At 34.7% G+C, this 46,921-nt stretch carries 52 protein-coding genes, 1 other RNA gene and 1 other annotated feature (1 of these 54 running past the window's edge); of the genes, 7 read left to right on the forward strand and 46 right to left on the reverse strand.

The features are described 5' to 3' along the window. The 8 genes from hprK to M3005_RS01620 all read right to left on the reverse strand — a co-directional run. Positions 1–124, reverse strand: partial view of an HPr(Ser) kinase/phosphatase gene (hprK, locus tag M3005_RS01585; protein WP_293793049.1) — the beginning only. The gene continues 815 nt to the left of window position 1, outside the view; only the first 124 of its 939 coding nucleotides appear in the window; it begins with the start codon at positions 122–124; its stop codon lies beyond the left edge, outside the window. A gap of 62 nt (positions 125–186) precedes the next feature. Next, entirely contained in the window at positions 187–522 is a 336-nt protein-coding gene (locus M3005_RS01590) for a phage holin family protein (RefSeq protein WP_293793051.1), read from the reverse strand. A 9-nt stretch (positions 523–531) separates the two neighbouring features. Then, on the reverse strand, positions 532–780 hold the full coding sequence (locus tag M3005_RS01595) for a PspC domain-containing protein (protein WP_293793054.1): 249 nt from the start codon (positions 778–780) through the stop codon (positions 532–534). A 64-nt stretch (positions 781–844) separates the two neighbouring features. Continuing rightward, positions 845–1,999, reverse strand: a complete 1,155-nt coding sequence (locus M3005_RS01600) for a PDZ domain-containing protein (protein WP_293793057.1) — start codon at positions 1,997–1,999, stop codon at positions 845–847. Between the two features lie 14 nt (positions 2,000–2,013). Further along, positions 2,014–3,130 (reverse strand): peptide chain release factor 2 gene (prfB, locus tag M3005_RS01605; RefSeq protein WP_293793060.1). Its coding sequence is split into 2 segments (ribosomal slippage): positions 2,014–3,057 and positions 3,059–3,130, totalling 1,116 coding nucleotides; the frame shifts between segments, so codons are not numbered across the junction. A gap of 56 nt (positions 3,131–3,186) precedes the next feature. Continuing rightward, the gene (gene secA, locus M3005_RS01610) at positions 3,187–5,550 is read right to left on the reverse strand and encodes a preprotein translocase subunit SecA (protein ID WP_293793062.1); all 2,364 of its coding nucleotides are present in this window, start codon (positions 5,548–5,550) and stop codon (positions 3,187–3,189) included. A 150-nt stretch (positions 5,551–5,700) separates the two neighbouring features. Continuing rightward, positions 5,701–6,378 carry a ComF family protein gene (locus M3005_RS01615; protein ID WP_293793064.1) on the reverse strand — a complete coding sequence of 226 codons (678 nt, stop codon included), beginning with the start codon at positions 6,376–6,378 and terminating at the stop codon, positions 5,701–5,703. Next, the gene (locus M3005_RS01620) at positions 6,371–7,702 is read right to left on the reverse strand and encodes an ATP-dependent helicase ComFA (RefSeq protein WP_293793067.1); all 1,332 of its coding nucleotides are present in this window, start codon (positions 7,700–7,702) and stop codon (positions 6,371–6,373) included. The genes M3005_RS01615 and M3005_RS01620 overlap by 8 nt, the downstream gene beginning before the upstream one ends. A gap of 44 nt (positions 7,703–7,746) precedes the next feature. On the opposite strand from M3005_RS01620, the gene M3005_RS01625 reads away from it, so the two are divergent. After that, the gene (locus tag M3005_RS01625; protein WP_293793069.1) at positions 7,747–8,397 is read left to right on the forward strand and encodes a YigZ family protein; all 651 of its coding nucleotides are present in this window, start codon (positions 7,747–7,749) and stop codon (positions 8,395–8,397) included. Positions 8,398–8,416: 19 nt separating this feature from the next. Here the strand turns inward: M3005_RS01625 and M3005_RS01630 are convergent, their stop codons facing one another. From M3005_RS01630 to M3005_RS01645, 4 genes are all read right to left on the reverse strand, one after another. Further along, positions 8,417–9,514 carry a glycosyltransferase family 4 protein gene (locus tag M3005_RS01630; RefSeq protein ID WP_293793072.1) on the reverse strand — a complete coding sequence of 366 codons (1,098 nt, stop codon included), beginning with the start codon at positions 9,512–9,514 and terminating at the stop codon, positions 8,417–8,419. 118 nt (positions 9,515–9,632) lie between these two features. Beyond that, the gene (gene groL, locus M3005_RS01635; protein WP_293793073.1) at positions 9,633–11,246 is read right to left on the reverse strand and encodes a chaperonin GroEL; all 1,614 of its coding nucleotides are present in this window, start codon (positions 11,244–11,246) and stop codon (positions 9,633–9,635) included. A gap of 23 nt (positions 11,247–11,269) precedes the next feature. Next, positions 11,270–11,554, reverse strand: a complete 285-nt coding sequence (groES, locus tag M3005_RS01640) for a co-chaperone GroES (RefSeq protein WP_293793075.1) — start codon at positions 11,552–11,554, stop codon at positions 11,270–11,272. 152 nt (positions 11,555–11,706) lie between these two features. Next, positions 11,707–12,339 (reverse strand): redox-sensing transcriptional repressor Rex, encoded by a 633-nt coding sequence (locus M3005_RS01645; protein WP_293793076.1) that lies wholly within the window; start codon positions 12,337–12,339, stop codon positions 11,707–11,709. Positions 12,340–12,509: 170 nt separating this feature from the next. On the opposite strand from M3005_RS01645, the gene abc-f reads away from it, so the two are divergent. Continuing rightward, a complete protein-coding gene (abc-f, locus tag M3005_RS01650; protein ID WP_293793078.1) occupies positions 12,510–14,459 on the forward strand; it encodes a ribosomal protection-like ABC-F family protein in 1,950 nt (649 codons plus the stop codon). Positions 14,460–14,490: 31 nt separating this feature from the next. Here abc-f and tsaD read toward each other — a convergent pair whose 3' ends face one another. From tsaD to M3005_RS01730, 16 genes are all read right to left on the reverse strand, one after another. After that, the gene (gene tsaD, locus M3005_RS01655) at positions 14,491–15,495 is read right to left on the reverse strand and encodes a tRNA (adenosine(37)-N6)-threonylcarbamoyltransferase complex transferase subunit TsaD (protein ID WP_293793216.1); all 1,005 of its coding nucleotides are present in this window, start codon (positions 15,493–15,495) and stop codon (positions 14,491–14,493) included. 36 nt (positions 15,496–15,531) lie between these two features. Continuing rightward, on the reverse strand, positions 15,532–16,131 hold the full coding sequence (rimI, locus tag M3005_RS01660; RefSeq protein WP_293793079.1) for a ribosomal protein S18-alanine N-acetyltransferase: 600 nt from the start codon (positions 16,129–16,131) through the stop codon (positions 15,532–15,534). Continuing rightward, a complete protein-coding gene (gene tsaB, locus M3005_RS01665; RefSeq protein WP_293793082.1) occupies positions 16,112–16,840 on the reverse strand; it encodes a tRNA (adenosine(37)-N6)-threonylcarbamoyltransferase complex dimerization subunit type 1 TsaB in 729 nt (242 codons plus the stop codon). The genes rimI and tsaB overlap by 20 nt, the downstream gene beginning before the upstream one ends. Before the next feature lie 113 nt (positions 16,841–16,953). Continuing rightward, positions 16,954–17,703: an acyl-[acyl-carrier-protein] thioesterase gene (locus M3005_RS01670; RefSeq protein ID WP_293793084.1), complete on the reverse strand. Its 750-nt coding sequence runs from the start codon at positions 17,701–17,703 to the stop codon at positions 16,954–16,956. A 14-nt stretch (positions 17,704–17,717) separates the two neighbouring features. Further along, positions 17,718–18,596 carry a 16S rRNA (cytidine(1402)-2'-O)-methyltransferase gene (rsmI, locus tag M3005_RS01675; RefSeq protein WP_293793087.1) on the reverse strand — a complete coding sequence of 293 codons (879 nt, stop codon included), beginning with the start codon at positions 18,594–18,596 and terminating at the stop codon, positions 17,718–17,720. Positions 18,597–18,611: 15 nt separating this feature from the next. Further along, positions 18,612–18,953, reverse strand: coding sequence for a DNA replication initiation control protein YabA (locus M3005_RS01680; protein ID WP_293793089.1), 342 nt, complete (start codon positions 18,951–18,953; stop codon positions 18,612–18,614). 15 nt (positions 18,954–18,968) lie between these two features. Continuing rightward, positions 18,969–19,979 (reverse strand): DNA polymerase III subunit delta' C-terminal domain-containing protein, encoded by a 1,011-nt coding sequence (locus tag M3005_RS01685; protein ID WP_293793092.1) that lies wholly within the window; start codon positions 19,977–19,979, stop codon positions 18,969–18,971. Positions 19,980–19,991: 12 nt separating this feature from the next. After that, the gene (locus M3005_RS01690; protein ID WP_293793095.1) at positions 19,992–20,318 is read right to left on the reverse strand and encodes a cyclic-di-AMP receptor; all 327 of its coding nucleotides are present in this window, start codon (positions 20,316–20,318) and stop codon (positions 19,992–19,994) included. Between the two features lie 13 nt (positions 20,319–20,331). Then, positions 20,332–20,976, reverse strand: a complete 645-nt coding sequence (tmk, locus tag M3005_RS01695) for a dTMP kinase (protein ID WP_293793097.1) — start codon at positions 20,974–20,976, stop codon at positions 20,332–20,334. Between the two features lie 107 nt (positions 20,977–21,083). After that, positions 21,084–21,332 carry a YaaL family protein gene (locus tag M3005_RS01700; RefSeq protein ID WP_053949737.1) on the reverse strand — a complete coding sequence of 83 codons (249 nt, stop codon included), beginning with the start codon at positions 21,330–21,332 and terminating at the stop codon, positions 21,084–21,086. A gap of 14 nt (positions 21,333–21,346) precedes the next feature. Next, complete coding sequence (recR, locus tag M3005_RS01705) at positions 21,347–21,946, reverse strand: recombination mediator RecR (protein ID WP_053949736.1); 600 nt, start codon at positions 21,944–21,946, stop codon at positions 21,347–21,349. 22 nt (positions 21,947–21,968) lie between these two features. Further along, positions 21,969–22,280, reverse strand: coding sequence for a YbaB/EbfC family nucleoid-associated protein (locus M3005_RS01710; protein WP_293793103.1), 312 nt, complete (start codon positions 22,278–22,280; stop codon positions 21,969–21,971). A gap of 15 nt (positions 22,281–22,295) precedes the next feature. Next, positions 22,296–24,101, reverse strand: coding sequence for a DNA polymerase III subunit gamma/tau (gene dnaX, locus M3005_RS01715; protein ID WP_293793105.1), 1,806 nt, complete (start codon positions 24,099–24,101; stop codon positions 22,296–22,298). A gap of 122 nt (positions 24,102–24,223) precedes the next feature. After that, an RNA gene (ffs, locus tag M3005_RS01720) (signal recognition particle sRNA small type) lies at positions 24,224–24,320 on the reverse strand. A gap of 44 nt (positions 24,321–24,364) precedes the next feature. After that, positions 24,365–24,844, reverse strand: coding sequence for a tRNA adenosine(34) deaminase TadA (tadA, locus tag M3005_RS01725; protein WP_293793108.1), 480 nt, complete (start codon positions 24,842–24,844; stop codon positions 24,365–24,367). Beyond that, positions 24,837–25,442: a class I SAM-dependent methyltransferase gene (locus M3005_RS01730; RefSeq protein WP_293793110.1), complete on the reverse strand. Its 606-nt coding sequence runs from the start codon at positions 25,440–25,442 to the stop codon at positions 24,837–24,839. The genes tadA and M3005_RS01730 overlap by 8 nt, the downstream gene beginning before the upstream one ends. Before the next feature lie 189 nt (positions 25,443–25,631). On the opposite strand from M3005_RS01730, the gene M3005_RS01735 reads away from it, so the two are divergent. The 3 genes from M3005_RS01735 to nrdF all read left to right on the forward strand — a co-directional run bounded on the left by M3005_RS01735 (position 25,632) and on the right by nrdF (position 29,141). Beyond that, positions 25,632–25,859, forward strand: coding sequence for a redoxin NrdH (locus M3005_RS01735; RefSeq protein ID WP_293793113.1), 228 nt, complete (start codon positions 25,632–25,634; stop codon positions 25,857–25,859). Positions 25,860–25,976: 117 nt separating this feature from the next. Further along, entirely contained in the window at positions 25,977–28,142 is a 2,166-nt protein-coding gene (gene nrdE, locus M3005_RS01740; RefSeq protein ID WP_293793116.1) for a class 1b ribonucleoside-diphosphate reductase subunit alpha, read from the forward strand. Between the two features lie 24 nt (positions 28,143–28,166). After that, on the forward strand, positions 28,167–29,141 hold the full coding sequence (gene nrdF, locus M3005_RS01745; RefSeq protein ID WP_293793118.1) for a class 1b ribonucleoside-diphosphate reductase subunit beta: 975 nt from the start codon (positions 28,167–28,169) through the stop codon (positions 29,139–29,141). Between the two features lie 130 nt (positions 29,142–29,271). Here nrdF and mprF read toward each other — a convergent pair whose 3' ends face one another. From mprF to M3005_RS01830, 17 genes are all read right to left on the reverse strand, one after another. Next, positions 29,272–31,866 (reverse strand): bifunctional lysylphosphatidylglycerol flippase/synthetase MprF, encoded by a 2,595-nt coding sequence (mprF, locus tag M3005_RS01750; protein ID WP_435370530.1) that lies wholly within the window; start codon positions 31,864–31,866, stop codon positions 29,272–29,274. Positions 31,867–31,997: 131 nt separating this feature from the next. Continuing rightward, on the reverse strand, positions 31,998–32,360 hold the full coding sequence (gene rplL, locus M3005_RS01755; RefSeq protein WP_053949728.1) for a 50S ribosomal protein L7/L12: 363 nt from the start codon (positions 32,358–32,360) through the stop codon (positions 31,998–32,000). Positions 32,361–32,405: 45 nt separating this feature from the next. Beyond that, the gene (gene rplJ, locus M3005_RS01760) at positions 32,406–32,912 is read right to left on the reverse strand and encodes a 50S ribosomal protein L10 (protein ID WP_293793122.1); all 507 of its coding nucleotides are present in this window, start codon (positions 32,910–32,912) and stop codon (positions 32,406–32,408) included. 24 nt (positions 32,913–32,936) lie between these two features. Beyond that, positions 32,937–33,052: a sequence feature (ribosomal protein L10 leader region), on the reverse strand. A 72-nt stretch (positions 33,053–33,124) separates the two neighbouring features. Beyond that, positions 33,125–33,817: a 50S ribosomal protein L1 gene (gene rplA, locus M3005_RS01765; protein ID WP_053949726.1), complete on the reverse strand. Its 693-nt coding sequence runs from the start codon at positions 33,815–33,817 to the stop codon at positions 33,125–33,127. A gap of 101 nt (positions 33,818–33,918) precedes the next feature. Next, the gene (rplK, locus tag M3005_RS01770) at positions 33,919–34,344 is read right to left on the reverse strand and encodes a 50S ribosomal protein L11 (RefSeq protein ID WP_034531902.1); all 426 of its coding nucleotides are present in this window, start codon (positions 34,342–34,344) and stop codon (positions 33,919–33,921) included. A 124-nt stretch (positions 34,345–34,468) separates the two neighbouring features. Then, positions 34,469–35,017 (reverse strand): transcription termination/antitermination protein NusG, encoded by a 549-nt coding sequence (nusG, locus tag M3005_RS01775; RefSeq protein ID WP_293793220.1) that lies wholly within the window; start codon positions 35,015–35,017, stop codon positions 34,469–34,471. A gap of 102 nt (positions 35,018–35,119) precedes the next feature. After that, positions 35,120–35,293: a preprotein translocase subunit SecE gene (gene secE, locus M3005_RS01780; RefSeq protein ID WP_053949724.1), complete on the reverse strand. Its 174-nt coding sequence runs from the start codon at positions 35,291–35,293 to the stop codon at positions 35,120–35,122. Between the two features lie 15 nt (positions 35,294–35,308). Then, on the reverse strand, positions 35,309–35,458 hold the full coding sequence (gene rpmG, locus M3005_RS01785) for a 50S ribosomal protein L33 (protein ID WP_293793165.1): 150 nt from the start codon (positions 35,456–35,458) through the stop codon (positions 35,309–35,311). A 70-nt stretch (positions 35,459–35,528) separates the two neighbouring features. Next, on the reverse strand, positions 35,529–36,137 hold the full coding sequence (locus tag M3005_RS01790; RefSeq protein WP_293793166.1) for a sigma-70 family RNA polymerase sigma factor: 609 nt from the start codon (positions 36,135–36,137) through the stop codon (positions 35,529–35,531). A 130-nt stretch (positions 36,138–36,267) separates the two neighbouring features. Then, the gene (locus M3005_RS01795; protein ID WP_293793167.1) at positions 36,268–36,792 is read right to left on the reverse strand and encodes an NYN domain-containing protein; all 525 of its coding nucleotides are present in this window, start codon (positions 36,790–36,792) and stop codon (positions 36,268–36,270) included. A gap of 13 nt (positions 36,793–36,805) precedes the next feature. After that, positions 36,806–37,561, reverse strand: coding sequence for a 23S rRNA (guanosine(2251)-2'-O)-methyltransferase RlmB (rlmB, locus tag M3005_RS01800; protein WP_293793169.1), 756 nt, complete (start codon positions 37,559–37,561; stop codon positions 36,806–36,808). Further along, positions 37,551–37,967, reverse strand: coding sequence for a Mini-ribonuclease 3 (locus M3005_RS01805; protein ID WP_293793170.1), 417 nt, complete (start codon positions 37,965–37,967; stop codon positions 37,551–37,553). Before M3005_RS01805 ends, rlmB begins: the two co-directional genes overlap by 11 nt. Positions 37,968–37,970: 3 nt before the next feature. Continuing rightward, positions 37,971–39,377 carry a cysteine--tRNA ligase gene (gene cysS, locus M3005_RS01810; protein ID WP_293793172.1) on the reverse strand — a complete coding sequence of 469 codons (1,407 nt, stop codon included), beginning with the start codon at positions 39,375–39,377 and terminating at the stop codon, positions 37,971–37,973. Between the two features lie 121 nt (positions 39,378–39,498). Next, complete coding sequence (gene gltX, locus M3005_RS01815) at positions 39,499–40,989, reverse strand: glutamate--tRNA ligase (RefSeq protein ID WP_293793175.1); 1,491 nt, start codon at positions 40,987–40,989, stop codon at positions 39,499–39,501. A 115-nt stretch (positions 40,990–41,104) separates the two neighbouring features. Next, positions 41,105–42,187 (reverse strand): PIN/TRAM domain-containing protein, encoded by a 1,083-nt coding sequence (locus M3005_RS01820; protein ID WP_463670941.1) that lies wholly within the window; start codon positions 42,185–42,187, stop codon positions 41,105–41,107. Between the two features lie 24 nt (positions 42,188–42,211). Next, the gene (radA, locus tag M3005_RS01825; protein WP_293793180.1) at positions 42,212–43,588 is read right to left on the reverse strand and encodes a DNA repair protein RadA; all 1,377 of its coding nucleotides are present in this window, start codon (positions 43,586–43,588) and stop codon (positions 42,212–42,214) included. Positions 43,589–43,611: 23 nt separating this feature from the next. Next, positions 43,612–44,148 (reverse strand): dCTP deaminase/dUTPase family protein, encoded by a 537-nt coding sequence (locus M3005_RS01830; protein ID WP_293793182.1) that lies wholly within the window; start codon positions 44,146–44,148, stop codon positions 43,612–43,614. Between the two features lie 226 nt (positions 44,149–44,374). On the opposite strand from M3005_RS01830, the gene rpiA reads away from it, so the two are divergent. Both rpiA and M3005_RS01840 read left to right on the forward strand, forming a co-directional pair. Next, positions 44,375–45,064: a ribose-5-phosphate isomerase RpiA gene (rpiA, locus tag M3005_RS01835; protein WP_293793184.1), complete on the forward strand. Its 690-nt coding sequence runs from the start codon at positions 44,375–44,377 to the stop codon at positions 45,062–45,064. Positions 45,065–45,203: 139 nt separating this feature from the next. Further along, positions 45,204–46,541 (forward strand): C1 family peptidase, encoded by a 1,338-nt coding sequence (locus tag M3005_RS01840; protein ID WP_293793185.1) that lies wholly within the window; start codon positions 45,204–45,206, stop codon positions 46,539–46,541. Between the two features lie 38 nt (positions 46,542–46,579). Here the strand turns inward: M3005_RS01840 and M3005_RS01845 are convergent. Next, positions 46,580–46,921, reverse strand: a 342-nt coding sequence (locus tag M3005_RS01845) for a 2,3-bisphosphoglycerate-dependent phosphoglycerate mutase (protein WP_293793187.1), incomplete at its 5' end; no start/stop codon positions are given.

The raw sequence follows: 46,921 nt of genomic DNA on the forward strand, positions 1-46,921 counted from the left end.
TTAATTCCAAACCAGGACGAGAAATATCACTAGTGGTAATTGGACGATCTAGGTATTCTTCACCATAAAAAATATCTAGATGGGTATTCTCGACTAGGTCTGCAACCGTTACACTATAAGCCATGATTTTACCTCCAGTTCTGATAAGTTAATTTTATCATGTTATTAGATGCATTTCATAATTAATTAGTAGTCTGACAAAATAATATTACAAATCGACATAATCAATGCAGCGATTATTGCCATTCCAAATGATGCAAAATGGAAATTACTTCCAACTACAGCAGATGTTATTTCCAACATAATTCCATTTAAAACAATACTAAATAGTCCTAATGTAATAATGTTAATTGGCAATGATAATATAAATAGCACTGGTTTTACTAGCGCATTTAATACCGCTAATACCACTGCAGCAATTAATGCGGTGGTGATACTTGCTACATAGAAACTACCTTGAAAGAAACCAGCAATTGCCATAAATAATAATGTATTAATTAAGATTCTTCCTAATATTCTCATTGCATCCTCCTATTTATGATCGTATTCATCCACGTCTGTTAAATTACGACGACCACTGTTTTGATCATTGTCTTTACTTGGAATGAAAACTAAACAAACAACGTAAGCCAATAATCCGAAGATTAAATGACCAGGCCAAATTGAAAGAATTACGAAAAGAATTCTAATAATTTGTGCATTGATGTTGAAGTATTCAGCAATTCCACCTAATGTTCCTGTTAATAATTTGTTGGTTTGTGAACGATAAATTTTATTCATCTTAAATTCCCCTTCGTTACTATAATTGGCATTTTAGCGAAAGTTCATTAAATGAACCTTAAGGTTATTTTTCCTTAATCAAAACGACCCCTAATTCATTTGGTGAGTCGCTATAAATTGCACTTTCCATAATTTTGATTCTGTCTTCCCTATTCAATACTTTCAAACGACAGAATGTTGGTGATGTTAATATTGCTTTATAAAATTCATCTTCTGAATTAATTTTGATATTGTTAACTTCAACGATTAAATCACCAATTTGCACACCCATCTTTTCTGCGGGAGTATCAGGACGAATTGAAATAACTCTTAGTCCGTTTACTGCATCAGAGAACCAGGTATCTTGTTTGCTATCACTTCTTTTAATCATTAAAACAGTAATAATGTATAAAACAATTAATCCAGCGATAGAGTATAATGCGATGTTTTCCACATTTTTAAAGTAATATGTCACTCCTGATAAAATAACACCTACTACTACTAACCAACCGATTTTTTTAGCCATAATTTTGAAAAAGGCTTTTGGCAATGACTTGAAGATGGTGATTCTCATTCCCAACATCATTGGTAAAATCAGTAAGCTAAATTTATGATCTCCGTAGCCGAATACTGGCCACCAATGCATCACTTGTTGAATTTGGTCTCCCGGAATTAATACTAATAATGGAAGAACTGTAAATTCTTTAGTCAAATATCCAGCAACTTTGTTACCTCTTTGGTTCTTAAAAATTTGTGGATTCGCATAGTTACCTAGCACAAAGCGGCTGTATAAAGCCATTAATAAAATCACGATTGTTAATAAAAGCAACACGTTGCCGAAGTCTGTTGATTGAATATTAATCCCGAAAGTATCAACTCCGTTAAAGAACTTAACTTGATAAATCAACCAGGTAATTGCGGTTGCAATTCCAAAGGTAATCAAGTTCAAAAATTGTCCTGGAATTAAAATTAAATTGACGATTAATAGTAATTGGTATACTACGATCCAAGTAACTGGTAGGTATACTCCTAAGATGATTGAAATCGCACTTCCGACAATTCCTAATAATATAAAACTAAGCCAAAAATGTTTAATTTCATAGTTATTGGCATAAATTGATGTGTTAAAGTCGCGTCTTTGTTTTGTTAAACGTTTTCTATAGATAATATAGTTTCTTAAGATTCCCAACCATAAAACTGGTTGAATTAGAATCAATAAAACTGTCAGTATTTCGCTCATGTATATTCCCCTGTCTAATTTGGATTGTTTTTACTCAACTTCCATTGTAAAAAGGCATTAATAAATGGATTTAAATCCCCGTCCATTACATCTTGTGCTTTAGCTGTTTCATAATTAGTACGATGATCTTTTACCATTGAATATGGGTGGAATACGTATGATCTAATTTGAGATCCCCAACCAATTTCTTTTTGTTCACCTTCTAATTGAGCCTTTTGTTGTTCTTTCTTTTCTTCTTCTAGTTCATATAATTTTGACTTCAACATGTTCATAGCTGTTTCTCTATTTTGCAATTGTGAACGTTGTGCCTGACTGGCAACGACAATCCCAGTTGGTTCATGCGTGATACGCACAGCTGAAGAAGTCTTATTAACGTGTTGTCCACCAGCACCACTGGCTCTATAAACATCAACTCTTAAATCAGATGGATTAATTTCAACGTCTACAGAGTCGTCTAATTCTGGCATTACATCAACTGAAGCGAAAGAAGTATGTCTTCTTCCGGCAGAATCAAAAGGAGAAATTCTAACTAAACGATGCACACCTTTTTCAGATTTTAAATATCCATAAGCATTTTCGCCGCTTACTAAAATCGTGGCGGTATCAATTCCGGCAACTTCACCAGCTTGATAGTTTAGGGTTTCTAACTTGAAACCATTTTGGTCAGCCCATCTGGTATACATTCTAAATAACATCATGCCCCAGTCATGAGATTCTGTCCCACCCGCTCCAGGGTGAATTTCCAAAATCGCATTATTGGCATCATATTTACCATTTAAAAGCATCCCTAAACGATACTTTTCTAAATGAGCTTTAGTATCTACTAACGAAGATTCAAATTCATCAATTAATGATGGATCTGGTTCTTCTTCAATCATTTCTAAAGTTAACTCTAATTCCTCAACTTCAGAATTTAATGCATTAAAATTATCATATTTTTTCTTTAATCGATTCGTTTCATTAATCAATGTTTGAGATTCGTCCGGATTATCCCAAAAACCTGGTTCGGCCATCTTAGATTCATTTATCTCAATACTAGCTTGTAGCGAATCTAGGTCAAAGAGACCCCCTAAAGCCTTGGATGGCTTTTTGAATTGAGCTTATTTCATTTCTAGCATCTGCTATTTCCATTCTTATGCTCCTTACTAAAAAAACGAAGAGAACTAATGTCCATCTTCGCTTTTTTATTATCTTTCGATATTTTGTCTGATTTCAGCTTTCATGAACAATCTAGTGGTATCGTAATCAATATCTGAGATCATTTCTTCAAACATTTGATAACCTTCACGTTGATATTCAACTAGTGGATTTAATTGACCGTATCCTCTTAAACCAATTGATTGTCTCAATTGATCCATTTCATCAATATGGTCAGTCCAATGAGAGTCAACAACTCTTAATACAACAACCTTTTCAAATTCAAGCATTTGTTGTGGGTCGTATAATTGATCTCTCTTTTCAATGTATACTTGTTCAGATAGGTTGATTAAGTAATCTTTGATTTCTTGAGCAGACTTACCTTCTAAATCTGACTTAGAAATTGCATCTGGATTTACCAATGCACTAACAGCGAAATCTAAAATTGTATCTAAATCCCAGTCTTTTTGATCACCTTGGGTGTGTAAGTTAACAATTCTATTGATTGTTCTCTTAATCATTGGCTTAACAACCCAATCTAGTGATGTGTCTTCAGTAATAACTTTGTTTCTTTCATCATAGATAACATTACGTTGTTGTCTCATAACATCATCATATTGTAGAACTTGTTTTCTAGAATCGTAGTTGTTACCTTCAACACGTTTTTGAGCTGATTCAACTTGTTTTGTAATTAAGCGACTCTTAATTACGGCTGATTCACCATCAACCTTCATTCTGTCTAAGAATCCTTTAATCTTATCAGAACCGAAACGACGCATTAAGTCATCTTCTAGTGATAAGTAGAATTGTGATAGACCTGGGTCACCTTGACGTCCAGAACGTCCACGTAATTGGTTATCAATACGTCTAGATTCATGTCTTTCAGTACCAATAACAGCTAGACCGCCTAATTCAACGACGCCCGGTCCTAATTTAATATCAGTACCACGTCCGGCCATATTAGTGGCGATCGTAACGGCACCCTTTTGACCAGCATTAGCAACAATTTCAGCTTCTTTAGCATGATTCTTAGCGTTCAATACTTCGTGGTGAATTCCAGCATCATTTAGACGTTGTGAAATGTATTCTGAAGTTTCAACGGCAACTGTACCAATTAGAATTGGTTGACCTTTTTCATGTAACTTCTTAATTTCATCTACTACTGCATCAAATTTTGATTGTAGTGTTGGGTATAGTAAGTCAGGTTCATCAACTCTGGCTACCGGTCTGTTAGTTGGAATTGAGATAACATCCATGTTATAGATTTCTCTAAATTCATCAATTTCAGTCTTAGCAGTACCAGTCATACCAGCTAACTTACTGTACATTCTGAATAAGTTTTGGTAAGTAATGTTGGCCATTGTCTTACTTTCTTCTTGAATGGTTACTCCTTCTTTAGCTTCAATAGCTTGGTGTAAACCATCAGAGAAACGACGACCGTCCATGATACGACCTGTAAATGAATCAACGATTAATACTTCATCATCAGATACAACGTAATCCTTATCTTTAAGCATGATGTAGTTGGCACGTAGTGCTTCGTCTAAATGGTGAGTTAAAGCAGTGTTGTCAGTATCGTATAAGTTCTTTAGGTTAAAGTACTTTTCAGCTTTTTCAATACCTTGATCATTTAAAGCAACAGTCTTTGATTCCAAATCAATCTTGAAATCATCGTCTTCTTTAAGAGTCTTAGCGAATTGATCAGCTTGCATGTATAGTTCTGATGAACCTTTTGATTGACCAGAAATAATCAATGGTGTTCTAGCTTCATCAATTAAAATAGAATCTACTTCATCGACGATAGCAAAGTTCAATGGTCTTTGAACCATATCTTCTTTGTAAACAACCATGTTATCACGTAAGTAATCAAAACCAATTTCACTATTAGTTGAGTAAGTGATATCAGCATTGTATGCTTCTCGTTTTTCTTCAGGGCTCTTGTCTGTTAAGTTGACGCCTACAGAAAGTCCCATCCAGTTGTATAATTCTCCCATTTGTTCAGCATCACGTTGTGATAAATATTCGTTAACAGTGATAACGTGAACACCTTTACCTGAAATAGCATTTAAGTAAACAGGCATTGTGGCAGTAAGTGTTTTACCTTCACCGGTTTTCATTTCTGAAATGTTACCTTCATGTAAAACAATTCCACCCATAATTTGTACATGGAATGGTGTTAAACCAAGAACACGACTTGCCCCTTCACGTACAGCAGCAAATGCTTCTGGTAATAAGTCATCAAGAGTTTCACCATCTTGGTAACGTTGTTGAAATTCAGTGGTCTTAGCTTTTAGTTCGTCGTCGCTTAGTTTCTTAAAATCATCTGCGTATGATTCAACTTTGTCAGCAAGTTTGCTAAGTCTTTTGACTTCTCTTTTATCGCTTTCGACCCATTTTTTTAAAATGTTAGCCATTAATCAATTTTCCTTCCATGAATTAGTTTTTAAAGTTTTATTCGTCTTAATAAATATATTCTATCTTATTTTAACATTTAATTATCATTTTTAAAATTAGATTGGTGAATTCTTTATATTTTTTCTTACTATTTAATGAAATTTTATCCATTATCGACATAAAGTAAGACCCTGCACACTCTTGACTCCATTTTTTTGGAGTACTTGAGCAGCATGATGCATAGTGGTTCCAGTCGTATAAATGTCATCGATGATTATTATTTCCTTATCTTTAATTACATCTTTCATATTATCATTAATTTCGAATACTTGCGATGCCTTAAGCCTTTGTTTTCGATTTAATGATGATTGTCTTGTTTTACTTTCTTGATTAATGATCAATGCTTCAACAATTTTTGTTTCTGCCAATAAACCGATCACCTGGTTAAAGCCCCGTTCAGTCAAGGTTTCTTCACTAACTGGAATGGGGACAATTATCTTTTTAGTATCAATATGACTGCAAAATTCATCTGTAAACGATTTGCGTAAATTATAGTCACCGCAAAATTTATATCGATGCATATATTCTTTCATTGCATCATTGTATTTATATACCGCACGATTAATTAATTTATTACCAACATTTTGCCACTTAACGCAATCATCACAAATTCCAGCCACTTCCATTTCCCTGCCACATTGCTGACAAATTATTTCCTGGTTTATTCTTTCAAATTGGGTTTCACATTTATCACAAAGCGGTTTATATTTTATCGGCTTTAGACTCAATAAAAACGAAATTGATATTTGAAAAGTAATTTTTTGACCACATAAAATACATTTATTCATTTAATTTTTTCGCCAACCTATTCATATACTTAATTTGTTTCATTGCATTGTTCACTGGTTTGGTTTTGTCATCAACGATAAATAAAACTTCCCCCGTTGGTCGATCCTTTTTACGTCCCACTCTTCCAGCAATTTGCACCAATGACGACATCGTAAACACTTCATCGTCAGCCCCTAAAACGATTACATCTATTCCCGGAAACGTAACCCCTCTTTCTAAAATGGTCGTAGTAATTAAAAACAGCACTTTTTCAGTCCGCATGTCATTGACTTTTTCCATTCGTAATTCATCACTGGAATAAACGGTATGCCAAAGTGATGAGTCATACTGAGTGGCTAATATTTCACTTATTACCGGTAAATCATCTATCTTAGGAATGAATAACAAAAATCGTTGCTGATTTTTGATTTTTTGTTTGATTTTGTTTAACAATAGAGACGGTAATTTATGCTTTTTCATTAACTTTCGCCAATCATTAACATACTTAATCGTTGCTTCTGGCAGAAGATGGCGATGAAATCTAATTGGTAAATAACTAGCTGAAATTTGTTTCCGTTTTATCTTTTTAATCATCTCTGCGGTGGGCGTAGCAGTTAAATATAGTTTGGCACTCTTATCTTTAACCGCATTATCAACAGCAAAATGGAGTGACTCATCATTCACAAACGGAAAAGAGTCCACCTCATCGATAATAATAACGTCAAACGCGTGATAAAACCGCAACAGTTGGTGCGTTGTACAAATCGTTAATTGACTGTAAAAATAACTTTGACTACTTTTCCCATGTAACAACACCACTGAAATGTTTTTAAAAGCATCTTGGATTCGTGGAAATAATTCAACACAAACATCGACTCGTGGTGAAGCAATACAGACACGCTTATTATCTTTAATTGCTTGAGCGATTCCTTTAAATAACATTTCGGTTTTCCCCGCTCCTGTAACTGCCCATAGCAGATGTGTCTGATTATTATTAATCACTTCAATAATCTGATTGGAGCATTTTTCTTGTTCCTTAGTTAGTTTTCCATCCCATGTTAAAATCTTTCCTTGATGTGAGAAAAGATTTGGCTCTTCAATAAAACACAGTGGTTCTTTTAGGGTCATTCGTCCCAGGTTAATGCAATTGGGACAATAAAAATTATCATTAGGTAATTGTGATTCATTTTTTGATGTTTTATGGCCACATCGTTTACAATAAATCTCGTTCTTGGTAACCTTAATAGGAACCATTTTTTTGATATTTTGTGCGGATTTAATTTCGCTGGGGACATCTTTTTCACCAACCAGTCTGCCAAATAATTCATTATAATTTTCGATCATATTAATCACCAATCTTAAATACGCTAAACAGAGGTGAAAACAACTTGGAAAATGACTATTTAACCATTAAGCAAGATGGTATCAATGAAATTGATATTAAAAAATCTCAATTTATATGCTCAATTGCACGTGTTGAAACAGAAGAAGAAGCCATTAGCTTTATTAATCAAGTTAAAGATGAACATAAAAAAGCAACGCATAACTGTCACGCCTATGTTTTAGGTTTAGATGATTCTATCCAACGTGCCAGTGATAATGGAGAACCCTCAGGAACTGCAGGTGTTCCTATCCTAGAAGCAATTAAAAACATCGGCGTTCATAACGTTGCTGCCGTGGTTACCAGATACTTTGGTGGCATCAAGTTAGGTGCTGGTGGATTAATTCGTGCATATAGTAATGCAACAACCCAAGCAATTGAACATGTCGGCGTTGTCAAAAAAGTTCTTCAAACAGAAATTACGATTTCAGTTGATTACAAATCATTTGATTCACTCAATTATCAACTAGAAGAAAACAATGAAAACATTATTGATACAATTTATACTGATAAGGTATCAATTGTGGTCGCCGTTGATAACGATCGTATCGATTCATTTAAAGCTAGTGTTGTTGAACTATTAAATGGCCGTGTCGAAATGACTGATGGCGCTGAAAAATATTTTGAAATCGACTTTGATCCATACAAAAAAGATTGACCCAACGGTCAATCTTTTTTTAGTGGTTATCTTTACTTGTATTTTCTTTAACTATTTTTTTGATAAAGTTCAATAATGGCTGACGATCTTGTCCAGCTAATCCAATTGATTCCACGAACAGTTCTAGCCCAATTAATGTGGCAATGGTTAGTAGAATCGAACCTAAGATATTTGAAATTGGATACAATAAAGAAATAAATGAGAAGATTAATGCAATTCCATAGATAATTAAGACGGTTTGACGATGTGTCAAACCAATTTGCATTAGACGGTGATGCAAATGTCTTTTATCAGCGTGCATAATTGGTTGCTTGTTTAACATACGACGTAAAATAGCATAAATGGTATCAGTAATTGGTACCCCTAAAATAATTACTGGAATGATAACAGTAATGAAAGTCGCATTTTTTAATCCGTTTAACGAAAAGATTGAAATCATAAATCCAATAAATAGTGAACCGGTGTCTCCTAAATATATCCGTGCAGGGAAGAAATTATATGGTAAAAATCCTAAACAAGCAGCTACTAATGCAAAAATCATAATTGATACGTACACGTTGCCGACGTTCAAGAAAAAGAACCCAGTAATTCCCATTGTCGTAAGGGCAATCACAGCTACTCCGGTTGCTAACCCATCTAAACCATCGATTAAGTTAACCGCATTAGTAATCGCTAGAATCCAAATCCAAGTGATTGGTAAACTAAACCAGCCAAGCCCAAATGTTCCAATAAATGGTAGTGATACACTACTCATTTGAATATTTCCAAAGAAGAATACCACGACAGCAGCCAAACTAATCCCAAATACTTTTTGTCTAGGTTTTAAGACAATAATGTCATCAATCACACCAGTGATAATAATGATTAATTGTCCTGCAAACATCCCATACAATTGTTGCGTTGGCATTTGTTTTCTTAAGAGAAACATTGTGGCAATCGTGTATGCAGCAAAGATTGCTAATCCTCCTAATGTTGGCATTGGAATCTTATTCATTCTTCGCTTATTTGGACTATCTATTGCGCCCCATCTAAATGCCAGTTTTCTGATAAACGGTGTAATCACAGCTGACATCAACATTGTCGCAAATAGACAAACGATGATTTCAAATTTTAGCATAATAGCTTTCCTTTCGTTTCTTATTACTATTAGTAAATTATACAAATGTCACAGAATAAAAACAAGAAAAACCAAAAATCATACAAAAAAAAGGATTCCAAATGGAATCCTTTTTTTATTACATCATTGGGTTCATACCAGGGTTCATTGGATCTTTGTTTTCTTCTGGTAGTTTAGCAACAACAGCTTCTGTAGTTAATAGTAAAGCAGATACTGAAGCGGCGTTTTGAAGAGCTGATCTTGAAACTTTGGTTGGATCAACAACCCCAGCTTTAACCATGTCTTCATATTCACCAGTAGCAGCATTGTAACCTACACCCATTGGTTCACCCTTTAGGTGTTCAACAACAATTGAACCATCAATTCCGGCGTTGTGAGCAATTTGTCTAACTGGAGCTTCTAATGCACGAAGTACAATGTTAACCCCTGTCTTTTCATCGCCTTCAGCAGGAATTTCTTCTAGGTCTTTTAGAATATTGATAAATGCAGTTCCACCACCAGGAACAAAACCTTCTTCAACGGCAGCTCTAGTTGAGTTCAACGCATCTTCAATTCTGTATTTACGTTCTTTTAGTTCAGTTTCTGTGGCAGCACCAACACGGATAACTGCAACTCCACCAGCTAACTTAGCTAATCTTTCACGTAGCTTATCACGGTCAAATTCAGAAGTAGTAGTGTCTAATTGTGACTTGATTTCAGCTACTCTTGCAGCTAATTGATCTTTGTCACCAGCACCTTGAACGATAGTTGTATCGTCTTTAGTAACGTTAACCTTGTTTGATTGACCTAATTGTTCAATTGTAACGTCCTTTAGGTTTAAGCCTAAATCATCAGTAATAACTGTAGCACCAGTTAAAACAGCGATGTCTTGTAGTTGAGCCTTACGACGGTCACCGAAGCCAGGAGCTTTAACCGCAACTACGTTGAAAGTACCACGCATCTTGTTTAAAACTAATGTTGGTAAAGCTTCTCCACCAATATCATCAGCAATGATTAATAGTGAACGACCTTGTTCAACAACTGATTGTAATACTGGTAAGATTTCTTGGATGTTATTAATCTTCTTGTCAGTGATTAAGATGTATGGGTTATCTAAATCTGCTTGCATCTTGTCGTTATCAGTTACCATGTATTGTGACATGTAACCACGATCAAATTGCATCCCTTCAACTACATCCATAGTAGTGTTAACACCACGTGAATCTTCCACGGTAATTACACCATCGTTACCTACCTTTTCCATAGCGTCGGCAATTAATTCCCCAACTTCTGGATTAGCAGCAGAAATAGAAGCGATTTGTGCGATATCCTTCTTACTCTTAATTTCGTTAGACATCTTGTGTAGCTTTTCAACAGCTACTTCAGTTGCCTTTTCAATCCCACGTCTAACTCCAACTGGGTTAGCACCGGCAGTAACGTTTTTCATTCCTTCGTTCACGATAGCTTGAGTTAAAACAGTTGCAGTAGTAGTACCGTCACCAGCAATGTCATCAGTTTTTGATGCTACTTCTGAAACTAGTTTAGCTCCCATGTTTTCGAAATGATCAGGTAGTTCGATTGATTTGGCAATAGTTACACCATCATTTGTAATAGTTGGTGTTCCTAGTGATTGTTCAACAACAACGTTTCTACCTTTTGGTCCTAATGTTGTTTTTACTGTGTTCGCAAGTTTATCGACACCTTTTAACATTGAGTGTCTTGCATCTTCTGCAAATTTTACTTCCTTAGCCATATTTTTTCACCCCATTAATAAAATTATTCAACGATTGCTAAAATATCGTTTGACTTTAATACTAGGTAAGTCTTGTCGCCGTCATCTACTGAAGTACCTGCGTACTTATCGTATACAACTTTGTCACCCTTTTTAACCTCTGGTTTAATCGTTTCACCAGTTTGTAAAATGTGACCTCTACCAACCGCAACAACTACACCTGTTTGTGGTTTTTCTTTAGCGTTATTTGCTAACACAATGCCTCCGACAGTTTCTTCTTTAGCTTCTTGTGCTTCAACAATAACACGATCGCCTAATGGTTTTAACATTATCCTAGCCCCCATAAATTCCTTTTTATCATTTTTAGCACTCATTTGATAAAAGTGCTAAAGTCTATAAATAATATATTATTTTTTATTTCCCGTTGCAAGAATTATGTATCGATAAAACAAAAAAATGATGACCGCTTGGTCATCATTTTTTATGCACCTTCATAATGTTCAATGAAGTAAATTAAAGTTTGAAGTTCATTTGTTAAATCAACGTTTTGAATTCTAACGTTTTGTGGCACTGATAAACGCTTTGAAGTAAAGTTCATAATTCCCTTTGCGCCACCCTTAACCGCTTCGTCACATAGTTCTTGAACTACTGTCGCTGGAACGGTAAAGATAACTACTTCAATTTGTTGATCTCTTAGCTGTTCTTGTAAATCATGGACATCATAAACCGGTACTCCACTTTGGACGGTATTAATCATGTCGTCATGAATATCGAATGCTGCTGAAATTCTAACGTTACTATCTTTGTGAAAGTTAAAACGTAATAAAGCTTGTCCTAAATTACCTAACCCCACTAAAGCAACATTAGTTAAATGGTCTTGATTTAAAATCTTCTTGAAGAAGTCTAATAAGTTATCTACTTCGTAACCGTATCCTCGTTTACCTAACGCTCCAAAGTATGATAAATCTCTTCTAATGGTTGCAGAATCAACTTGAACTGCTTCGGCAAATGTACTAGATGATATTCTTTTAATTTTGGCATCATGTAAACCGCTTAGGTATCGGTAATACATAGGCAATCTTTTCGCTGTTGCCCTAGGAATTTTAATGTCCAAATTGTTCCCTCCCGAATCTTTCGTAACATTTATGTATTTTATCATAAAAATAAAGTTTGTGAAATAATTATCATCTTTTGAAAAAAGTCTTTCCGTTTCAAATTCATCCTCCTTTTATGCTAAAATAGTTAGTATTATTGATAAAACAAGGAATATCGGAGGTGAAATAAATGATTATTCTACAAGCAAATAAATTAACCAAACGATTTGGTGGCGAAGATCTTTTCACAAGCGTTAATTTAAGCATCGAAGAAAACAGTAAAGTAGCACTAGTTGGTCGTAACGGTGCCGGTAAATCAACCTTAGTGAAAATGATTTTAGGCGATGAAATCATCGATGATGGTGAAGTTACCACCAAAAAAGGAATTACAATTGGTTACTTAGCACAAAATACAGGTTTGAAATCTGATTTAACTATTATTGAAGAAATGACCAGCGTCTTTGCGGACTTAATTGAATTAGAAAATAAAATTCATGACTATGAACTTAAAATGGCTGATTCAACAATTAATAGTGACCCCGCTAAATTAGCTGAAGTTACTAAAACATATGATCAAATGCAAGCTGACTTTGCAGCTCAAAATGGTTTTTCATATCAAGCTGAAATCAAAGCTGTCTTAAACGGATTTGGTTTTGGTGAAGAGTCATATAACCATAAAATTAGTGAGTTATCCGGTGGACAACAAACCCAATTAGCAATGGCAAAATTGCTATTACAAAGAAAAGATTTACTAATTTTAGATGAACCTACTAACCACATTGATGTTAAAACAATTAGTTGGTTAGAAGACTACTTGAACTCTTATCACGGTGCCCTTCTAATCATTTCCCATGACCGTTACTTCATGGACAAAATAGTCGACGAAGTCTACGACTTAAGCCAAGGTAAAATGACTCATTATGTCGGTAATTATTCGAATTACGTTGAACAAAAGAAGTTAAATTACCAGCACCAACTAAAAGAATATGAAAAACAACAAAAGAAAATCAAAGAAATGCAGGATTTCGTTGATAAAAATATCGTTCGTGCATCAACCACTAAACGTGCTCAATCCAGGAGAAGTCAGTTAGAAAAGATGGATAAAATTAGCGCCCCTGTCAGAGACGATAAAAGTGCTAAACTAACTTTCACTCCTGAAAAGCAAAGTGGTAATGTCGTCTTAAAAGTTAATGATGCTTCGATTGGATATGATCATCATATTCTTTCATCAAACATAAATTTAGACGTTAAAAGAAATCAAGCAATGGCTTTAATTGGTCCTAACGGTGTGGGAAAATCGACACTGCTAAAAACCATTATGGACAAATTGCCACTAATCGATGGTGAAATAAACCGTGGTACCGGTGTTCAAGTAGGATACTATGATCAACATCTAGATAATTTAAGTTCTAATAAAACTGTCTTAAATGAAATTTGGGACGATTATCCTACCTATCCTGAACAAAGAATTCGTTCTATTTTAGGCAGTTTCTTGTTCTCTGGTAACGATGTTGAAAAAATCGTCGGTAACCTTTCCGGTGGTGAAAAAGCTAGATTAGTCTTAACTAAGTTAGCGATGAACCACGATAACTTTTTAATCTTAGATGAACCGACCAACCATTTAGACATTGATAGTCGTGAGGTCTTGGAAAACGCATTAATCAATTTTGATGGCACCATTTTATTCGTTTCTCACGATAGATATTTCATCAATAAACTAGCAACACAAATCGTTGAATTATCTAACGATGGTAGCGAACTATATCTAGGAAACTATGATTATTATGTGGAAAAGAAAGAAGAAAAAGAAGCTCTTCAACAACATCAACAAGCTGAACAATCAACTGAAGATGAACATAAAGAAGTTTCCGTTAAATCTCAAAATCAACAAGATTTTCTAGCTAATAAGGAAGCGCAAAAGCAAGAAAGAAAATTAAGACGATTAGTTGAGACTTTAGAAAGTCAATTGGAAGAAGCCCAATCCAATAAGGAAGCCATTGAAAATAAAATGGTTAATCCGGATGTGCTTAACGATATTGAAAAACTGAATGAACTACAAAATCAATTGAATGAAACTAACCAATCAATCGAATCCATTGAATCTCAATGGGAAGCAGCAATGATTGAACTAGAGCAATAAAAAAGATGAGGCATAATCGCCTCATCTTTTTTTATTCATCTAATAGGTCAAACTCTAAACTAGGATCTGCGTTTAAATCAACACCAGCAAAGATATTTTTCTTTGCCATTACATAACCAGCAGCACCAATCATCGCAGCATTATCACCACAAAGTTTGTTAGGTACCTTTACTAATTCAGTAGTATCAATTTGATCAATGGCATTGCCTAATGCAGTTCTCAAACCATTATTAGCTGCAACTCCTCCTGCCAATATCAATTGAGAAACTGGATATTCTTGTAGCGCTTTCTTAGTCTTATCGACTAAAACATCTACAACTGCACTTTGGAAACTAGCAGCTAAATCATTTTGATCTAGCGTTTCACCAATTTGTTCAGCGTGATGATTAGTGTTCAAGAATGCACTCTTTAATCCACTAAAACTAAAATCGAAGTTATCTTCTTTTTCCATTGCTCGAGGGAAATTAAATGTATCTTTTCCCTTGGCAGCCATTTCATCGACTTTGGGACCAGCAGGATAATTAATACCTAATACTCGTCCTACTTTATCATAAGCTTCACCAGCAGCATCATCCCTAGTTTCTCCAATAATCTTAAAGTCGCCTTCTTCTTGCATCAAGACAAGTTCAGTATGACCACCAGAAACAACTAGTGCTAATGCTGGGTAGTTAATTTTTGTCACGAAGCGACTGGCTAAAATATGTCCCGCAATATGGTTAACTGGAACCAATGGAATATCATGAGCCCAAGCAATTGTCTTGGCAGCAGTTACTCCAATTAATAATGCTCCAACTAATCCTGGACCATATGTCACCGCAATTGCATCAATATCATCATAGGTAACATCTGCTTGTTTCATTGCATCTTCAACACAGATTGTGATTTCCTCAATATGATGACGACTGGCCACTTCAGGCACAACTCCACCAAATCGCTTATGACTATTAATTTGCGTTGCAACAACGTTTGATAATATTTTTTCACCATCTTCAATAATTGCAACACTAGTTTCATCACAACTAGATTCAAATGACATAATTATATGTGGTTGCACAAAAAGACCTCATTTCTTTTACATTCCATAATTATTAGGAATTGTTTCGTATAAACTTAAATCTAATACCATATCAACAGCGTCTTCGTGATCACCGTCATAATAATTTTCTTTAACACCCATCTTTTTAAAACCTAAATCCAAATACAATCTTTGCGCTTTAACGTTGCTTACGCGAACTTCAAGTGAGACTGTTTTGTAGTTTAATTGACGCGCTTTTTTAATTATCTTAGCAACTAAGAAGTACCCCAATCCACGGTCTTGAAACTCTGGTTCAACGGCTACATTAGAAATATGACAATCTAGCTTTTTATCATTTAAGGAACTACCAATAAAAGCTACTAATTGATCATTTTGACGTAATAATAAATAGAATCGATCTAAACGTGGTTTTAATTCCGGAATGAATGCTTCTTCTGTCCAAGGAGCGACACCATCATAGACATCCCTTTCAATGCCAACCATTTCTGGGATATCAGTCACCATCGCTTTGGCTAAATAAAATTTATCGCCATTAATATCAACAATATGATTTTTAATATTCAAGTGTTCTTTTTTTAATAATCCTTTGGTATTCATGAACTTTGTCTGATACCAATTAATCAACTTTTTCAACATATGAAGTAACTTCTTCCCCCGGATGTTTTTCTCGCCAATCTAATTCCGCTTTTGTAAGTCTTAAATAATTTGGAACGAATGAATGAATATCTTTAACAGGTTCTTTAGTTTGACCGTATAATCCCAGTCTAGCTGCTTGAGGCAAATTATCAAAGCTATTCATGAAAACTAATTGATCACCAAATTTATTGGTAAGCGCTTCTTCAAAGTTCTTTGCATCTGCACCAATCGCATATACATTCTTACCAGCATTATCAATTTGATCTAACCATTTATCAAAATCAGTATGACGATCTGCTAGTACTGTCGTAACTCCATCATCTTTGATTTCGTAAAGACCTGTGAATACATTGTTATTTCTGGCATCAAAAACTGGCATAACCAGACTTTCTTTTTCGGAGACGTTTAACGCCAAAGTTTCCAAACTAGAAACTCCTACCAATTCAATACCAAGTGTAAATGCTAAAGTTTTAGCAGTCGCTGTCGCAATTCTAATTCCAGTATATGAACCCGGACCAGTTGCCACCACGATTCTTTGCAAATCAGTTGGTTTTAAATCTGTCTTTCGTACTAATTCATCAATAATTGGTAATAAATATTCCGCATGTTTTTGATGAACGGTAGTTGTTTCAGTTGCTAAAATTTGATCATCATCTAATATCGCAACGGTTAATTGTTTATTGGATGTGTCTAAAGCCAATACTTTCATCCGTTTTTTCGTCTCCCCAATAACTTTTATAGTGTTCGAATAATTCTATGGTAAATTATAACAAAAAAATAGGTGACTCCATAGTAAAAAAAGAAGTCACCTATCAATATTTATTAATTTTCTCGCCAAGTAATGTTAGCAATTGCTGAATGACTATCACCACTCATAATTTCATGTCTGGTCATAATCGTTCCATCTTCTAATTTGTCCATGTTGTAATAACTATCAACATTAGAACCATACTTAACTTCATTTTCATATCTTAATAAGAAGCCTGTTGGTGTGTGATTAGTTAAAAATTCAGCTGGTAATACGTTGACCATCCAATCCATGTAATGAGCGTTGTTAACATGTTGGTTAGAATCGATATCGGTATATCTAACTGTGAATGTTTGTTTATCAGCTTCATCAAAATCAATTTTCTTAGGTTTTGGCATTTTTGGAACTTGATTTACTTTTTCAGCTCCAAATGGTTCAACAGTTTCCTTTGGAATTGAAGCAATCTTACGTTCCTTATAATTCATCGCTGCCCATAATCCAGTCATATTCATTAATTCATTACCTTTTTCATCCGTGATAGTAAATTCACGATAGGCAAAGTATTTGTTATATGACTTAGATTTAGTGTTAATGGTAATCACTTCATCAACTGTTGGCATTCTATTAATATGCACATCGTATTGAATAACTACCCAGGTTACACCAAATTGACGTACAAATTCAGCACCAACCCCTAATTCATCACTATGATCTTCAGAAGCTAAGATAATCACATCTAGCATCATTGCGATTGTCATTCTTCTGGTAAAGTCAGCTTCATAATATGTAACTCGATGTTTTTCGCTAAAAACTGTTGGTTCCATGTTCGTCTACACCCCTATATTTCATGGTAAATATTATAAATTTCTTGTTTTTTAACTTGATGTAGTTTGGCTACTTCTTTGATGGCTGCATTGGTTTTCATCCCATCAGAAATGAAATAATCAACCTGTTCTTTAATTGATAAACCAGCTAGTTCATCTTCTTCATCAGCTTGTTCATTGGCTTTATCATTTCCATCAACGATGACAACAAATTCACCACGGACTTGATTATCTTCAGTCCATTGAATTAGTTCGCTTAAACTACCGCGATCAAATTCTTCGAATTTCTTAGTCAATTCGCGACATAGTACCGCTTGGCGATTTTCACCAAAAACTTTTTGCATATTCTTCAATGTTTTATTCAAACGATGAGGTGCTTCGTAAAAAATTAAAGTTTCTGTATGTTTATTTAATTCCTCAAGCTCCGCTAACTGATCACTGTTCTTACGATTTAAAAAACCAAAGAAATAAAATGGTTGTGGCATTAAACCAGAGGCGATTAAAGCTGTGATTCCAGCATTAGCTCCTGGCAATGGAATTACATTAATATGTTGTTCAACGCACGCCTTAACCAATTCTTGACCAGGGTCGCTAATGGATGGCATCCCTGCATCACTGACTTGCGCAACATTTAATCCAGATTGTAAATCACTAATTATCTCATCGATCCGATAATCTTTATTATCTTCTCTAAAACTAATTTTTTTAGTATCAATTTCAAAATGATTTAGTAATTGTTGTGTATGACTAGGATTCTCAGCAGCAATTAAATCAACTTCTTTTAAAGCCTTAATTGCCCTAAAGGTCATATCTTCTAAATTTCCAATTGGTGTTGGAACTAAATATAAACTACCTTGATTTTGATTGGCAGTAAAACTATGTTGTTCTTGCACTGAGATACCTCCATACTATCGGTTTAAAATTTCGTTACAGAAAATGCAGCTTTCGCTATCTCCTCGATGAGTTCCATAAAATTCGGTACATACATGAAAACCTTCATTAAATAGATTTTCTAAATTCTTTCTAGAATTGGATAGACGATTTGAACTACTACTATTTGAGTCTGATTCAACATCATTAGGTTTTTGTTCATCAATGAACTCACGCAGATGTTGATTTTCGATTCTAAGTTCAGCATTTTCTTCCATTACTTCAGTTAATGCTTCTCGTAATTCAGTAAATTTATCTAACATTAATTGAGTTTGTGTTTCCATATTCTTTAAGCCATCATAAATTTCTCTTTTATCCAAACAAATTCACCCCAATTAACCATTTAATATTCGCATTATTTTTAATGTGGTTGCTTCTAAAATATTTTGATAACTAACGTTAACTGCCATCAGTTTATTACAATTTAACAATTCTTCTAAAATCTGAATTAACTGTGATTTATTAACATGATCAGCTAATTTCTGAATGCTATAAGCTTGCTTTGGAAAATTAAAACTATCTTCACTAGTAAATTTAGCATCCAAAACATCTTCAAAAATAGATAATAACATATTAATGATCACTTGTTTTTTACTATTATCACTTGCCAATGACATTACGTTGGATTTAATTGCTGCAAAAGCTGTAATATCATTCTCAACAATCAAATTAAACCAATGACTAACTGCAGAAATACTATGTGCTAACCATTCGTCTTCCTGCCATTCTTGCACCGTTGAAATTCGGTTGGTTAAGCGACTAATTAGTTTAAATTGACTAGGTGACATAGATAACTTTGCTAATTCGCCTTCAAAGTCACTTCGACTCAACGGATTCAACTCTACGACCTGTGTTCTAGAAATAATTGTAGGCAATATTAAATTACGATTTGTAGTTAGTAGGAAGGATACGACATTGCCAGTAGGTTCCTCGATAAACTTCAGTAAACTATTTGCAGCTCCTGTGGTCATCTTATCGGCGTCACAAACAATAAAAAACTTTTGATTACCTTCCAACCCACTCTTAGAGAATTCCGATTTTAAATATCTGATTTGATCAACCTTAATACTTAATCCATCCGGTTTAATCACAATCACATCTGGATGCTGTAAGTCGGTAATCCGACGACATTCATCGCATTCTCCACACGGCATTGATTCACTAGTTAAATTCTTACAAAACATCCTCATTGTAATAAATAAAGCTAGCGATAACTTTCCTACACCCTCTTCACCACTAAATAGATACGAATGTGATAATTCATTTTGTTTTATAACTCGCAAAAAATTATCCATTAAATCTTTTTGCTTACTATCTGTTTCAGTGATTACTTGGTTTTGTGTCATTATTGACCCCCACTAGAATCTATAAAAATTATCCATTGGCATTTCCATTACGGTTGCGCCACCAACTTCAATTTTTACTGGATATGATGAATCAGAAACCCCACCATCCAAGTTTACAGGTGGTGTCATGTATTGTTCACGTTTACTTGATACTTTCTTAATGATGTCTAAAACATCATTGACTCTTTCATCTTCAATTCCAATCATAAAGGTAGTGTTTCCTGATTTTAAGAACCCACCGGTAGTTGAAAGTTTAGTTTGTTGCACATCGTTTTTAGCGAAGGCATTTTGAAGTTTGTTAGCATCTTTATTTTGTACAATTACAATTAAAAGTTTCACTGAAATCACGTCCCTATTTTTTAAATTCTTCTAAATATGGTTGCAAAATTTCTAAAACATTTTGATAAACAGCATCAATTGATTGGGTTGCATCCACAGACTTAATTATTTCAGGTTGTTGTTTAGCTAATCTCTGGTATGCATCGTAGACACGATTATGAAAATCAATCGTTTCTACATCCAATCTATCGATGTCATCTTCATTCCGATTTTGGGCAATTCGTTTTAATCCTTCTTCAACTGGAAGATTAAAGTAAATTGTTAAATCTGGTAAAAATCCTTCAGTGGCAAATTGGTTCATTTCATAAATTTCTTGTTCACCAATTTGTCTTCCACCACCTTGATAAGCAATTGAACTATCCAAATAGCGATCGCAAATTACTAACTTATTAGCGGCAATTGCGGGCTTTACTGTTTGTTCAATATTTTGTCTTCGTGCGGCTGCGTATAATAACGCTTCAGTCCTTTTATCCATTTCGATATTCTGACGATCTAAAATAACTTCTCGAATACTTTCAGCAATTGGATTCCCACCTGGTTCACGACTAGTGACTAGTTGATCTCCCATAGTATCCTTTAAATAATCCAATACCATGTTTAAAATGGTTGTCTTTCCGGCGCCATCGGTACCTTCAAATGTTATAAACTTGCCAGACATATCTACCCCTACTTTCATCTTTATACATTATTGTACTTTAATTTCACTTTTTCAACAAATTTACAATAAATAAAAAGTGTCTTATTCCAAAGAATAAAGACACCCTTTTAGTAATCAATCACTGAGGATTGAATACGATTATTGGAAACTTTTCTTTCTCTTGCTTCTCGATATAAAAATAAATATTTTTCACGAGCTAGTCTTGTTTGAGCAACAATTTCTCCGTCGACTTCAAAAATCGCTTCTTCTGTTTCGATTGCGTGATCCCATTGATATTTAGCTCGATCAATAGAGTCTAACAAAAATTCGTCATATTGTTGTCCAACGTTATGTGGAAATCTTCTAAATCCAAACATATAAATCACTACTCCTACATTTCTGTTCTTCCAGAAACAGCTCTAGATAATGTCATTTCATCAGCATATTCAATATCGCTACCAACAGATAATCCATGTGCTAATCTAGTTACCTTAATTCCGGCCGGCTTAATTAAACGAGATAGATACATTGCTGTTGCTTCTCCTTCTGGAGTTGCATTGGTTGCAATAATGATTTCTTTAATGCCTTCATCACCTTGTAAACGTTGAATTAACTGTTTGATGTTTAATTCATCTGGACCTTTACCTTCAATTGGTGATAACACACCATTCAAGACGTGATATAAACCGTGATAATCTTTCATCTTTTCCATGACCATAATATCTCTTGGTTGTTCAACAACTAATACCGTTGATTTATCTCTGGTACTATCACGACATATTACACATGGGTCTTCATCGGTTAAATTACCACAGGTTGAGCAATACATTAGCTTGTCCTTAGTTTCATCCAATGCATCTGAAAACTTCTTAACATCATCTTTGTTCATATCAACAACAAAGTACGCCAATCTGATTGCAGTTTTATGACCAATTCCTGGTAGACGCATAAAACTGTCGATCAACTTAGCAATTGGTTCAGGATATTGCATAATTAACCTTCTTTATTTTTTATTACATTCCTGGGATTCCCTTAGTGTACTTACCTAGAGAATCTTGAGTTGTCTTTTCAATTTGTGATAGTGCGTCGTTTACGGCACTAATTACTAGGTCTGAAACCATGTCTGGATCTTCAGGGTCAATTGCTTCTGGTTTGATCTTCATGTCTTTCATCTTACGATCACCTGAGAAGGTAACAACTACCATCTCTTCTGGAGCTTTACCAACAAATTCACTGTTGTTAATTTGTTCTTGTTCAGCACCCATTTGTTTTTGTAGTTGCTTAACTTGTTTCATCATTTTTCCCATGTTCATACCATTCATCATAATTAATACATCTCCTTAATCGTCTTTAACATCAATTATTTCTTCACCGAATAATTGTGTTGCTTGTTTTACTAATTTAGAATTATCTTCTGATTTTTCAATATTATTATCATCGTTTTCGTCCGGATTTTCAACACTAGAATCAAGGCTAGGTGATTTTACTTCTCTCCCACCATTCTTTTGTGCGACAATATATCCTTTTCTGATTTCTGGCCATTGGTCAGAAGGAATAAAAATAAAATCAGGAATATTGTGCAATATCCGGTCTAGTCCGTTAGATAATGCATCAAGCAATTTTTGGTCATTGCTAGCCTTTTGGAACAAGAATGCATATTCAAATGAAACTACAATCCCGTCATGACTTGCTGCAACCGGCTTAGAAACTTTCATAAGCGCACGTTGGGTAACATCTAGTTCACCTAAAAGTTCATCCCAAATATTTTTAACATTATTTAAATCTTCTCTAGTTGCATTATCTAGGATTGGATAAACCTTGGTAACGTTAACTTTACCGGTAGATTTACCAGCGCTTCTATTAGTTGAACGTTTTGGCTTTTCAACTGGTTTAGCAGTTTCAACATTGCCTTTAACACCATTCTTGATTAATTCTTCTACTTGTTTTTGTAGTGAACTAATCTGATCTTTTAATTCACGGATTGTGGAATTATCATCAATATCCACATTACTTTCAACGTTTTGCACACTTTGTGTTACAACACTACTAGTAGCTGGTTGAGATTGAGTAGATGCTAATTTAACCGTTAACACATCTAGATAGACATCTGGATGCATTGTGTATTTCATTTGATTTTGAATATCATTCAAATCAACAATCATTTGGTAGATAGTTGGCGCATCAATTGATTCCGTTAAAGCCTTAAAGTTATCATCAATAACCCCTAATTCGGCTTCTTCCACCATTTCTGGAGATTGTTGATATAACAAAATGTCTTGGCAATACTTGATTAAATCTTCAATAAAACGTTCTGCATCTTTTCCTGAATCTAACATTTCACGCACATTAGATAAAGCTGCTTGAACATCATGCTTTACAGCATTATTAAGGTATTGAGCAAGTAATGACTTGGTCACACTACCCGTTACTTGAAGCGCATTATCATATGTCACCTTATCAAAACCAAAGGAAAGCACTTGATCTAAGATACTTAGCGCATCACGCATCCCACCTTCAGCAGACTTAGCAATAACTCTAAGCGCTTGATCATCATATTCAATTTCCTTTTCATTCAAGATAAATTCCATTCTAGAAAGAATATCTTGAGCGGTAATTCGTTTGAAATCAAATCTTTGCACACGAGAAATAATCGTAGCTGGAATCTTTTGTGGTTCCGTGGTTGCTAAGATAAAGATAACATGTGCTGGTGGTTCTTCTAGTGTCTTTAGAAGTGCATTAAATGCTCCGGTAGAAAGCATATGAACTTCATCAATAATATAAACTTTGTAAGTCGCTTGTGTTGGTGCGTACTTCGCTTTGTCTCTAACGTCTCTAATTTCTTCAACCCCATTATTGGATGCGGCATCGATTTCGATAACATCATTTAATGTTCCATTAGTAATGCTTTGACAAATCTCACACTCGTTACAAGGTTCTCCATCTTTTTGATTAGGGCAATTAATTGCCTTCGCTAAAATTTTAGCATCGGAAGTTTTTCCAGTTCCCCTAGGACCTGCAAATAAATAAGCATGACTCAACTGATTGGTAATAATCGCATTCTTCAATGTCGTAGTGATTACATCTTGTCCAATCACATCATCAAAACGTTGCGGTCTCCATACACGGTATAAAGCTTGATAACTCATGGAAAACTCCCTTTCATAAAACTAGTTATGTATATTATATATTCTATCGATGAATTATTCCATTATCGTTTTCCTTTAAAATAAAAAAATCTCTTAGCCAACATTTGACTAAGAGTTTATTTGTATAAAAAACAAGAAGCACAAGCGTAGAATACTTAGTGCTGCTTCCTTTCGGATCTGACACGGTTCGTAAACACAACTTTGCTTCCAGGCCTTACGGCATTAATAATATTAACTTATTGAAAAACTTTTTTCAAGTTTAATTATTTTTTCCTTTGTTCTTTTCGTTTCTTTCTTTTCATTTTAAAGAAACTCTTCATTATATTGCTACATTCTGTGTTGATAATTCCTGAATATAATTCCACATGATGATTCAATCTATCATCGGAAAAAACTTGATATAAACTTTTAGCGGCTCCCGCTTTAACATCATCGGCACCATAAAAGACTCTTTTAATTCGTGAATTAATAATCGTTCCTGCACACATTAAACATGGTTCAATTGTTACATATAAATCACAATCTTCTAGTCGCCAACTACCTAAATGTCGGCAAGCTTCATCAATTGCAATCGTTTCAGCATGATCCATCGCAATGTTACTATGCTCTCTTAAATTGTGGCCTCTCCCAATAATTTTACCATCATGAACGACTACTGCTCCAATAGGGACTTCATCAATCAAGTATGCTTTTTTGGCCTCAACTAAAGCTTCTTGCATGTATTTTTCTGCTAAATTATCCATTGTAAACACTTTCCAAGATGTAGTATCCCTTGTTCTTTTTAATAATTTCACAATTACCAAATAATGATGTCATTAATTTTTTAGCAGATGGTGCCCCTTGCTTCTTTTGCAAAACAACAGTTAGTGTTCCATTTGGAACTAGATGAGATACTGCTCCTTCGATCATCCCATCAACAACATCCTTTCCTGCTCTTACAGGTGGGTTCGTGATGATGGCAGCAAACTTATCTTCAACTGTTTCATAAATATTAGAATTATGAATTTTTACGTTAGCAACATGATTTTGTTCAGCATTTTTAACAGCTAATTCTAATGCTAAGTTATTTACATCAACCATTTCAAATACTCTATCTGGATGATGCTTGGCTAACGCAATTGCCATCGGACCGTATCCACAGCCTAAATCCAAAACATTTCCATCAGGGATTTTATCCATATTGACGCTTTCAACTAATGTTTTAGAACCAAAATCGACTGTTCGCTTAGAGAACACTCCATTGTCAGTGGTAAAGGTTAAATTATTTCCTAACAAATTAAAATTCCATGTGTGAAGCTCATGGACAACATTAGGATTTGGTGTATAATAAAATTCGTTCATTTGAAATCAGATCCTTAAATAAAAAATTTTTAAAATTCTCTAACACACTGTATCTAGTAGATTGGAAACATTTCCAATACTAAATATGGTGTTTTTTATTTGATTTTTTTCTTTTCTGGTGTAAACTTTTATATATAAATTAACCGAAAATATCGTACATATTTCGTCAAAAGAAAGGGAGCAATACACATGGCACAAGTTACTGTATATTCAAAAAATAATTGCATGCAATGCAAAATGACTAAACGCTTTTTAAGCGAACACGATATCGATTTTATCGAAAGAAACATCAATGAAGAACCCGAATACGTACCATACTTAAAATCAAAAGGTTTTATGTCATTACCAGTAGTTGAAGCTGATGGTATTGACTCAATTTCAGGTTTTAGACCAGATCAATTAAGCCAACTAGCTTAATTTAAATTTCGTATTATTCATTATAATATAAAAAGTAATTTTTGGCGAAACCGCTAATGGTCTCGCCATATTTTATCTATAAATATCAATTTTTTACTATGAAAGAGTGGTTCGAACATGTCATTAAAAGATTTGAAAGACGTAACTTATTACGATCTTAATAATGAAATTAACATCCCTAAGGATGATAAAATTCAACTAAATAAAGATAAAGATGCCCTAGCAGCCTTTATCAAAGAAAACGTAAAACCTAATTTAAAAACTTTTAATTCTTTAAAAGAAAAATATGACTTTTTAGTAGAAAATGATTATCTTGAAGAAGAATTCTTAGCAAAATATGACTTCTCATTTATTGAAAAAATCTACGATTATTTGAAGAGCCAAAATTTTGAATTCAAATCTTTTATGGCTGCTTACAAGTTTTATGCTCAATATGCATTAAAGACTGATGACGGAAACTTCTATCTAGAAGAATTTATCGATCGTGTTGCGATTAACGCATTATACTTTGCAGATGGTGATGAAGAATTAGCAATGAACCTAGCTGATGAAATTGTTCATCAAAGATACCAACCTGCTACCCCATCATTCTTGAATGCTGGTAGAAAACGTCGTGGTGAATTCGTTTCATGTTTCTTAATTCAACCAACTGATGATATGAACACAATTGGTAGAACTATTAATTCTGCTTTACAGCTATCACGTATTGGTGGTGGTGTTGGAATTAACCTTTCTAACTTACGTGCAGCTGGTGACCCTATCAAACATATCGAAGGTGCTGCTTCTGGTGTTGTTCCTGTTATGAAATTATTGGAAGACAGTTTTTCTTACTCTAACCAATTAGGTCAACGTCAAGGTGCAGGTGCAGTTTACTTAAACGTATTCCATCCAGACATTATCGCATTCCTTTCAGCCAAGAAAGAAAATGCTGATGAAAAGATTCGTGTTAAGACTTTATCACTAGCAGTAACTGTTCCTGATAAGTTCTATGAATTAGCTCAAAACGATGAAGACATGTACCTATTCAGTCCATATGATGTGGAAAGAATTTACGGTGTACCTTTCTCATACGTTGATATTACCGCTGAATATGACAACATGGTTAACAACGACGAAATCAAGAAGACTAAGATTAACGCTCGTGAACTAGAAACTGAAATTAGTAAGCTACAACAAGAATCTGGTTACCCATACATTATTAATATCGATACTGTTAACAAGGAAAACCCTATTGATGGTAAGATTGTTATGAGTAATTTATGTTCAGAAATCATGCAAGTACAAGAACCTTCTACTGTTGATAACGAACAAAACTATGAACAATTAGGTACTGACGTTTCATGTAACCTAGGATCAACTAACATCGTTAACTTAATGGCTAGTCCTGATTTTGGTAAGTCAGTTGATGCAATGGTTCGTGCTTTAACTTTTGTTACTGACCACTCTGACATTGATGTTGTTCCTTCTATTCAAAGAGGTAACGCCCTATCACATAGTATTGGTCTAGGTGGAATGGGTCTACACAGTTTCTTAGCTAAAAACCAAATTGAATATGGTTCTGACGAAGCCATTGAATTTACTGGTGTTTACTTCATGCTATTAAACTACTGGACTTTAGTTGCTTCAAACAAGATTGCTGCTGAACGTCACGAAACTTTCCATAATTTTGAAAAGAGTCAATACGCTGACGGTACTTACTTCGACAGATACACCACTAAATACTGGGGCCCAACTAACGAACGTGTTAAAGAATTATTTGATGGTATTTTTGTTCCAACTGAAAGTGATTGGGAAGAATTAAAAGAAGCTGTTATGAATGATGGTTTATACCACCAAAACAGGATGGCTGTTGCTCCAAACGGTTCAATTTCATACATTAATGATTCTACTGCAAGTTTGCACCCTATCATTAGTCGTGTTGAAGAAAGATACGAATCAAAGACTGGTAAGATTTACTACCCAGCTCCATTCTTATCAAACGATACTCTAAAATACTACAAGTCAGCTTATGATATTGACATGAGAAGAGTTATCGATACTTACGCTGCTGCTCAAAAGCATGTAGATCAAAGTATGAGTCTTACTCTATTCATGCGTTCAACTATCCCTGATGGATTATACGAATGGAAGAACGGTAGAACCGATAAAATGACAACTCGTGACTTAACCATTCTTCGTAACTACGCTCACGCTAAAGGTATTAAGTCATTGTACTACGTAAGAACTTACACTGATGATAACCAAGAAGTCGGTGTTAACGAATGTGAAAGTTGCTCAATCTAAACTAGTTAGGAGATTTTTATTACAATGGAAAATTATAAAGCTATCAACTGGAATGCGATTAGTGACCAAATTGATAAAGCAACCTGGGAAAAATTAACCGAACAATTTTGGTTAGATACTAGGATTCCCCTATCAAATGATTTAGCTGATTGGCGAACATTAGACGATGATCACAAATGGTTAGTTGGTCACGTCTTCGGTGGTCTAACTCTACTAGATACCCTTCAATCACAAGATGGGATGGCTGCACTTAGAAAAGACGTTGCTACACAACATGAAAGCGCAGTTCTAAGTAATATTCAATTTATGGAATCTGTCCATGCGAAAAGTTACTCATCAATTTTTTCAACTCTAAATACTCCTGACGAAATTGCTGAAATCTTTGACTGGAGTGATTCAGAAGAATTCCTTCAAAACAAATCAAAGAAAATTTATGAACTATATCATGATGATTCAAATCCATTGAAGAAAAAGATTTCAAGTGTATTTCTAGAAACTTTCTTATTCTACTCTGGTTTCTATACCCCACTTTGGTACTTAGGACACAATAAGTTACCTAACGTGGCTGAAATCATTAAGTTAATTCTTCGCGATGAGTCTGTTCACGGAACATACATTGGTTACAAATTCCAATTAGGTTTCAACCAATTAGGTGACAACGAAAAACAAGACTTAAAGGATTGGATGTACAACTTCTTATACGACTTATACGAAAATGAAGAAAAGTACACTCACATCTTATATGATCAAGTTGGTTGGACTGATGACGTATTAAAATTCATTAGATACAACGCTAACAAAGCGCTAATGAACTTAGGTCAAGATCCATTGTTCCCAGATAACGCCGACGATGTTGACCCAATCGTTATGAATGGTATTTCAACATCTACTGCTAACCATGACTTCTTCTCACAAGTTGGTAATGGATACCGTTTAGGTGAAGTTGAAGCAATGAAAGATGACGATTACAAGATTTGGTTCCCAAAAGATAATCAATAATAAAAAAGCAGTCATTAATAATTAATGACTGCTTTTTTATATCTATCATGGCCAAAAAAATACCCAAGATTGAGTTTTAAATATCAATCTCGGGTATTTTTATTTACATCATTTTAAATTGATTATAGGCCTATTTTTTAAACCATTTTTTCCAAAATGGAACCTTTTCACAATTCTTCTCAACATGTTCATTTACCAATACTAATAATTGTAGCATTGTGAAGACAAGTGAGTTTCCTCGACGGTAAGAAATATACTTAGGAGTCCATTCACTAACGTATTTTTCTTTGTAAGATCTTAGTCCTTGGAAACTGTAGAACGCTGTTCCATACTTGTAAATCAGGTTAGATATCTTTTCATCAATAAAACTATATCTGGATTCGCCAACATTTGATAGTGGTGCCATTCCTAAGTTGAAGTAGTTATACCCTTCATCTTTAACATAGTTAAAGAGATTAATGAAAATCCCATCCATGATACCAGATGGTGCATCTTCACTTGAACGCATTAAGTCAATCGATGTCATTTCACGGTCACCGGTTGGCATAATATTTGCAAATGCGACCGGTTTATTGTCTTTGTCTTTCATAACAGCGATTGGGGCTTGATTTAGGTAATATTTATTAAAGTATCCTAGTGAGAAGCCCTTTTCTGGTTTTCCGTTTAACCAGTTGTCAGATACTTCTTTCAATTCATCGATGAATGCATCTGAGAATGGTGGTTGAATAATTTCAAACTTGTATTCATCACGTTCAAATTTATTCATTAAGGCACGTTCACCACGATGTTTCTTTCCAGTAATGGAGAATGTATCTAGTGCAACGTGTCCTTCTTCACCAGCTTTGGTAAAACTAAAACCTTTTTCATGAAGAAGCATTGTTAATTCTTCACCAATTTCGTAGAAAACAAGTGAATAGCCAATGTTATCACTGTCTTCAATAAATTGATCAACAGCATCTTCTAACTTGGCCATGTTACCAATTGGTTCACCCATTATCATAATCTTGTTAGCACGACATTTGTACATAAAGAATAGTTGGTCTTCTCCACCTTCTTGATAGAAGTAAATATCCTTATCACGAACATATGCTAAATGACTAACTTCATTTCCACCAAATTTGTTAATGACTTCAGAAACACGGTTAGCATCGAATGGTTGATTTAACCAATCTACTTTTGAGTATGAAAGGAAACGGTAAGTTAAGACTAAGATTAAGCAAGCTAAAATCAATCCTAAGAAACCAGCAAACCAAACTTGTGGTGAAGGAAGTAGGTATGAGTTTGACCAATGGAAAACAGCGAACTTGAAGTTAGTAAGTAATCCGATGATCAAATAGAAAATGAAAGCTAAGCCAAAAATCAATAAATCAATTAATACATGTCCCCATGAATATGTGAATTTTTGACGGTATAAAACACCATAACTTAGCCATAAACTAATTAATAGCACTACTGAAAGAGAAATCATATTGCTTGGGAAATCTTCTTTCCAAAGGGTATTACCCATCGCAATGATTAAAAGAACCGCAGTTGGCCAAAAAGCTTTTTTAACTTTTGAACCAAACCCACGCGCAAATCCAATTAATAAGAACGCTACGATTACTGTACTTAATTGATCTAAGAAATAGAAAGAATAAGGTTCCAACGAAATATAGAATCTATTCATTAAGACCAAGTTAGGAATGACAGCAAGTAGTAACATCATGATTCCTGAGAAATACATAAATAGTGTTATAAACATATGTGCTAATCTTTGAATGATTAACTTAGGAATCCCATCTAAAAATGCATTAAAGCGTTGGAATACATCAATAATTAAGAAAATAATTCCTAAAGCAACTGGGAAAATGTAATAAAACGCACGGTATAAGATTAACCAAACAGCGGCATCGCTTGGTGTTACCCCAATAAATGTTAATCCTAATAACATTGTTCCTTCAAAACTACCAAGTCCCCCAGGAACTAGAGACGCTACCCCAACAACATTCGCAACAACAAATACAGGGAAAACGGCTAATAGATTAATTGGTTGATGCATAAATGCACCAATAGCCATGAATAAACCTGCACATCCTAGCCATTCTAAACATGATCCAGCAATTAGTTGTGATTCAAGTTTAATTGTTAAGTCTTTAAAGTAATCAGAATCTGTGAATCTAGTAATGATAAATAGGATTGGGAAGTATAGTCCCCCTAGAACTAGAACAATCCACCACCACCAATCATGACTATTAGTCCCAAATCCGAAACTAAACATCATAATTAAAGCGATCCAACAGTAAGTTGATAAACCTGCTAGTAAGAATATCACGATTTTTGAAATTGCATATAAAATTTGTTTTTTAGTCGCATTTTCACTATAGAAACTAGATCTCATACTAGCCCCTAATACACCACCAAATCCAGCGATGTTGGTTAATGTGTTAGTAATCCACCCTGTTTTTATGATATAAGACTTTTTAAACTTACCAGGTAAGAAATCAACAATAGTGAAATCATAAATTAACATTGGAGATACTGCGATGAATCCCAAAAGAATCATAATAAAGATAGATAGCGGTGATAACCTAGAGAAACTTTCCGCCATTTGTCTTCCACTAATTTCTTTTGAAACAGAAAAAATAACATGAACTACAACTGCTAATACAAATAAAACGAAGACAACTTTAACCAGTGTCATATGACGATTTATCCAATCAGCACACTTTTTAAATAAAGCTTTCAATTCTGCTTCCTCCATAAAAATCTAATTATCTACATTATCTCAATTTATAATTAACATAACAAGGTTTTATATCTAATTTATGTACAAAAAAAGACACATGATAAACATGTGTCTTTTTGAAAAGGTTTAAATTACTTAAGAGTAACTTGTGCGCCAACTTCTTCAAGCTTAGCTTTGATGTCGTTAGCTTCGTCTTCTTTAGCATCTTCTTTGATAACTGAAGGAGCACCATCAACAAGGTCTTTTGAGTCTTTTAGACCTAGACCAGTGATTTCACGTACAACCTTGATAGCCTTAACCTTTTGGTCACCAGCTGAAGTTAGTTCTACAGTGAATGAGTCTTTAGCGGCACCAGCAGCACCACCAGCAGCAGGAGCAGCAGCTGCTGCAGCTGTAACGTCGAATTCTTCTTCAATAGCCTTAACTAAGTCGTTTAGGTCTGAGATTGAAGCTTCTTTAATTTGTTCAATAATGTTATCTTTATCAAAAGCCATTTTAATTTCCTCCAATTTGGATAGTTATAATTTTATTTGTTGAGCTTAGGCTACGTCGCCATCGCCCTTTTCTGCAACTGCTTTAACAGCAATAGCAAACTTGCGAACAGGTGATTGTAACATGCTTGCAAGGATTGAAATTGAATCTTCTCGACTTGGTAATGAAGCGAATTCTTCAATTTCAGCAAGAGTAGATACCTTACTTTCAAGGATACCACCCTTAATTTCAACAGCTTCAGTATTGTCAGCAAAGCTCTTCAATACTTTAGCTGGAGCAATAGGATCTTCATCAGAGAATGCTACGGCAGTAGGACCCTTGAATAAATCACCTAATTCTTCGTAACCTGCTTCTTTAGATGCACGTACAGCAATGTTATTCTTGATAACATTGAATGAAACGCCTGCATCACGTAATTGCTTACGTAAGTCAGTTACTTCAGCAACGTTCAAACCACGGTAGTTAACTACAATAGCTGTAGTAGCGTTCTTGAATTGTTCAGTAACTTCTTCTACACGTTTAGCTTTGGCGTCGATTACTTCTTTCTTTGGCATTGTTTCACCTCCCAATATTTTTTGGGATTTAATAAAAAATCCCTATGCCACCTAGACATAGAGAAACCGTTTTAAGTGTCCTCGTTGGGATATTAAGGTACAAGTACCACCCAAGTCTTAGGTAGATATCAATTTTATAACAAATAGTATTTTACTATACATATAAAGCTTGGTCAATAGGGATTTTTAAATTCCAAATTAATTACTTAACTTTAGAATGATTCTAGATCAACCTTCACACCAGGTCCGAAAGTTGACGAAACTGATAAGTTAGCGATGTAAGTACCACGAACTGAAGCTGGACGGTTCTTAACAATCAAGTCTTCAATAGCCTTGAAGTTACCAACTAGCTTGTCAGTGTCGAATGATGACTTACCAATAATAACAGCAACGTTACCGTCACGGTCAGTACGGTAAGTTACCTTACCTGATTTTGAATCAGATACGGCTTTCTTAACATCCATAGTAACTGTACCAGTCTTAGGGTTTGGCATTAAGTTCTTTGGTCCAAGAACACGACCTAGACGACCAACTTGAGCCATCATGTCTGGTGTTGCAATAGCAACATCAAAGTCTAACCAACCGTTTTGGATTTTATCAGCTAATTCTGCGTCACCAACAACATCTGCGCCAGCTTCTTCAGCTTCCTTAGCCTTGTCACCCTTAGCAAATACAACAACTTTTTGGTCTTTACCTGTACCGTTTGGTAAGACAACAGCACCACGTAATTGTTGATCAGCTTGTTTAGTGTCAACATTTAAGTTAAATACAACTTCAACAGTTGAATCAAACTTAGCGAAATCAATTTTCTTTACAAGATCAACAGCTTCTTCAACAGAGTAAGCCTTGTTACGGTCTACTTGCTTTAAAGCGTCTTGATACTTTTTACCTCTTTTTTGAGCCATCAGTGTTTTCCTCCTTGCAATTGTGGTTGTAACGGATAAACCTCCCACATAACACCTAAATATAGGTGTTATGGTACTACAGTATAGAAACTAATTAAAAATTAGCCTTCAACAGTGAATCCCATACTACGAGCAGTACCTTCGATCATACGCATTGCGGCTTCAACATCAGCTGCGTTTAGATCTTTCATCTTAGTTTCGGCGATTTCCTTAACTTGGTCCTTAGTTACACTAGCAACCTTGTTAGTGTTTGGTTCACCAGAACCATGTTCAACACCAGCAGCCTTCTTCAATAGAATTGAAGCAGGTGGTGTCTTAGTAATGAAATCGAATGAACGATCTTCATATACAGAAATCACAACTGGAATCAAGTATCCTGCTTGATCAGCAGTACGAGCGTTGAATTCCTTAGTGAATCCCATAATGTTAATACCAGCTTGACCCAATGCAGGTCCAACTGGAGGAGCAGGTGTTGCTTTACCCGCAGGAATTTGCAATTTAACTACGTTAGCTACTTTTTTAGCCACGAGACATACCTCCTTAAGTCCGTGTGTGGTAAAAATTGGAGATGAGATTTCTCCTCCCACTTGAGTATGCGTGAACATACAAAATATAATATATCACGTTTAATTATAATTAACAACCCATTTTTTATCTAATTGGTTGTACTTGGCTAAATGTTAATTCAGCAGTGGTTGCACGACCGAACATGTCGATATTAACCTTTAGCTTAGCCTTTTCATCGTCTTTTTCAATAATCTTACCAGTTAAGTCAGCGAATGCACCATCAATAATAGTAATAGTGTCACCAATTTCAGCATCAAGTTCTTGTTTTTCTTGTGCTACACCGATACGACTTAGAATTAATTCTACTTCATCAGGTAACAATGGAGTTGGTTTACTACCTTGACCATGTGATCCGATAAAACCAGTAACACCTGGAGTATTTCTAACGATGTACCATGCTTCGTCAGTCATAACCATTTCAACTAAAACGTAACCTGGGAATGTTTTGTCCATCTTAACTTTATCAACACCGTCTTTAACTTCGTGTTCTTCAGTTTCAGGAACAACTACTCTAAAGATAAAGTTAGACATTCCCATTGATTCAGTACGTGAATCAAGGTTAGCCTTAACTTTGTTTTCGTAACCTGAGTAAGTATGAATTACATACCATTGTTTTTCTACTGATTCCATTATGATTAACTCCCTTATATTTTTCCAAAATAAAAAAACTCCGTACTCACGAAGTTTTAAACTATCATTATAATATCACTATTGTGAAAATTTTTAAACACTAATTTAAATATATAGCAATCCTGATTGAATTGCCCAATCAACGATTGCAAAGAAGATTGCAAAAATAATTGACATTGATACTACGATAGTTGTATCGATTCTAGTTTGGTGACCGTTTGGCCATACAACTAGCTTCATTTCAGTACCAACACTCTTAAAGAATTTAAATAACTTCATCGTTTTCCCCCGCTTTTATACCGTTTGCTTATGCATTGTAGCTTTAGCACAATGCTTACAATATTTTTTTACTTCTAATCGATTGTCATGGTTATTACCGACCGTAGTCGTATAATTTCTGGAACCACAAACTGCACATTGTAAAGCAATTTTCTTTTGTGACATTTCTGATTACTCCCAGACTTTAATGCTTTCATAATATCATTTATATTTTTACTAGTCAACGAAACAAATATTAACGATAAGTAGCTTTAAGTACCTTTTTTAGTTTGATTTTTAACCGACTAATGCAATTTTCAAGAGTCTTGTCACTATGAGTTTTATTCAGATTACAGCGAAGCTCGTCCATTTTATCGCTGTTGCCCTCACAAATCTGCATTAACATTGCATGCGCAACTTTTAACTCCATTGGTGACAATTCATTTGAAAGCTTTTCTATGCACTCTTTCAACTTAATTGTTTCTTCCGGATGCATATAAACGCCATCTTTTAAACTATTATTATAGATAGTTTCATTTGCACTATATGAAACTAGTTTATCTGCTGGCATTCTTTTCTTTGCATTGCTTCTTCTTAAAATGTCAAACAAGTGATTTTTCAAACTAATTTTGAAGAGAGTTCCAAAAGAAGCATTTCGTTCAAAGCTGTAATTTTTAATATTCTTGATCATTACCAGCATTGCTTCTTGATACCAATCATCAATGTCCATGTCTGTTAAGTAATAGCCACTCCACACTTTATTTACAAGTGGCTTGTACTTGTTAAACAATTCTTTCAAAGCCTCTTCATTTCTATTATTCTTAAAATCCGTTATTAATTCTTTATCAATATTTTTAATCTTCATACGCCTCTTACTAAACCCCTATAACTTAATTATAAGTGCATAGATAAATTTAAATAAGCTTGAGTTTATAAGCAAGCGAACTTTCGTTCGTTTATAAAACATTGATGTAAATTAATATTCATTTAGAATTTTAATCTTTAGAAAGATTATCTCGTAATTTTTCTAATCTTAACAACTGATCATCCGACCAAGTTAGTCGTTGTGCGGTTAATTGATTAGAATAATTCTTAACATGTGATTTAATCTCTTTCTTTGATCTTTGAACATCCCTTAATAATTCACGCGATGATATTCTCAATGCTCCTGCAGAAAAGACAGTCCATTGTTCAGCTTGATCAGAAGTAACTACTACTACTTGCACGAATCTAGATTGTTTTTGACGAGCATAAGCCTCAATATAACTATCCGCAGTCTCATCCTTACTAGTCCATATAATATCTAAATCATATTTATTATCTTTTTTAGATAATCCAGGTACATACATCGCATCAAAGATAATTTTCATATCGACGTCACGATATTTTTTATATTCAGAAATCGTATGAATTAAAGCATCCCTAGCGTCAGCTAATCTGTCCTCTAACTTTAGTTTATTCAATTCAGGCCAGCTACCAATTACATTGTATCCATCAATCAACAGTAATTGTTTTTTCATTTTTAAAACCCTCTTATAATGGATTTCTTGAGTTATAAGCTTGATACATTAATAAACTAGCAGCAACACTAGCGTTTAAACTTTGTAATTGACCTACCATTGGAATAGTTAACATTTCATCTACATTCTTTTTCAATAATGGTGAAATTCCTTTTCCTTCATTACCAATAATTACAGCAACTGGGCCTTTAGCGTCCCATCTTCTATAATCTGATCCCTTCATATCTGTACCAAATACCCAAACACCACGTTCTTTTAATTCATTAACAGTGTTAACTAGGTTAGTTACTCGTGCTACTGGGATTCTTTCAATTGCCCCAGCAGAAGTTTTCGCAACAGTTGAAGTTAATCCAACTGCACGGTGTTTAGGAATAATAACTCCGGTTACCCCTGCAGCATCAGCAGTTCTAATGATTGATCCTAGATTATGTGGATCTTCGATGTTATCTAAAATCAAGAAGAATGGTGGAACATCTTGTTTTTCTGAGTTATCAAACAATTCATCAACCGTTGCATACTTGTATGGTGAAATTGAAAGGATTACTCCTTGGTGATTTTGATTATCAGATAATAAATCTAATTTTTGCTTTGGTACAGTAGAAATGACTAAGTGCTTTTGTTTTGCTAACTTAATAATTTCTTCGATACTTTTTTCATCTTTTTTAATTCCATTTTGCAAAAAGACCTTGTTGATTTCTTGTTTCCCTCTTAATGCGGAAACGACCGGATGACGTCCGATAATAAATTCACTTTGATCGCTAGTTTTCATATTGTGGCCTCCCTGCTTCTACTTGTTCAATGCACCATTGTGCTAATTCAGATAATCGTTCATTTTGTTGTGTTAGTGATAGGTATCCCATCATTGCTTCAAAACCGGTTGAAAAACGGTATGTTAATACACTTGTATTTTTAGCATGAGTATAACTTTTCGCATTTCTTCCGCGTTTAAAAACGGCATCTTCTTCCTCAGTTAAAATTTCATCTTCTAACATAAGTTGAATTAATGCTGCTTGTGCCTTTGCAGACACGTACTTTCTAGCAGTTTTTTGTAAACGATTAGGCTTGTTAATTCCTAAGTTTAATAGGTGTTTTCTAATAAACACTTCATACACAGAGTCGCCTAAATATGCTAACGCGATTCCATTCAACTGTTTATAATCAATGTTGTTTTCCATTATTTATTCCCTTCTAAAACGGGTTCCTTGAGCTGTATCTTCTAAAATAATCCCAAGTTCTTTCAATTGATCCCTAATTTCATCACTTCTAGCGAAGTCCTTATTTTTACGAGCTTGATTTCTTTCTTCAATCAAACCTTCAACTTCACTATCATCAAGTTTTTCTTCTTTTAGAATCACACCAAAAACAGATGACATTTTAACTAATTTATCGATAATTAACTTAACAGTTCCAGCACCCACTTCAGGTCTTTCTGCATATAAATTACCTAATTTGGCTAATTCATAGACAGCATCGATTCCGTTTTGCGCATTAAAATCATCATCCATTGCATCTTGAAAATCAGCTTGGATTTGGCGAATTTCTTGTTCTAATTTAATGTCATCTACATCACCAGCATCTACTAAACGGTAATTCAAATTGTTAAAAGCATTCTTTAACTTATTTAAGTTATTTTCCGCTGCTTTTAGGTTTGCTTGGTTGTATTGAATTGGACGACGATATTGGGTAGTAGACATTAGGAAACGAACAACTTGTGGGTCCACTTCCTTAACGATGTCATGCACAGTAACGAAGTTACCCAATGATTTACTCATCTTTTCGTTGTCATCACCTACTGTCACAAAACCATTGTGCATCCAGTAGTTAACAAACTTATGGCCAGTTTTGGCTTCACTTTGTGCACGTTCATTTTCATGATGAGGGAATTTCAAATCTTCACCACCACCATGAATATCAATCGTGTCACCTAAATACTTAGTTGACATTACTGAACATTCAATATGCCATCCTGGTCGACCTTCACCCCAAGGTGATTGCCATGAAATTTCGCCTGGCTTCGCAGCTTTCCATAGAACAAAATCGATAGGATCTTCTTTTTTAGCTAGTTCATCGTCACTGACATGTTGACTCGCACCTGATTCTAAATCATCAATACTTTGATGTGCTAAATGGCCATAATCAGCGTATTTTCTGGCACGGTAATATACATCACCATCCACTTCATACGCAAAACCTTGATCAACTAATGATTTTACGAAATCAATAATCCCGTCGATATTATCGGTCGCTCTAGGATTCATTGTTGCTGGTTCTACATTAAGCGCTTTAACATCTTCTTTATAAGCTTCAATATACTTGTCCGCTAATTCATTTACGGTAGTATTTTCTGCTTTCGCTTCATTAATTAGCTTATCATCCACATCGGTAAAATTAGAAATATAGTTAACTTGGTAACCACAATATTCAAAGTAACGACGAATAGTATCAAATGCAACAATACTTCTCGCGTTTCCAATATGAATATAGTTGTATACTGTTGGACCACAGACATACATACCAACCGTTCTTGGCTTAATTGGTTTAAATACGTCTTTTTCTTGAGTTAATGTATTATAGATCCTTAGCATTAATGGCACCTCTATTTCTATTTTTTATTCTTATACAATTCTATCATAAGAATAGCTTATATATTAGGATAAATTCAAATAAAAAAGCCGCCTAAAGCATGCTTTAGTGCGACTAGTTTTATTATTGATTGATTTGTTTTAATGTTTCATCAATATGTTTCAATGCCTTTTCTCTACCAATCAATTCGATTGATTCAGGTAGTTCAGGTCCGTGACTTTCGTGAGTAACGGCAATTCTGATTGGCATCCATAGTTGACGACCCTTAATCTTAGTTTCTTTTTGAATTTCTTTAATTGCTTTTAGAATTTCAACAGTATCTAAGATTGGGGCTTTTTTAATCTTTTCAGCGAATGCTTTTAATACGACTGGTGCAGTTTCATTTTGAATTTCTTCAAGAGCTTCACCAGATACTTCAGCAGGTTCGTTGAAGAATACGTCAGCCATTTCATTAATTTGAGCCATGTAACTCATTTGTTGCTTGTAAGTGTTAATTAACTTACGTGCCCATTCGATAGTTAAAGCATCTGGATTTTCAGGTAAGTTACCCTTCTTAATCAATTGACGTAATGCTAAGTCCATTACAACATCTTCGTCAGCTGACTTAACGTATTGGTTGTTAATCCATTCTAGCTTCTTATTATCGAAGTTGGCTGGTGATTTACTTAAACGATTTTCATCGTACATCTTGATGAAGTCTTTTTGAGAGAAGATTTCATCTTCACCTTGAGGTGACCAACCTAGTAATGTAATGAAGTTAAACATTGCATCTGGTAGGTATCCTAAATCACGGTATTGTTCGATAAATTGAATGATTGATTCATCACGTTTACTTAACTTCTTACCGGTATCGGCACTAGTAATTAAACTCATGTGACCGAATACTGGAGCTTCCCAACCAAATGCTTCATACATCATTAATTGCTTAGGTGTATTAGCAACGTGGTCGTCTCCTCTAAAGACGTGTGAAATTTGCATTTCATGATCATCAATAATAACCGCGAAGTTGTAAGTAGGCATTCCATCACGTTTTACGATAACAAAATCTCCACCGATAGTGTCTGAGTTAAATTCAACATGACCTTTAACAACATCATCCCATGCGTAAACTTTGTTCTTAGGGACTCTGAAACGAATAACTGGTTTTAAACCTTTAGCTTCTGAGTCAGCCATTGATTTTTCAATTTCTTCTTGAGACATACCAGCATATTCATATTCGTAATGTGGCATGATTCCTTTAGCACGTTGTTCTTCACGGTCTGCTTCAAGTTCTTCTTCGGTTTTGTATGAGTAGTATGCTTTGTCTTCATCCAACAATTGTTGAATTAATGGATCATAAATTGATCGTCTTTCTGATTGTCTGTAAGGACCGAATTTTCCTGGATTATCTGGACCTTCATCCCAATCTAAGCCAAGCCATTTTAAGTTGTCTAACTGACTTTTCTCACCATCAGCTACGTTTCGCTTAGTATCAGTATCTTCGATACGGATAATAAACTTACCTTTATTATGTCTAGCAAATAGGTAATTAAAAATTGCTGTTCTAGCATTACCAATGTGTAAATGTCCGGTTGGACTTGGTGCATATCTAACACGAATTTTCTTATTAGCCAATGATATTTTCTCCTCTTCTTTTGTATAAATTCATAGAATAACATTCTAATTTTACAATTATTATCAGCAAAAATAAAGGGTAGCATTAAATCTATCCGTTTATATAATTTTTTATTTATTCATCGATTTTGGCAAAAATCATTTTACCTGCATCTGTTTGAATTGAACTAGTTACCTCAACTGAAAGTCTTTCGTTTAGATGGTTCTTTCCTTCTTCAACAACTACCATTGTTCCGTCATCCAAGAATGCTACCCCTTGGCTACGTTCAGTTCCCTTTTTAAGAATCATAACTTCTAGATGTTCTCCCGGAACAAAACGTGGTTTCAATGAGCTTGCTAATTCGTTAATGTTTAACACATTAACTTTTTGGAATTGGATTACTTTATTTAAGTTGTAATCGTTAGTGATGATTGAACCATTCACATCTTTCGCTAAATGAATTAACTTACTATCAACTTCTTTAATATCTTCAAAGTCCTTGTCAGTAACTTCAATTGGCATAATTTTTTCAGTCTGTAATTTATTTAAAATATCTAAACCACGACGACCACGGATTCTCTTTTGACTATCTGATGAGTCCGCAATATATTGTAATTCGTATAAAACAAATTTTGGCACTAATAAGGTTCCTTCAATAAAACCGGTTTTAGCAACTTCATAGATACGACCATCAATTAAGATATTGGTATCCAAAATTTTATACTTTGCTTCATTCCCATTGGTAGCACTAACTGAACCGCTCGCCTTCTTAATACTCATGCCAAAAATCTTTTTCCAGTCGTTTAATTTGGTAGTTCCTAAGATAAATCCTAAGTAACCAAAAACGATCATAAGTAATGCTGGCAAGATTAAGTTAGTAATTAGGTACTTAGTTCTAAATAAAACAATCGAAATCAAGATGGCCAAAACAAGTCCAATAATCATTCCAATTGTTCCCATTAAAACATAAAGTGGGTTCTTAGAAGATAAATATTTTTCTGTTCTTACCAATGTAAAAATTACTCTCTTAACGGCAAATAATGAGATTAAGAAAAACACCAATGCTCCAATTAATGAATCAACAAAGGCATTATTTAATATGTGTGATGGGTGTGACCAAATTGCATGCCATAACACTGGCAAGTAAATCACCCCAAGTGTTGCTCCTAATATTATGAATATTAGTTGTATCACTGTATATTTATCGAATGTTTTCATTTTTTATTTTCCTCGCTAGTTATCTTACTTCAAAGCCATTTTTATCGCTTGGGATAATGTTGATACCCCGACTACTTCAATTCCATCTGGAGCAGTCCATCCAGATAAGTTGTGCTTAGGAACAAGCACACGCTTAAAGCCTAACTTTTGAGCTTCTAAAACTCGTTGTTCAATTCGATTAACCCTTCTAATTTCTCCGGTCAATCCAATTTCACCAATATAACACTCTGCAGGATCAGTTCCTTTATTCTTGTAACTTGAAGCCACACTGATTGCAACTGCTAAATCGATTGCTGGTTCATTTAATTTCACTCCACCAGCGGCTTTTAAGAACGCATCTTGATTTTGTAACATCAATCCAGCACGTTTTTCTAATACGGCCATCAAAACCGCAACCCTATTTCTATCGATTCCAGTTGCAGTTCTTTGTGCGTTACCAAATACAGATGGAGTTACCAGCGCTTGAATTTCAACTAAAATGGGACGAGTCCCTTCCATTGAAACCACAATCGCAGAACCGTTAGCGTCTTGCAAACGTTCTTCTAAGAATACTTCTGAAGGATTAGCAACTTCTTGTAATCCAGATTCTTGCATGTCGAAGATTCCTAATTCGTCTGTTGAACCGAAACGGTTTTTAACAGCTCGTAGAATTCTGTATGAATGGTGCATATCTCCTTCAAAATATAAAACAGTATCCACCATATGCTCTAACGTCTTTGGTCCAGCTAATGAACCACCCTTAGTAACGTGTCCAACAACAAAAACTGTAATTCCATTTGTCTTGGCAATGGACATTAAATCAGCAGTAATTGCTCGAACTTGAGAAACTGAACCGATTGCTGAATCAACATCTGGTTCGGAGATGGTTTGAACGGAGTCGATTACGACTGCATCTGGTTGAATCTCATCAATGGCACTTCTAATTGCACCCATATCAGTTTCAGGATAAAGGTACATATTTGCACCGTTAACTGCTAGTCTTTCCGCTCTAAGCTTAATTTGACTAGCACTTTCTTCACCAGATACATATAAAATCTTTTGATTCTTCTCACTAAGTTGTCCTGAAATTTGTAGAAGCAATGTTGACTTCCCGATTCCAGGATCCCCACCGATTAAAATCAAAGAGCCCGGAACAACTCCGCCCCCTAACACTCGATTAAACTCTTTAGAATCTGTTTCAAATCTTGATTCTTTTTCGAACTTAACATCTTTAACTAATTGTGGTTGAGTTTGTTTGCCATTGAAATCCATTCGATGGCTTGATTTTAAACTTGAGGTTTCTTTTTGCACGGTTTGTTCTTCAAATGTATTCCACTTTCCACAGTTAGGACAATGGCCTAAATATTTAGGTGAAATGTATCCACATTCTTCACAAACAAATTGTGTCTTAACTTTAGCCACGTTAATTTCCTTTCGTTAAAAACTTATTCTCCAGATGATCCAAATCCACCAATTCTAGTGGTACCTTTGTTAGCATCATCATCGGTTGTCAAGAATGGGACGAAAATACCTTGCGCAATTCTGTCACCCTTCTTGATCTTTCTATCAAGCAATCCAAAGTTAGTCATTTGTACAAATAACTCCCCTTCATTGCTTTCATTGTTGTAGTAATCTGCATCAACAATTCCAATCCCGTTTGGTAGGACCATCCCTCTTTTAAGTGGTCCACTTGATCTGTTAGCAATTACTAGCATTTCGTCTGGTTGCATGTATGCTTTGATTCCAGTTGGTACAAGTAATGGTCTCAAAACGTCCTTAGCTTTTTGCATGTCTTCTTCAGAAACATCTTGTTGATGTTTAAGCGCCCATAAAACTTTTAAAAATCCTAACTTCCAAATTGATGGAAGTACAAAATCGCTCGCTGCTTCGATATCGTATCCGGCAGCTTGTTGTGTTGAACGATATGGTAAGTTAATCCCATCGTTCTTGTATTTTGAAACTACTTCAAATCCTCTTTTCATCTCTACACATCCTGTTTTAGTATTACTATTATTATACTACTGATTGGACAGAAAATCTGGTGTCAATTAAATCCAAATATTTTATTTGACAAACACGCCCTAACCATAGAAAATTATATTATGTATTAGTAAGGTATTTGATACCTTTTTCGAAACTGTTGTTTGGATATTAATCATCCCAAACTGATTTAATCGTTTTACCGAAATTATAGAGGGGAACCTGATTATGGACAAAGAATTAATGAAAAAAATGGCCGGACAAGAGGCAGTTAAGTACATCGAAGATGGTATGACTGTTGGTTTAGGTACCGGTTCAACTGTAAAATACTTGTTGGATGCATTGGGACAACGAGTTGCAGAAGAAGGTCTCCGAATCATTGGAGTTCCCACATCAAATCGTTCAGCAAAACGTGCTCGCGATTTAGGAATCGACGTTAAAAGTATCGATGATGTTGATCATATTGATTTAACCATTGATGGTGCTGATCAAATCGACGAAAATTTCCAAGGAATCAAAGGTGGTGGGGTTGCTCATCTTCGCGAAAAGATTGTCGCTATCAACTCTGATCGCAATATTTGGATTGTGGATGCCACTAAGATGGCTAAGAACTTAGGCTCATTCCCACTTCCTCTAGAAGTTACCCCTTATGGAAGCACTCACCTATTCAATCGTCTAGATAAAATGGGTTATCACCCTACTTTTAGAACTAACGCCAAAGGTGGACACGTTTTAACCCATGCCGATAATTACATTATCGATTTAAACCTTGGCTACATCGAACGTCCTCATGAACTAGAAACCATTCTAAATAACATGACTGGAATCGTTGAACATGGTTTATTCCTAGATGTTGTTGATATGGTTATCGTTGGTCATGAAGATCACTGCGAAACTTTTGAAGCTAAAAGAAATTAAAAATCTAATTTTTTTCTAATCAAACTAAACCTTAGAATCATAATGATTAACTTACTTTATCATTATGATTCTTTTTATTTTACGTTTAATTAATGAGAAACCAGTGCTATAATATGAGAAAAGTATAGGAGGTCTGATGATGTCAGAAAGTATTAGTAATGAAAATATCCAAAAATATCAAAGCGATTTAAAAAATCGTCAAGAAGCTAAGGTAATGCAAAGAGCTATTAGCCACAATGGTATTAACTCAACTGCCGCAAATTTCGAATCTGAAGCTAACATGAAGCCAATTTTTTCGGTGGAAGTTGATACTGGTGAAGTATCAAACCAACAACACAGTGGTCGTTGCTGGATTTTCGCTGCTTTAAATACTATGCGTCATAATTTAGCTAAGAACTTTAACCTATCTGGTGATTTTGAATTATCACAAATCTACACTACATTTTGGGATAAGTTTGAAAAATGTAACTGGTTCTTAGAAAACATTATTAGAACTGCAGACCAACCTTTAACTAGTCGTCGTGTTTCTTGGTTATTAGATTCACCTCAACAAGATGGTGGTCAATGGGACATGTTATGTGCCGTAATCGAAAAATACGGGGTTGCTCCTCAATCAGCAATGGTTGAAACTGCAAATAGTAATGATACTTCAGAACTAAATGCTGTTCTAAACCAAAAGTTAAGAATCGATGCAATTAAGCTTCGTGAACTTGCCAATGATGGCAAAGATGTTCAAGCAGCAAAAGACGATATGCTAAGTGAAATTTACCGTGTCTTGGTATACGCATTTGGTGAACCTGTTTCAACATTTAACTTTGAATATCGTGATGAAAAACATGAATACCATGTTGATAACGATTTAACTCCTAAGAAGTTCTTCGATAAATACGTTAACTTAAACTTAGAAGATTATGTATCAATCATTAACTCACCTACTGAAGACAAGCCTTATGACAATACATACACTGTTGATATGCTGGGTAATGTCATTAACGGTCGTCAAGTTAAACATTTAAACTTAGAAATGGATAAACTTGAAGAACTAACTATTACTCAACTAAAGAATGGTGAAAGCGTTTGGTTCGGAAGCGATGTTGCTAAAGAATCAGATCGTAAAAAAGGAATTATGGATGATGCTCTTTACTCTAAAGGCGAATTATTCGACATTGATTTAGGTATGAGCAAGGCTGAACAATTAGACTTCCACCAAAGTGTTATGAACCACGCTATGGTTATCACTGGTGTTGATATCGTTGATGGTAAACCAACTAAGTGGAAAGTTGAAAACTCATGGGGTAACAAGGTTGGTTCAAAAGGATACTTTGTTATGAGTGAATCATGGTTCAGACGTTTCACCTACCAAGTAGTTATTAACAAGAAATACTTATCAGAAGCCGATAACGCTTCTCAAGAAAAAGACCCTGTTGTTTTAGATCCATGGGATCCAATGGGAACTCTTGCTTTCTTTGAAAAATAAACCAACAAAAAAGAGTTGATACAATGTATCAACTCTTTTTATATTGTCTTTTTATTAATAACCTTCAGTTTTTCATCAAACTGGTAAATAATCGGTTTGCCGTTGGGCACTTCGACTTGATTAATCTCGCTATCATCAATGTTATCCAAATACTTGATTAACGCTCTTAAAATTGAACCGTGCGCTACAATTAATTGGTTTTGGTTGTCCAATAACTTCGGTGCGATTTGGTCTGCCCAATAAGGCATCAAACGATCAGAAGCCATTTTTAAACTTTCCCCTAACGGAATTTGTACCCCAAGCCTTTGATAACGACGATCAACATCGTGTTGTTTCAATAATGGTGGTACCGTGTCATAACTTCTTCTAAACAGATTAAA

The organism is Apilactobacillus sp. (assembly GCF_025290035.1).
Taxonomy (GTDB): domain Bacteria; phylum Bacillota; class Bacilli; order Lactobacillales; family Lactobacillaceae; genus Apilactobacillus.

Bases quoted from the DNA above. Each gene is read 5' to 3' on its own strand.
- M3005_RS01590 (WP_293793051.1), bottom strand. From the start codon at position 522: ATGAGAATATTAGGAAGAATCTTAATTAATACATTATTATTTATGGCA.
- M3005_RS01595 (WP_293793054.1), bottom strand. From the start codon at position 780: ATGAATAAAATTTATCGTTCACAAACCAACAAATTATTAACAGGAACA.
- M3005_RS01600 (WP_293793057.1), bottom strand. From the start codon at position 1,999: ATGAGCGAAATACTGACAGTTTTATTGATTCTAATTCAACCAGTTTTA.
- secA (WP_293793062.1), bottom strand. From the start codon at position 5,550: ATGGCTAACATTTTAAAAAAATGGGTCGAAAGCGATAAAAGAGAAGTC.
- M3005_RS01615 (WP_293793064.1), bottom strand. From the start codon at position 6,378: ATGAATAAATGTATTTTATGTGGTCAAAAAATTACTTTTCAAATATCA.
- M3005_RS01620 (WP_293793067.1), bottom strand. From the start codon at position 7,702: ATGATCGAAAATTATAATGAATTATTTGGCAGACTGGTTGGTGAAAAA.
- M3005_RS01630 (WP_293793072.1), bottom strand. From the start codon at position 9,514: ATGCTAAAATTTGAAATCATCGTTTGTCTATTTGCGACAATGTTGATG.
- groL (WP_293793073.1), bottom strand. From the start codon at position 11,246: ATGGCTAAGGAAGTAAAATTTGCAGAAGATGCAAGACACTCAATGTTA.
- groES (WP_293793075.1), bottom strand. From the start codon at position 11,554: ATGTTAAAACCATTAGGCGATCGTGTTATTGTTGAAGCACAAGAAGCT.
- abc-f (WP_293793078.1), top strand. From the start codon at position 12,510: ATGATTATTCTACAAGCAAATAAATTAACCAAACGATTTGGTGGCGAA.
- tsaD (WP_293793216.1), bottom strand. From the start codon at position 15,495: ATGTCATTTGAATCTAGTTGTGATGAAACTAGTGTTGCAATTATTGAA.
- rimI (WP_293793079.1), bottom strand. From the start codon at position 16,131: ATGTTGAAAAAGTTGATTAATTGGTATCAGACAAAGTTCATGAATACC.
- tsaB (WP_293793082.1), bottom strand. From the start codon at position 16,840: ATGAAAGTATTGGCTTTAGACACATCCAATAAACAATTAACCGTTGCG.
- M3005_RS01670 (WP_293793084.1), bottom strand. From the start codon at position 17,703: ATGGAACCAACAGTTTTTAGCGAAAAACATCGAGTTACATATTATGAA.
- M3005_RS01685 (WP_293793092.1), bottom strand. From the start codon at position 19,979: ATGACACAAAACCAAGTAATCACTGAAACAGATAGTAAGCAAAAAGAT.
- tmk (WP_293793097.1), bottom strand. From the start codon at position 20,976: ATGTCTGGCAAGTTTATAACATTTGAAGGTACCGATGGCGCCGGAAAG.
- M3005_RS01700 (WP_053949737.1), bottom strand. From the start codon at position 21,332: ATGTTTGGATTTAGAAGATTTCCACATAACGTTGGACAACAATATGAC.
- recR (WP_053949736.1), bottom strand. From the start codon at position 21,946: ATGCAATATCCTGAACCAATTGCTAAGTTGATCGACAGTTTTATGCGT.
- M3005_RS01710 (WP_293793103.1), bottom strand. From the start codon at position 22,280: ATGATGAATGGTATGAACATGGGAAAAATGATGAAACAAGTTAAGCAA.
- dnaX (WP_293793105.1), bottom strand. From the start codon at position 24,101: ATGAGTTATCAAGCTTTATACCGTGTATGGAGACCGCAACGTTTTGAT.
- tadA (WP_293793108.1), bottom strand. From the start codon at position 24,844: ATGGATAATTTAGCAGAAAAATACATGCAAGAAGCTTTAGTTGAGGCC.
- M3005_RS01730 (WP_293793110.1), bottom strand. From the start codon at position 25,442: ATGAACGAATTTTATTATACACCAAATCCTAATGTTGTCCATGAGCTT.
- M3005_RS01735 (WP_293793113.1), top strand. From the start codon at position 25,632: ATGGCACAAGTTACTGTATATTCAAAAAATAATTGCATGCAATGCAAA.
- nrdE (WP_293793116.1), top strand. From the start codon at position 25,977: ATGTCATTAAAAGATTTGAAAGACGTAACTTATTACGATCTTAATAAT.
- nrdF (WP_293793118.1), top strand. From the start codon at position 28,167: ATGGAAAATTATAAAGCTATCAACTGGAATGCGATTAGTGACCAAATT.
- rplL (WP_053949728.1), bottom strand. From the start codon at position 32,360: ATGGCTTTTGATAAAGATAACATTATTGAACAAATTAAAGAAGCTTCA.
- rplJ (WP_293793122.1), bottom strand. From the start codon at position 32,912: ATGCCAAAGAAAGAAGTAATCGACGCCAAAGCTAAACGTGTAGAAGAA.
- rplA (WP_053949726.1), bottom strand. From the start codon at position 33,817: ATGGCTCAAAAAAGAGGTAAAAAGTATCAAGACGCTTTAAAGCAAGTA.
- secE (WP_053949724.1), bottom strand. From the start codon at position 35,293: ATGAAGTTATTTAAATTCTTTAAGAGTGTTGGTACTGAAATGAAGCTA.
- rpmG (WP_293793165.1), bottom strand. From the start codon at position 35,458: ATGTCACAAAAGAAAATTGCTTTACAATGTGCAGTTTGTGGTTCCAGA.
- M3005_RS01790 (WP_293793166.1), bottom strand. From the start codon at position 36,137: ATGAAGATTAAAAATATTGATAAAGAATTAATAACGGATTTTAAGAAT.
- M3005_RS01795 (WP_293793167.1), bottom strand. From the start codon at position 36,792: ATGAAAAAACAATTACTGTTGATTGATGGATACAATGTAATTGGTAGC.
- rlmB (WP_293793169.1), bottom strand. From the start codon at position 37,561: ATGAAAACTAGCGATCAAAGTGAATTTATTATCGGACGTCATCCGGTC.
- M3005_RS01805 (WP_293793170.1), bottom strand. From the start codon at position 37,967: ATGGAAAACAACATTGATTATAAACAGTTGAATGGAATCGCGTTAGCA.
- cysS (WP_293793172.1), bottom strand. From the start codon at position 39,377: ATGCTAAGGATCTATAATACATTAACTCAAGAAAAAGACGTATTTAAA.
- M3005_RS01820 (WP_463670941.1), bottom strand. From the start codon at position 42,187: ATGAAAACATTCGATAAATATACAGTGATACAACTAATATTCATAATA.
- M3005_RS01830 (WP_293793182.1), bottom strand. From the start codon at position 44,148: ATGAAAAGAGGATTTGAAGTAGTTTCAAAATACAAGAACGATGGGATT.
- rpiA (WP_293793184.1), top strand. From the start codon at position 44,375: ATGGACAAAGAATTAATGAAAAAAATGGCCGGACAAGAGGCAGTTAAG.
- M3005_RS01840 (WP_293793185.1), top strand. From the start codon at position 45,204: ATGTCAGAAAGTATTAGTAATGAAAATATCCAAAAATATCAAAGCGAT.